At 71.3% G+C, this 55,330-nt stretch carries 59 protein-coding genes (1 of these 59 only partly in view); 26 read left to right on the top strand and 33 right to left on the bottom strand.

The annotated features are described in order from the left end of the window. The first annotated feature begins 375 nt into the window (after positions 1–375). Positions 376–1,239 (top strand): dihydropteroate synthase, encoded by an 864-nt coding sequence (gene folP, locus ER308_RS17555; protein ID WP_131156189.1) that lies wholly within the window; start codon positions 376–378, stop codon positions 1,237–1,239. A 747-nt stretch (positions 1,240–1,986) separates the two neighbouring features. Here the strand turns inward: folP and ER308_RS17550 are convergent. The 3 genes from ER308_RS17550 to ER308_RS17540 are packed head-to-tail and all read right to left on the bottom strand — an operon-like array spanning position 1,987 to position 5,051. After that, positions 1,987–3,885 carry a phospho-sugar mutase gene (locus ER308_RS17550; RefSeq protein ID WP_131156188.1) on the bottom strand — a complete coding sequence of 633 codons (1,899 nt, stop codon included), beginning with the start codon at positions 3,883–3,885 and terminating at the stop codon, positions 1,987–1,989. Positions 3,886–3,921: 36 nt separating this feature from the next. Next, positions 3,922–4,284: an ArsR/SmtB family transcription factor gene (locus ER308_RS17545; RefSeq protein WP_131156187.1), complete on the bottom strand. Its 363-nt coding sequence runs from the start codon at positions 4,282–4,284 to the stop codon at positions 3,922–3,924. Continuing rightward, entirely contained in the window at positions 4,281–5,051 is a 771-nt protein-coding gene (locus tag ER308_RS17540; protein WP_165492211.1) for an SRPBCC family protein, read from the bottom strand. Before ER308_RS17540 ends, ER308_RS17545 begins: the two co-directional genes overlap by 4 nt. Positions 5,052–5,321: 270 nt before the next feature. Between ER308_RS17540 and ER308_RS17535 the strand changes: the two genes are divergently transcribed. The 3 genes from ER308_RS17535 to pdxH are packed head-to-tail and all read left to right on the top strand — an operon-like array spanning position 5,322 to position 7,196. Continuing rightward, entirely contained in the window at positions 5,322–5,885 is a 564-nt protein-coding gene (locus tag ER308_RS17535; RefSeq protein WP_165492210.1) for a ClpP family protease, read from the top strand. Further along, the gene (locus tag ER308_RS17530) at positions 5,882–6,499 is read left to right on the top strand and encodes an ATP-dependent Clp protease proteolytic subunit (protein ID WP_131156184.1); all 618 of its coding nucleotides are present in this window, start codon (positions 5,882–5,884) and stop codon (positions 6,497–6,499) included. The genes ER308_RS17535 and ER308_RS17530 overlap by 4 nt, the downstream gene beginning before the upstream one ends. Positions 6,500–6,545: 46 nt before the next feature. Further along, a complete protein-coding gene (gene pdxH / locus ER308_RS17525) occupies positions 6,546–7,196 on the top strand; it encodes a pyridoxamine 5'-phosphate oxidase (RefSeq protein WP_205745702.1) in 651 nt (216 codons plus the stop codon). An 81-nt stretch (positions 7,197–7,277) separates the two neighbouring features. On the opposite strand, the gene ER308_RS17520 is transcribed toward pdxH, so the two are convergent. The 3 genes from ER308_RS17520 to fdxA all read right to left on the bottom strand — a co-directional run bounded on the left by ER308_RS17520 (position 7,278) and on the right by fdxA (position 9,604). After that, positions 7,278–8,435: an alkaline phosphatase family protein gene (locus ER308_RS17520; RefSeq protein WP_131156182.1), complete on the bottom strand. Its 1,158-nt coding sequence runs from the start codon at positions 8,433–8,435 to the stop codon at positions 7,278–7,280. Further along, a complete protein-coding gene (locus ER308_RS17515) occupies positions 8,432–9,190 on the bottom strand; it encodes an SDR family oxidoreductase (protein WP_131157086.1) in 759 nt (252 codons plus the stop codon). The genes ER308_RS17520 and ER308_RS17515 overlap by 4 nt, the downstream gene beginning before the upstream one ends. A 90-nt stretch (positions 9,191–9,280) precedes the next feature. Continuing rightward, positions 9,281–9,604 carry a ferredoxin gene (gene fdxA / locus ER308_RS17510; RefSeq protein ID WP_131156181.1) on the bottom strand — a complete coding sequence of 108 codons (324 nt, stop codon included), beginning with the start codon at positions 9,602–9,604 and terminating at the stop codon, positions 9,281–9,283. 267 nt (positions 9,605–9,871) lie between these two features. Here fdxA and ER308_RS17505 point away from each other — a divergent pair, with 267 nt between their 5' ends. From ER308_RS17505 to ER308_RS17485, 5 genes are all read left to right on the top strand, one after another. After that, positions 9,872–10,594 (top strand): SDR family NAD(P)-dependent oxidoreductase, encoded by a 723-nt coding sequence (locus ER308_RS17505; RefSeq protein ID WP_165492209.1) that lies wholly within the window; start codon positions 9,872–9,874, stop codon positions 10,592–10,594. 169 nt (positions 10,595–10,763) lie between these two features. Continuing rightward, on the top strand, positions 10,764–11,876 hold the full coding sequence (locus ER308_RS17500; protein ID WP_165492208.1) for a metal ABC transporter substrate-binding protein: 1,113 nt from the start codon (positions 10,764–10,766) through the stop codon (positions 11,874–11,876). Beyond that, complete coding sequence (locus ER308_RS17495; RefSeq protein WP_165492207.1) at positions 11,873–12,679, top strand: metal ABC transporter ATP-binding protein; 807 nt, start codon at positions 11,873–11,875, stop codon at positions 12,677–12,679. The genes ER308_RS17500 and ER308_RS17495 overlap by 4 nt, the downstream gene beginning before the upstream one ends. After that, entirely contained in the window at positions 12,666–13,508 is an 843-nt protein-coding gene (locus ER308_RS17490) for a metal ABC transporter permease (protein WP_165492206.1), read from the top strand. The genes ER308_RS17495 and ER308_RS17490 overlap by 14 nt, the downstream gene beginning before the upstream one ends. A gap of 16 nt (positions 13,509–13,524) precedes the next feature. Further along, positions 13,525–13,950 carry a Fur family transcriptional regulator gene (locus ER308_RS17485; protein ID WP_131156177.1) on the top strand — a complete coding sequence of 142 codons (426 nt, stop codon included), beginning with the start codon at positions 13,525–13,527 and terminating at the stop codon, positions 13,948–13,950. 61 nt (positions 13,951–14,011) lie between these two features. On the opposite strand, the gene ER308_RS17480 is transcribed toward ER308_RS17485, so the two are convergent. Next, positions 14,012–14,482 carry a hypothetical protein gene (locus tag ER308_RS17480; RefSeq protein WP_131156176.1) on the bottom strand — a complete coding sequence of 157 codons (471 nt, stop codon included), beginning with the start codon at positions 14,480–14,482 and terminating at the stop codon, positions 14,012–14,014. A 244-nt stretch (positions 14,483–14,726) separates the two neighbouring features. Here ER308_RS17480 and ER308_RS22120 point away from each other — a divergent pair, with 244 nt between their 5' ends. After that, positions 14,727–15,080: a hypothetical protein gene (locus tag ER308_RS22120; RefSeq protein ID WP_205745701.1), complete on the top strand. Its 354-nt coding sequence runs from the start codon at positions 14,727–14,729 to the stop codon at positions 15,078–15,080. A gap of 230 nt (positions 15,081–15,310) precedes the next feature. On the opposite strand, the gene ER308_RS17470 is transcribed toward ER308_RS22120, so the two are convergent. Next, positions 15,311–15,847 carry a MaoC family dehydratase gene (locus ER308_RS17470; protein ID WP_131156175.1) on the bottom strand — a complete coding sequence of 179 codons (537 nt, stop codon included), beginning with the start codon at positions 15,845–15,847 and terminating at the stop codon, positions 15,311–15,313. A 147-nt stretch (positions 15,848–15,994) separates the two neighbouring features. Between ER308_RS17470 and ER308_RS17465 the strand changes: the two genes are divergently transcribed. Together ER308_RS17465 and ER308_RS17460 are read left to right on the top strand one after the other, a co-directional pair. Beyond that, positions 15,995–16,243 carry a putative acetyltransferase gene (locus ER308_RS17465; RefSeq protein WP_131156174.1) on the top strand — a complete coding sequence of 83 codons (249 nt, stop codon included), beginning with the start codon at positions 15,995–15,997 and terminating at the stop codon, positions 16,241–16,243. Positions 16,244–16,308: 65 nt separating this feature from the next. Continuing rightward, positions 16,309–16,887, top strand: coding sequence for a MarR family winged helix-turn-helix transcriptional regulator (locus ER308_RS17460; RefSeq protein WP_205745700.1), 579 nt, complete (start codon positions 16,309–16,311; stop codon positions 16,885–16,887). 49 nt (positions 16,888–16,936) lie between these two features. Here ER308_RS17460 and pyk read toward each other — a convergent pair whose 3' ends face one another. The 6 genes from pyk to ER308_RS17430 form a co-directional block, all read right to left on the bottom strand. After that, the gene (pyk, locus tag ER308_RS17455; protein ID WP_131156173.1) at positions 16,937–18,385 is read right to left on the bottom strand and encodes a pyruvate kinase; all 1,449 of its coding nucleotides are present in this window, start codon (positions 18,383–18,385) and stop codon (positions 16,937–16,939) included. A gap of 224 nt (positions 18,386–18,609) precedes the next feature. Beyond that, on the bottom strand, positions 18,610–19,935 hold the full coding sequence (locus tag ER308_RS17450) for an ABC transporter permease (protein WP_165492205.1): 1,326 nt from the start codon (positions 19,933–19,935) through the stop codon (positions 18,610–18,612). A gap of 9 nt (positions 19,936–19,944) precedes the next feature. Continuing rightward, positions 19,945–21,099 carry an ABC transporter permease gene (locus ER308_RS17445; protein ID WP_131156171.1) on the bottom strand — a complete coding sequence of 385 codons (1,155 nt, stop codon included), beginning with the start codon at positions 21,097–21,099 and terminating at the stop codon, positions 19,945–19,947. Continuing rightward, positions 21,096–22,697, bottom strand: coding sequence for an ABC transporter ATP-binding protein (locus ER308_RS17440; RefSeq protein WP_131156170.1), 1,602 nt, complete (start codon positions 22,695–22,697; stop codon positions 21,096–21,098). The genes ER308_RS17445 and ER308_RS17440 overlap by 4 nt, the downstream gene beginning before the upstream one ends. Before the next feature lie 119 nt (positions 22,698–22,816). Continuing rightward, positions 22,817–24,085 carry a BMP family lipoprotein gene (locus tag ER308_RS17435; protein WP_131156169.1) on the bottom strand — a complete coding sequence of 423 codons (1,269 nt, stop codon included), beginning with the start codon at positions 24,083–24,085 and terminating at the stop codon, positions 22,817–22,819. A gap of 166 nt (positions 24,086–24,251) precedes the next feature. Beyond that, a complete protein-coding gene (locus ER308_RS17430) occupies positions 24,252–26,807 on the bottom strand; it encodes a cell wall-binding repeat-containing protein (protein ID WP_131156168.1) in 2,556 nt (851 codons plus the stop codon). A 332-nt stretch (positions 26,808–27,139) separates the two neighbouring features. On the opposite strand from ER308_RS17430, the gene upp reads away from it, so the two are divergent. Then, positions 27,140–27,787, top strand: coding sequence for a uracil phosphoribosyltransferase (upp, locus tag ER308_RS17425; protein WP_131156167.1), 648 nt, complete (start codon positions 27,140–27,142; stop codon positions 27,785–27,787). Positions 27,788–27,789: 2 nt separating this feature from the next. On the opposite strand, the gene mshB is transcribed toward upp, so the two are convergent. After that, positions 27,790–28,656: an N-acetyl-1-D-myo-inositol-2-amino-2-deoxy-alpha-D-glucopyranoside deacetylase gene (mshB, locus tag ER308_RS17420; protein ID WP_131157084.1), complete on the bottom strand. Its 867-nt coding sequence runs from the start codon at positions 28,654–28,656 to the stop codon at positions 27,790–27,792. A gap of 108 nt (positions 28,657–28,764) precedes the next feature. Here mshB and ER308_RS17415 point away from each other — a divergent pair, with 108 nt between their 5' ends. Both ER308_RS17415 and ER308_RS17410 read left to right on the top strand, forming a co-directional pair. Beyond that, entirely contained in the window at positions 28,765–29,931 is a 1,167-nt protein-coding gene (locus ER308_RS17415; RefSeq protein ID WP_165492204.1) for a ribonuclease D, read from the top strand. A gap of 15 nt (positions 29,932–29,946) precedes the next feature. Next, entirely contained in the window at positions 29,947–30,234 is a 288-nt protein-coding gene (locus ER308_RS17410) for a 4a-hydroxytetrahydrobiopterin dehydratase (RefSeq protein ID WP_131156165.1), read from the top strand. A gap of 159 nt (positions 30,235–30,393) precedes the next feature. Here the strand turns inward: ER308_RS17410 and ER308_RS17405 are convergent, their stop codons facing one another. The 3 genes from ER308_RS17405 to nth form a co-directional block, all read right to left on the bottom strand. Continuing rightward, entirely contained in the window at positions 30,394–30,885 is a 492-nt protein-coding gene (locus ER308_RS17405; protein ID WP_131156164.1) for a DUF5658 family protein, read from the bottom strand. A 94-nt stretch (positions 30,886–30,979) separates the two neighbouring features. Then, on the bottom strand, positions 30,980–31,969 hold the full coding sequence (locus ER308_RS17400) for a 4-hydroxy-3-methylbut-2-enyl diphosphate reductase (protein WP_240731838.1): 990 nt from the start codon (positions 31,967–31,969) through the stop codon (positions 30,980–30,982). 95 nt (positions 31,970–32,064) lie between these two features. Then, positions 32,065–32,793 (bottom strand): endonuclease III, encoded by a 729-nt coding sequence (gene nth, locus ER308_RS17395; RefSeq protein WP_205745699.1) that lies wholly within the window; start codon positions 32,791–32,793, stop codon positions 32,065–32,067. Positions 32,794–32,906: 113 nt separating this feature from the next. Between nth and ER308_RS22610 the strand changes: the two genes are divergently transcribed. Further along, positions 32,907–33,326, top strand: coding sequence for a hypothetical protein (locus ER308_RS22610; RefSeq protein WP_240731837.1), 420 nt, complete (start codon positions 32,907–32,909; stop codon positions 33,324–33,326). After that, positions 33,304–33,705, top strand: coding sequence for a LemA family protein (locus tag ER308_RS22605; RefSeq protein ID WP_240731836.1), 402 nt, complete (start codon positions 33,304–33,306; stop codon positions 33,703–33,705). Before ER308_RS22610 ends, ER308_RS22605 begins: the two co-directional genes overlap by 23 nt. A gap of 142 nt (positions 33,706–33,847) precedes the next feature. Here ER308_RS22605 and ER308_RS17385 read toward each other — a convergent pair whose 3' ends face one another. Next, complete coding sequence (locus ER308_RS17385; protein ID WP_131156162.1) at positions 33,848–35,524, bottom strand: HNH endonuclease; 1,677 nt, start codon at positions 35,522–35,524, stop codon at positions 33,848–33,850. A gap of 330 nt (positions 35,525–35,854) precedes the next feature. On the opposite strand from ER308_RS17385, the gene ER308_RS17380 reads away from it, so the two are divergent. Continuing rightward, a complete protein-coding gene (locus ER308_RS17380; protein ID WP_131156161.1) occupies positions 35,855–36,178 on the top strand; it encodes a hypothetical protein in 324 nt (107 codons plus the stop codon). A 102-nt stretch (positions 36,179–36,280) separates the two neighbouring features. Here the strand turns inward: ER308_RS17380 and ER308_RS17375 are convergent, their stop codons facing one another. The 5 genes from ER308_RS17375 to ER308_RS17355 all read right to left on the bottom strand — a co-directional run bounded on the left by ER308_RS17375 (position 36,281) and on the right by ER308_RS17355 (position 40,619). Next, positions 36,281–37,447, bottom strand: a complete 1,167-nt coding sequence (locus tag ER308_RS17375; RefSeq protein ID WP_205745698.1) for a cation:proton antiporter — start codon at positions 37,445–37,447, stop codon at positions 36,281–36,283. A gap of 51 nt (positions 37,448–37,498) precedes the next feature. Then, positions 37,499–37,984 (bottom strand): cation:proton antiporter regulatory subunit, encoded by a 486-nt coding sequence (locus ER308_RS17370; protein WP_131156160.1) that lies wholly within the window; start codon positions 37,982–37,984, stop codon positions 37,499–37,501. A 69-nt stretch (positions 37,985–38,053) separates the two neighbouring features. Continuing rightward, positions 38,054–39,367 (bottom strand): sensor histidine kinase, encoded by a 1,314-nt coding sequence (locus ER308_RS17365; protein ID WP_131156159.1) that lies wholly within the window; start codon positions 39,365–39,367, stop codon positions 38,054–38,056. Between the two features lie 18 nt (positions 39,368–39,385). Further along, entirely contained in the window at positions 39,386–40,072 is a 687-nt protein-coding gene (locus ER308_RS17360; RefSeq protein ID WP_131156158.1) for a response regulator transcription factor, read from the bottom strand. 139 nt (positions 40,073–40,211) lie between these two features. Continuing rightward, positions 40,212–40,619, bottom strand: a complete 408-nt coding sequence (locus tag ER308_RS17355) for an arsenate-mycothiol transferase ArsC (protein ID WP_131156157.1) — start codon at positions 40,617–40,619, stop codon at positions 40,212–40,214. Positions 40,620–40,957: 338 nt separating this feature from the next. Between ER308_RS17355 and pstB the strand changes: the two genes are divergently transcribed. Next, positions 40,958–41,854, top strand: coding sequence for a phosphate ABC transporter ATP-binding protein PstB (gene pstB / locus ER308_RS17350; protein WP_131156156.1), 897 nt, complete (start codon positions 40,958–40,960; stop codon positions 41,852–41,854). A gap of 4 nt (positions 41,855–41,858) precedes the next feature. Beyond that, on the top strand, positions 41,859–42,251 hold the full coding sequence (locus ER308_RS17345) for a hypothetical protein (protein WP_131156155.1): 393 nt from the start codon (positions 41,859–41,861) through the stop codon (positions 42,249–42,251). A gap of 230 nt (positions 42,252–42,481) precedes the next feature. Here ER308_RS17345 and ER308_RS17340 read toward each other — a convergent pair whose 3' ends face one another. The 7 genes from ER308_RS17340 to ER308_RS17310 form a co-directional block, all read right to left on the bottom strand. Continuing rightward, complete coding sequence (locus ER308_RS17340; RefSeq protein WP_131156154.1) at positions 42,482–42,739, bottom strand: AbrB/MazE/SpoVT family DNA-binding domain-containing protein; 258 nt, start codon at positions 42,737–42,739, stop codon at positions 42,482–42,484. Positions 42,740–42,833: 94 nt separating this feature from the next. Continuing rightward, positions 42,834–43,772, bottom strand: coding sequence for a phosphate ABC transporter permease PstA (pstA, locus tag ER308_RS17335; protein WP_131156153.1), 939 nt, complete (start codon positions 43,770–43,772; stop codon positions 42,834–42,836). After that, positions 43,769–44,767 (bottom strand): phosphate ABC transporter permease subunit PstC, encoded by a 999-nt coding sequence (gene pstC / locus ER308_RS17330; protein ID WP_131156152.1) that lies wholly within the window; start codon positions 44,765–44,767, stop codon positions 43,769–43,771. The genes pstA and pstC overlap by 4 nt, the downstream gene beginning before the upstream one ends. Positions 44,768–44,833: 66 nt before the next feature. Continuing rightward, positions 44,834–46,045: a phosphate ABC transporter substrate-binding protein PstS gene (pstS, locus tag ER308_RS17325; RefSeq protein ID WP_131156151.1), complete on the bottom strand. Its 1,212-nt coding sequence runs from the start codon at positions 46,043–46,045 to the stop codon at positions 44,834–44,836. 163 nt (positions 46,046–46,208) lie between these two features. Next, positions 46,209–47,210: a class II fructose-bisphosphatase gene (glpX, locus tag ER308_RS17320; protein WP_131156150.1), complete on the bottom strand. Its 1,002-nt coding sequence runs from the start codon at positions 47,208–47,210 to the stop codon at positions 46,209–46,211. Between the two features lie 51 nt (positions 47,211–47,261). Then, the gene (locus tag ER308_RS17315; RefSeq protein ID WP_131156149.1) at positions 47,262–48,026 is read right to left on the bottom strand and encodes an enoyl-CoA hydratase/isomerase family protein; all 765 of its coding nucleotides are present in this window, start codon (positions 48,024–48,026) and stop codon (positions 47,262–47,264) included. 100 nt (positions 48,027–48,126) lie between these two features. Then, positions 48,127–49,473 (bottom strand): DUF4032 domain-containing protein, encoded by a 1,347-nt coding sequence (locus ER308_RS17310; RefSeq protein ID WP_131156148.1) that lies wholly within the window; start codon positions 49,471–49,473, stop codon positions 48,127–48,129. Here ER308_RS17310 and ER308_RS21795 point away from each other — a divergent pair. From ER308_RS21795 to ER308_RS17285, 6 genes are all read left to right on the top strand, one after another. Further along, on the top strand, positions 49,472–49,618 hold the full coding sequence (locus tag ER308_RS21795) for a hypothetical protein (RefSeq protein WP_165492201.1): 147 nt from the start codon (positions 49,472–49,474) through the stop codon (positions 49,616–49,618). The genes ER308_RS17310 and ER308_RS21795 overlap by 2 nt on opposite strands. Positions 49,619–49,715: 97 nt before the next feature. Then, positions 49,716–50,438: a phosphate signaling complex PhoU family protein gene (locus tag ER308_RS17305; RefSeq protein ID WP_131156147.1), complete on the top strand. Its 723-nt coding sequence runs from the start codon at positions 49,716–49,718 to the stop codon at positions 50,436–50,438. 115 nt (positions 50,439–50,553) lie between these two features. Continuing rightward, complete coding sequence (locus ER308_RS17300) at positions 50,554–51,603, top strand: helix-turn-helix domain-containing protein (protein WP_131156146.1); 1,050 nt, start codon at positions 50,554–50,556, stop codon at positions 51,601–51,603. After that, entirely contained in the window at positions 51,600–52,466 is an 867-nt protein-coding gene (modA, locus tag ER308_RS17295; RefSeq protein WP_165492200.1) for a molybdate ABC transporter substrate-binding protein, read from the top strand. Before ER308_RS17300 ends, modA begins: the two co-directional genes overlap by 4 nt. A 4-nt stretch (positions 52,467–52,470) precedes the next feature. Then, positions 52,471–53,187: a molybdate ABC transporter permease subunit gene (gene modB, locus ER308_RS17290; RefSeq protein ID WP_205745697.1), complete on the top strand. Its 717-nt coding sequence runs from the start codon at positions 52,471–52,473 to the stop codon at positions 53,185–53,187. Beyond that, a complete protein-coding gene (locus ER308_RS17285) occupies positions 53,184–53,897 on the top strand; it encodes an ATP-binding cassette domain-containing protein (RefSeq protein ID WP_131156144.1) in 714 nt (237 codons plus the stop codon). Before modB ends, ER308_RS17285 begins: the two co-directional genes overlap by 4 nt. Here the strand turns inward: ER308_RS17285 and ER308_RS17280 are convergent. Together ER308_RS17280 and ER308_RS17275 are read right to left on the bottom strand one after the other, a co-directional pair. Beyond that, positions 53,894–55,282 (bottom strand): PhoH family protein, encoded by a 1,389-nt coding sequence (locus tag ER308_RS17280; protein WP_131156143.1) that lies wholly within the window; start codon positions 55,280–55,282, stop codon positions 53,894–53,896. The genes ER308_RS17285 and ER308_RS17280 overlap by 4 nt on opposite strands. 26 nt (positions 55,283–55,308) lie before the next feature. Continuing rightward, on the bottom strand, positions 55,309–55,330 hold the end of the coding sequence (locus tag ER308_RS17275) for a hypothetical protein (RefSeq protein WP_131156142.1). 638 nt of this gene lie beyond the right edge of the window; only the last 22 of its 660 coding nucleotides appear in the window; the start codon falls outside the window, past its right edge — the gene reads right to left on this strand; it ends in the stop codon at positions 55,309–55,311.

Genomic DNA, 55,330 nt, shown 5'->3' with positions numbered 1-55,330 from the left:
GGGGGCGCCCAGCCACCAGACGGCGGCGTCGCGTATCGGGGCTCAGCACCGCCGATCGGCGGTGCGCCTCGGTTCGGATCCCCGCTGGATTGCCCGCCCCAGTTCGGATCCCCGCTGGATTGTCCGCCCCAGTTCGGATCCCCACTGGATTGCCCGCCCCAGTTCGGATCCCCGCCCTGGTCGGGCGACCGTGGTGAACCGCCCTCGTCGTCGGTCGGTCGCCCGCCGCTCGTTGGGTCGCTCACGGCTCCCCCGTTTCACGCATCGTCGGACGGCGCGGGCCTCGCGCCGCGGGGGCAGGATAGCGGCAGCGCAGGCGCGCACCGATCCTCCCGCGGGAGGATTCCGACCGATCACACCACGCGAAGGATCCGCATGCGACTCGGCCAGCACGACCTCGACCTGCGGCGCAGGGTCGCGGTGATGGCGATCGTCAATCGCACCCCCGACTCGTTCTTCGACCGAGGCCGCACGTTCCCGCTGGACACCGCCGTGGACGAGGCCCTCGCGCACGTGCGGGCCGGCGCCGACCTGATCGATGTCGGGGGGGTGAAGGCCGGACCGGGCGAACCGGTGACACCCGAACAGGAGCACGAGCGGATCGTTCCCTTCGTCGAGGCCGTGCGGGAGCGCACGGACGCGCCGATCTCGGTCGACACCTCCCGGGCATCGGTCGCTGCGGCCGCACTCGATGCCGGCGCACAGCTCGTCAACGACGTGTCCGGCCTCGTCGAGCCGGAGATCGCCGATATCGTCGCGGCGCGCCCCGGCACGGGGCTCGTCGTGATGCACCCGGGTGGGCCACCACGGACGCGACCCTTCCGACCGTCGTACGACCCGGACTGCACGACCGACGTGGTGCGCACCTGCGCCGCCCTCGCGCAGGTGGCACGGGAACGCGGGGTCGACGGCCAACAGCTGCTCGTCGACCCCGGACACGACTTCGGCAAGACGACCTTCCAGTCGCTCGAGGTGACGCGTCGACTTCCCGAGCTGGTCACGCTGGGCCATCCGGTGCTGGTCTCCCTGTCGCGCAAGGACTTCCTGGGGGAGGCGATCGGCGGACTCCCGCCCGAACAGCGGCTGGAGGCGAGTCTCGCCTGCGCCGCACTGTGCGCCCAGCTCGGGGCTCGAATGGTGCGCGTCCACGACACCACGGCCACCGTCCGGGCACTGCGCGCGACCGAGGCCATCCTCGGCTGGCAACCGCCGCTCTCGGCCATGCGTGGCCTCGACTGAGCGACGGTTGTATCAGCGGCCGCCCTCGCGGCCTCTCCCCGGGCGAATCCCCAATGGGACGCGTTGCCGGCGGGATGCCGTCACGCAGCCCGACACGATCCGACCGAGGGCGCAATCGCTCTCACTACCCCGACGGAGGTGCGATCAACGGCCCACGACCGATCCGCGGGGCGGGCGACAGCGTGCACGGGGCGCGCGCCGCGGGCGACCAACCCGATGGTCCGCTGCACGACGGGGCGGCCAGGCCGCAGGGGGCGCCGAGAGCGCTCCTACGCCGGAATCGAGGAGCGCGGGGCGATCCGAACCCCAGCTCGGCCGGCCCGGTCACCCAATCCACCTGACGGGGGACTGACGGTCTCGGCGCGCGGGTGTGCTAGACCCTCCGCCCATGGGGGCCATCGGGTTCGCCGATGACAGAGATCACGTTGCGGTCACCGACCCTTGGCGCACGGTCAGGATCAGCGGATTCAACACGCTTGAGAAGGAGCTGACGTCGCATGCAACACCCACGATCGATCCCCGGGATCCCCGGCTGCGCCCCTCCGCTTCAGCGACACGGCCGTGGCCGCGGTCGGCACGCGGACAGGCGTAGTCGCCTACTCGCCCGCTTGCCCTCCGGACGCAGCGAGCCCCGACCCCACGGACAGCCGCCATGGCACGGCCGCAAGTTCACACCCTCGATGCGCACGGGCACGACCCGGGGCCCCCGGTAGCGTCGCCTCAACGCGGTTCAGCGTCGATCCGGGATCACCCTCGCGGCGCGAGGCCGAGCGCATCGAGGAAGCCCTCGTCCACTGCGGCGAGGCGCTGTTCGGCCCGCGCTCTGGCCACAGCGACCGCCTCGCCATCGGCGACCGGTTCGACCACCTCGAGATAGCACTTGAGCAACGGCTCGGTGCCCGACGGGCGCACCTGACAGCGGCTGCCGTCCGCCAGCTCGAGTGCCAGGAGCTCGGTCGGCGGTGTGCCGAGCGACGTGCTGGCTCCCGCTCCGAGCTGGTATCGCGCACCCTCCCGGTGATCGACCAGCGCCTCGACCCTCACACCGGCCAGTTCGGCCGGAGGCTGCTCGCACAGGCGTCCGAGCGCGGCCTCCACGAGGGTGTCGCCCCCCTGCTCATCCAGGCGGATCGAGCGGCCACCGGTCGCGTGCAGTCCGTGCCGTCGCGCCAACGCATCGAGGGCGTCGGGCACCGCGCGGCCCTCGTCCGCGAGGCGGGCGACGAGGTCGGCGAGGAGCAAGGCGGCGCTGATCCCGTCCTTGTCCATGACGACGTCCCCCGCCATCACCCCGAGCGCTTGCTCATAGCTCAGCACGTGCCGGTACCCGGCGGCGGCCTGCTCGGCAGCCACGCGAGCCAGCCACTTGAACCCCGTCAGGGTCTCCGCGTGCGCCACGCCGTGGTGCGCCGCGATCCGTGCCAGCAGCCGGCTCGACACGACCGTGGTACCGACGTACCGCTCGGGCCCGGCTCCGTGTGCGAGCCGGTCCTCGGCCAGCAGGCAGCCCAACTCGTCCCCGGACAGGCGTCGCCAGTTCCCGGGATCCGCGGCGTCGGTGGCGGCCTCCTCACCGGCGACCTCCTGAGGGGCGGCTGCCGGCGGCACCGCGGCGGCGAGGCGATCCCCGTCCGGATCGGTCGCGATCAGGAGGTCGGCTCCCACGGCGGCCGCCTCGTCGAGGGCCGCGTCGAGCGCGCCCGGCTCCTCGGGATTGGGGAACGCGACGCTGGGGAAGTCGGGATCGGGATCGGCTTGGCTCGCCACCAGCCGGACGTCGTCGAACCCCGCCGCAGTGAGGACCGAGACGAGATCGGCACCGGCGACGCCGTGCAGGGGCGTGGCGACGATACGCAACCGGCGCCGAGCGGCCCGCACCTCGTCGGTCACCGGCGGGGCGTCGGGTGAGTGCTCGACGAGTCCGTGCACGGCGCGGTGGTAGGCGCGACGGAGCTCACCGGTCGCGTCGGCATCGGGCGCCGGCGCGGCGTCCTCGGGGATCGTCAAGGCACCCGGCGCAGCGGCCCGGTCCATGGCCTCACTGATCTCGACATCGAGCGGCGGAGCGATCTGCGCCCCGTCGTGCCAGTAGACCTTGTAGCCGTTGTCCTGCGGGGGGTTGTGGCTGGCGGTGATCTGGACCGCGGCCGAGGCCCCCAGATGCCGGACGGCGAAGGCCAGCAGTGGGGTCGGGACCACGCCGTCGAGCCGCACGACCTCGAACCCGCCGGCCGCGAGCACCGCCGCCGTCTCCTCGGCGAACGCCTCCGACTGGTGGCGCGCGTCGCGGCCCACGACGACCCGTTGACCCTCGGGCGCCGCCTCCACCGCAAGCCGGGCCGCGAGCCCCGCCGTGACCCGGCGCACCACGAGCCGGTTCATGCGGGCCGGACCTGCACCGAGCGCACCGCGGATCCCGGCGGTGCCGAACTCCAGAGGCGCCTCGAACCTCGCCGCCAGTGCGGCGTCGTCACCCCGCTCGAGCAGGACCCTGAGCTCCTCGCGGGTCACGGGATCGGGGTCCTCGGCGATCCAGGCCCGCACCCGCTCGTGGAGCCCGCCCACGGGCGCCGCCTCGACGGCTCCCTCGGCGGCTCCTGGTTCCGGTCGGACGGGCCCACCGGACTCGGGGCGTTCTTCGGGCATCACCGACTCCTCGCTCGCTGGAGTTGCGGGCGCAGGCTAACGAGCCTGCCAGGACTCTTCTTCCGCGGCGAGGACGGCGAGCCGTGCGAGCGCCCCGTCCCACTCGGCCCCGACGTCGACCATCCACGCCATCGCTGGCCCCAGGGGGGCGGGCGTGAGGTGGTAGCGCACCGCACGACCCTCACGCGTGCGCTGTACGAGCCCGGCGTGCTCGAGGACGTCGAGGTGCTTCGCGATGGCCTGACGGCTGACGGGCAGAGCCGCCGCGAGCTCGGTGGCCGTCGCGGGCGCCTGCGCGAGACGAGCGACGACGTCGCGGCGCGTGCCGTCCGCGAGGGCGGCGAACACCGCGTCGACCGCCGCCTCCTGCGCCGACGGGTCGCCGTGGGCGTCGTTCACCGGCGAATCGACCCGCCCGCCGCCGCCAACACCTCGTGGCCCGCGGCCGTGCCGGTGTCGCGTGCCCGGGAGCGCGCCGAGACCGCGCGGCGCTCGCAGCCGAGTCGCTGTCGCACCGCGCGTCCCGCCGCGACGGGGCGGCGTGGCCGCACTGCCCACGCGGGCCCGGTGACCAGGAGGGCGAGGCCGAGCCGGCCGGGTTCGAGCCGGCCGGGTTGCGGGCCGACAGCCACGAAGTGTTCTTCCAGACCCGCGGTCACGTCGCCGAACAGGGGGGCGGGCGCCGCGGCCGACAGGCTGCCGATCGCCGCCGACGGCCCGGCCGACAGGCTGCCGATCGCCGCCGACGGCCCGGCCGGGGCTGGTGTTTCGGTCACCGTGAGCCGGGTCCCCGCCGAGGTCTCCACGAGGACCAGGTCCACCTCGGCGGACAAGTCCTCGGCCTCGTCCTCCGCGAAACGCCAACGCCACGTCAGTCGGTGCGGTGGCTCGGCGCGGGTGACACGAGCGTCCCGCTCGCCCGCCGGGCCGCGGAAACGGGCCCACCCGCCGGGCCGGGGATCCAGGCTCGCCAGCGAGCCGGTCCACCGGCTCAGGAGCGCATCGTCGGTCAGGGCTCGCCAGACCGTCGTGGGCGGCGCGGCGATGTCCACGCAGCGGCGCACCGGTCGGCGGGGCCGTCCGGGCCACGGCCATGCCCGCTCGGACGGGTGAGCGTCGTCGTCCGGATCCGACGCGTCGGGCTTCGAGGGCGGGTTGTCGGTCACGCTGGCTCCTTCCCGTGGCCGTCGGCGGCGCCACGCGATGCCGGATCGTGGAGCGCATCGGCGACGTCTCTCGACCGATCGCGGCCCGGCGCCTCGCGAGTGCGGGCCGATCGCAACTTAGTGGTTGCACGATACCGTGCGACCGATATGGTTACACGCAACCGTAAGGTTGCGAAAGGAACCCTGATGTGGCCACGCGCGAGCGCTCCCCCGCCCGGGTCGTCCGGCTCGGAACCTCACCACCCCGGGGACCCCGAACCGGAACGCCCCTTGCCACATGGCACCCCCGGGTCCGCCTGGCCGGCCCCCACGCCGTTCGATCGCCTCTTCGAGCGCCGGATCCTCTTCCTGCGGGGCTCGATCGAGGACACGCGGGCCGACGAGCTGTGCGCCGAGCTCGTGGCGCTCGACGCGCAGGGCGACGAGGAGGTGACCCTCTTCATCGACTCCCTCGGGGGCGCCTCCCACGGGATGCTCGCCATCCACGACGTGATCCAGACGATGGGGGCGCCCGTGCGCACCCGCTGCGTCGGGGTGGCCGCGTCGGCGGCCGCGGTGCTGCTGGCGACGGGCACCGGACCCCGTGAGGCCACCGAGAACGCGCGCGTCATGCTCCACCAGCCCTCCGGCGGGGTCGAGGGCACGACCGCCGACATCGCGATCCAGGCCGATGAGATGGCCCGCCTGAAGCGTCGGGTCGAGGAACTGCTCGCGTCCCGGACCGGCCAGCCCGTGGAACGGATCCGCGCCGACACGGACCGCGACCTCTGGCTGTCGGCCGACGAGGCCATGGAGTACGGCCTCATCGACCGCGTCGTCCGGAGCGCCCGATGACCGCGGCGACGCTCCCCATCCCGTCGGTGGTGGAGGCACATCCCCGGGGCGACCGCGCGACCGACGTGTTCTCACGGTTGCTGAGCGAGCGGGTCGTGTTCCTCGGTGACCAGGTCGACGACACCGTCGCGAACATCGTGGTCGCTCAGTTGCTGCACCTGCATGCGGCCGACCCGGATAAGGAGGTCGCGCTCTACGTCAACTCGCCGGGCGGCTCGGTGACGGCCGGGCTGGCGATCCTCGACACGATGCGCTACGTGAGCTGCCCGGTCCGCACGGTCTGCATCGGGCAGGCCGCGTCGATCGCGGCGGTGATCCTCGCGTGCGGATCACCGGCTCGACGTCTCGCGCTCCCCCACAGCCGCGTCCTGCTGCACCAGCCGTGGGGCCAGGCCCGGGGCCAGGCGAGCGACCTGCAGGGGCACGCCGACGAGTTCCGACGCTTGCGGGCACTGCTCTGGGAGTTGCTCGGCGCGGCGACGGGCCGGGACGCCACGACCGTCGCCGCCGACGCCGATCGTGACCTCGTGCTGCCTGCCGCCCGTGCGAGGGCCTACGGCCTCGTCGACGAGGTCGTGGAGACGGCCCAGGCCGCGCCGGCCCGCGCCGCGTGACGTGAAGGTCGGCGGTCCCGGCGTCGTGATGGGTAGGCTCGCGGGCGTGGACGACACATCGTTCGACCCGGCCGCGGTCCGCCGCGAGTACGCTCGGGCCATCCTCCGATCGGGGGACCTCGACCCCGACCCGATCGCGCAGCTCGGGGCGTGGCTGGAGGCGGCCACCGCGGCGGGGAACCTCGAACCCAACGCGATGGTTCTCGCCACCGCCAGCGCCGAGGGCCTTCCGTCGGCGCGGACGGTCCTGCTCAAGGAGCTCGATGCCCGCGGACTGGGCTTCCACACCAACCTGCGCAGCCGCAAAGCGCGCGAGCTGGCCGTCAATCCTCGCGCGAGCGCCGTCTTCTGGTGGCCCGAGATCGAGCGGCAGGTCATCGTCGAGGGGGTCGCCACACGTCTCGGCGACGCGGAGGCCGACGAGCTGTTCATGGCGCGACCCAGGGGCGCCCGCCTGGCTGCGCACGCGAGCGTGCAGAGCCGTCCGGTCGAGGGGCGTCAGGAACTCGAGGACCGCGTGGCCGAGGTGGCCCGGCGCTTCGAGGACGCGGAACCGACGCGACCGCCGTGGTTCGGGGGATTCCGGCTCGGCCCGACCGTCGTCGAGGTCTGGCAGGGCGGGCAGGATCGCGTCCACGACCGTTTCCGGTACCAACGAGACGCGGACGGATGGCGGGTCGAGCGGCTCGGTCCGTGAGGCTGACGTGCCGGCACCGGTTGCGCGCGCGTGACCGATCCGGTCCGACTCACCAGCGGCAGGCGCCGAGCACCGGCGCGGTCAGCGGCTGCTCGCCTGCCCTCGCGTCACCTTCAGCGGGACCTGCATCTCCGCGTGCGTGAGGCTGCCGTGCATCCCCAGCAGGCGGGCTTCCTGCGTGAACTCCGGATCGATGAACGCCACCGGTTCGTGGGCGGCCAGCACGACGTCCCCGATGCGTCCGGTCACCGTGGGGCGTGGGTTCTCGCCGAGCCATCCGTCGGCCACGATCTCGTCGCGGGTACGCACCCACGCAATGTCCCCGAAGCGCTCCCGCGCGGCCGCCGCGAGTTCGCGGGCGGCACCCGACCGCGCGTACAGCGAGCGGAACCGGGCCTCGCCCGCACAGCCGGCGAAGAGGTCACCCAGTTCGGCCCGCAGGTCGACGTGGTCGGCCGGCTCGACGTGGACGTGACCGTGGTCGGCGGTGACCGCCAAGGCGATGTCACCCGGCAGCCGCTCGAGCAGCTGGGCGACGAGGCGATCGGTCGCCCCGAGCTCGTCGCGCAGGAACTCATCGTGCAGCCCGTGCGCGTGCGCCACCTTGTCGAGCCCGTCCCAGTACGCGTAGACGAGCCCGTGGCCCTCCTCCACCGCCCGCATGGTGTGCGCCGCGATCGTGCCGGGCGTCACCCATCCGCGCAGGTCGGAACCACGCAGGTGCGCGACGGTGAAGCCCGTGTCGGCGAACTCGTATCGCGAGACGACCGGGACGGGACGCCCCCCGAACGGCACGACGGGCTGGACCTCGGCGGGTTCGGGGGCCGTCACGCCCCGCGGGACGCGCCACTGCAACGTGTTCAGCACGTGACCGCCCACCCGGAACCGGTAGCCGACGATCCCGTGCGTGCCCGGTGGCACGCCGGTCGTGATCGACGTGAGCGCTGCGGCGGTGGTACTCGGCGTGACCGTCGTGATCGGTCCTCCCTCGAACGCCGACAGGGCGGGCATCACGTCCCGATGGGCCTCGAGCATCTCCCACCCGAGCCCGTCGACGACGAGCAGGACGGTCGCCCTCGCGTCGGACGCGGCGGACGGCAGCCAGGAGGGAGCGGCGCCCTCGCGGGCCCCGGCGAGGCCGCCGACGACGGCACCGACCCACCCGCCGTCGAAGTCCGGCACGACCGGCGAGGGTTCGGGCGCGTCGGGTACCGCGGGTTGTGACACGGCGGCGATCACGCGTCGGGACCGTCCCAGCCGACGAGGCCCACGCCGCCGTCGAGCACGACCGTCTCGCCGGTCACCCAGCCCGCCTCGTCCGACAACAGCCAGCGAGCCGCGGACGCGGCATCGGAGGGGGTGCCGAGGCGCTTCATCGGGTACTTGGCCGCCACCTCGCCCTCGCGACCTTCGTAGAGCGCACTCGCGAAGTCGGTCTTCACGACGGCGGGCGCGATGGCGTTGACCCGGACGGTGGGACCCAGCTCCAGCGCGAGCTGGCGGGTGAGCTGGATCAGCCCCGCCTTGCTCGTGTTGTAGGCGCCGATCCAGGACCCCGGCCGCAGACCCCCGATCGAGGCGACGTTGAGGACCACTCCCCCGTGTTCGGCCATCCACGCCCGCCAGGCCTCCTGCACCCACCCGAGGGGGGCGACGACATTGACCGACATGATCTTGTCGACGGCCTTGAGGTCCGCGTCGACGAGCGGGCCGTACTGCGGGTTCGTCCCCGCGTTGTTCACGAGGAGGTCGACCGCACCGAAGGCCTCGACGGTCCGGGCCACCGCGTCCTCCCGGTGCTGGGGATCGTCGCTCCCGCCGGCGACCCCGATCACGCCGTCACCACCGCCGAGCTCGGCGAGGGCCTCGTCGAGCTGCGCCTGCTTGCGTCCCGTCACGCACACCCGTGCGCCGTTGGACACGAGCTCCCCGGCGATCGCATAGCCGATGCCGCGCGAGCCCCCCGTGACCAGCGCCGTGCGACCCTCGAACATCGCACCTCCCGTGCTCGTCACCGTGTTCTCGGTCCGCCCGGGCGCACCCTCGTCGGTCGAGCCACGAGCCCGGTGATGCGCCCCGGCCGCTCAGACCTCCCAGGTCGCCACCTTGGGGTGGTCGACGTCCTGCGGGCCGACGGTCGCCGCGCCGCCCGGGCTGTCGAGGCCGGTGACGGAGTCCTCGAACCATTCACTGTTGATGGTAATGAACTCCTCCCAAACCTGCGGGATGTCGTCCTCGTAGAAGATGGCCTCCACCGGGCAGACCGGCTCGCACGCCGCGCAGTCGATGCACTCGTCGGGCTGGATGTAGAGCATCCTCGGCCCCTCGTAGATGCAGTCGACGGGGCACTCGTCGATGCAGGAGCGGTCCTTGACATCGATGCAGGGCTCGGTGATCACATAGACCATGACGGCTCCTTCTCGTACCGCCGCACCGGCGGGGATGGGTGGGCGCTCGCCCCGGCCGGTGCGATCGGTCGCGGCGACGGGGCATATCCCGCGAGGCCACAGCCTAGCTTCCAAGGTGGCAGCCGTGAAAAATAGCCGGGCGCGAGGCACCGACGACCCGCCGCCCGAGCCGGATGGGCACGCCACCCTCGGGACGCGGCGCGCCACAACCTACGCGCCCACGGACCGGCGACCAACTTGTCCGCAGCACCGACGAGAGGACCGCTCTTGGACCCGAACGCTTCCCGCAATTGCCTGGTGGCCGGTGGGGGCGGTGCGCTCGGCCGCGCCGTCGTGGCCGAGCTCCTCGACCGCGGCGACCGGGTGTGCGTGCCCTGGATCGTGCGCGAGGAGGCCGAGGAGCTGCGCACCGCGCACCCCGACGCCGTCGACGACGGACGACTCCGGCTCTCCGAGGCGAACGCGACCGACCCCGACGAGATCGCCGCGCTCCTCGACGTGCTCCGCGCCGACTGGGGGCCCCTGTGGCTCGCCTGCTCGACCGTCGGCGGCTACGCGGGCGGCACGCCGGTCGCCGAACTCGACGACCTCACCGAGGTCGACCGGCTCCTGACGCTCAACCTGAAGACCGCGTTCGTCGTCGCCCGCGAGGGCCTGCGGCACATGCGCGAGGACGCTGGCCGAGTGGTGCTCGTCGGCGCCCGCCAAGCCGTGCGGCCGGGTGGAGGCGACGCCCCGTACACCGCGGCCAAGTCGGGCGTGCTCGCGCTCACCGAGAGCTTGGCGGCCGAGCTCAAGCGCACCGGCCGGACCGCGAACTGCGTGCTGCCCGGCATGATCGACACCGCGGCGAACCGCGCCGCCATGCCCGATGGCCGCCACGATCGCTGGACTCCTCCCGCAGCGATCGCCAAGGTGATCGCATGGCTCGCCAGCGACGACGCGTGGGTCGTGTCGGGCGCGGGCATCCCGGTGTACGGCGACAGCTGAATCGCTCGCCCGGGCGGACTGCTGCGACATCCTGAGCACATGTCCGCCCGGGCGGCCCGTGCGTGGAGACTCCCGCCGCCCTACACTTGACAACGATTCCCGTTTGGGTTGTCATGCGCGGAAGCCGACCGGCAGCCAGACGACCACCATCCGGGCACAAGGAGTCTCCGTGACGCGCTACCGCCTACTCGCCCTTCTCGCGACCCTCGCCCTGCTCGTCGCCGCGTGCGCCGACGACACCGAGGACGTCGCCGACGACGAGTCCGACGAGGGGCAGGCTGACGAGGTCGAGGACCAGGACGAGGACGACGAAGACGGGGAAGAAGCGGGGGACGAGGACGAGGGTGAGGCCGAGGACGATGCCGGCCACGACGAGGTCGACCATGACGAGGTCGGTGGGCGCGTGGACATCGTGACGTCGATCTTCGCGCTCGATTCGCTCGCCGAGGACGTCGCCCCCGGTGCCGACGTCCAGCTGCTGGGCGGGGCAGGACAGGATCCCCACGACCTCGAGCTCAGCGCGGGCGACCGTGAGGCGATCGAAGATGCCGACATCTTCATGTACATGGGCGACGTCGACTTCCAGCCCCAGGTCGAGGACGCCGCACATGAGGCCAGCGGCATCGTGGTGAACGTCGAGCAGATCGTCGGGGACGAGCAGCTGATCGACTTCGACCATGGGCACGACGACGGCCACGAACACGACGACGACGGGCACGACGACGGGCACGACGACGGGCACGGTGACGGCCACGGCGACAAGGATCCGCACGTGTGGCTGGCGCCGCGCCTCATGGCCGAGGTCGCGGAAGCCATCGCCGAGGGCTTCGCCGAGGCCGACAGCGACCGGGCGGACACGTACCTCGCCAACGGGGAGGAGGTCGCCGGCGAGTTGGCCATCGCGGAGGAGGAGATCGACGAACTCCTCGAGGGCTGCACGCAGGAGACCGCTCTCGTCGGGCACGAGGCCTGGGCCTACCTGTTCGAACCCCGCGGGATCGAGCAGGAGGGCATCGCGGGTGCCGGGGGCCACGGCGAGGCGAGTCCCCAGCGCATCGCCGAGCTCGCGGACCTGATCGAGGACGAGGGCATTCCGGGCGTCTTCGCGGAGCCCGTCGAGGGCCGAGAGAACGCCGAGGCACTCGCAGCGGAAGCCGACGTCGAACTCTTCGAGGTCGATCCCATGGAGATCCCCCAGGAGGGCTGGGAGGATCGCGACTACCTCGACGTGCTGATGGAGCAGGTGGAGACGTTCTCCGAAGGACTGGAGTGCACCCGGTGATCCCACCCGACACCACGGCCGACGCGGCTGGGGCGTACGCCCCGGCCGCACTCGCGTTCGAGCAGGTCACGTTCGGCTATCAGCGCATCCCGGTGCTCCGCGACGTGAACCTGAGGATCCACGCCGGCGAGTTCGTCGCCATCGTCGGCCCCAACGGTTCGGGCAAGTCGACGCTCGTCAAGCTCGGGCTCGGGCTGATGCGACCCACCCACGGCACCGTTCGACTGTTCGGGACCCCGGTCGACCAGGTCGAGGAGTGGTGGCGCGTCGGGTATGTGCCCCAGCGGGCGATGGCCGACGCCGCACTACCGATCAGTGTGGAGGAGGTCGTCCGCAGCGGCCTCGTGGCGCGTCTCGGACTGCTACGCCGCATGAACCGCGCACAGCGCGAGCGTGTCGAGCACGCGATCGACGTGATGGGCATCGCTCCCCTTCGGAAGCAAGCGGTGAACCGGCTCTCCGGTGGGCAGCAGCAGCGAGTGCTCATCGCTCGCGCGCTCGTCACCGACCCCGAGCTCCTCGTCCTCGACGAGCCCACGACGGGGGTCGACACCGATGCACGACGCATCCTCCGAGAGTCGCTGGAACACCTGATCACCCATGAACGCGTCGCGATCGCCTACATCAGCCACGAGCCCGAGGGCTTCGTCGGCATCGCGCACCGGATCGTGGAGATGCGGGCGGGCCGACCGGTCGAGCGCAGCCATGCCGATGCCGACATCGTCGCGATGGCCCACCGGATCGACGAGGGACGCGAGGCCGAGCCGCCACCGGTCGAAGGGGGTGCGGATGAGCCTCGCTGAGATCGCCTGGCTGGAGTTCCTGGACCGCGGCTTCATGCGCCACGCGCTCCTCGCGACCGTGCCCGTCGCCGTCGTCGCGCCGATGGTCGGGACCTTCGTCGTCCAGCGCCGCCAGAGCCTCATCGGCGACGGGATCGGCCACGTGGCCTTCGCCGGGGTGGGACTCGGCTTCCTGTTCGACTTCGACATCCTGCTCGGCGCCACCATCCTCAGCCTGCTCGCCGCGGTGCTGTTGCCGTGGTTGCAACGCAGCGGCTTGTCCGGCGACCTCTCGCTCGCGATGATCTTCTACGGGGGGATCGCGCTCGGCTACTTCTTCATGCACCGCTCGGGGATCGGCATCAACAACGCTCTCGGGGTGCTGTTCGGCAGCCCACTGAACCTCTCGTTCGCGGACGCGGCCACGATCGCGGGGCTCGCGGGGGGCGTGCTCCTGCTCATGGCCGTCTTCTACCGGCCGCTGGTCGCGATCGCGTTCGACGAGGCCGCCGCGCGCGTCAGCGGGATCCACGCCGACCGTCTCGTGCTCACCCTGACCGTGATCGTGGCGCTCGTGGTCGTGGGCGGCATGTACACGATCGGGATCCTGCTCGTCGCCGGCCTGATGGTGGTGCCGGTCGCGGCCGCGTCCCAACTGTCACGCAGCTACCGCGGTACCATGCTGGGCGCCGCTGCCATCGGTGGCGGCTGCGCCCTGTTCGGGCTGGTGTTCGCGTACTACGCCGACGAGACGCCCGGGTCCTCGATCGTGCTCGGGGCCATCGCCTGCTACGTGTTGGCGGTGCTGATCCGCCTCGCCCGCGATCGGGTCCGCCGAGAAATCGCCTAGAGGGAGGGAGACCGCGATGACCGTGGTCAGCGATGAGCCGGAGAGCGCGCTGCGCGACGCGGGGCTGCGCGCGACGCGCCAACGGCTCACCGTCATCGACGCCCTGAGCCGGCGTGACGATGCCGTGACGGCCCAGGATCTCCACATGGAGCTCCGGCAGGCCGGTGAACCGATCGGGTTGACCACTGTCTATCGCACCTTGACCGCACTCGCCGACGCCGAGTTGCTCGACGTCTTCACCCACGAGGGTGAGCAGTCGTTCCGGTTGTGCGGTTCCGCACACCACCACCACTTGGTCTGCGAGACCTGCAACCGGGTCGAGGAGATCACCGCCGAGGAGGTCGAGCGCTGGGTGAGCGAGGTGGCGAGCCGACGCGGTTACAAGGTCACCGGTCACCGAGCGGACATCTTCGGCGTCTGCGCCGTGTGCCTCGACCACTGACCGTATCCGCGCGCTCGGCGCACCCGGTGCCCGACCAGGGGCTCCGCCGCCCCGATCCGCCCTACTCCGCCGCCTGCGCGCGGCCGGCGCCGAGCGCTTCCTCCGGCAGCCGGGTGGTGCCCCACAGCGACAGCAGGGTGCCGACGAAGGTCAGCGCCACGATCAGCGGACTCGCACCGAAGGTCGCGAGCTGGATCGCCAACCCCGAACCGCTCGCCGCCGCCCCCAGACGCACCATCCGCCAGGCGACCCGGTCGCTCGCACCGATGCCGACCATCACGACCCCGACGAGCGCGCCCACCAACAGTCCCAGCAACGCCACGACAAGGACGAGCGCCAGGAGGTTCACGACCGCCACCACGACCTCCCACGTCTGGCCGACCACGAGCTGTACGGCACTGCCGAACCCGTGACCGCGCAGGAGCGCGAGGAGCAGCTGACCGAACGCCATCACCGCCCAGGCGATCACGACGATCCGGAGCAGCTTCCGACCGAGCCGAGCGGCCGGGGTTGACATCCGAACGGCGCTCATGGCGCAAGCGTCCCCTTCGGCCGCCACCTGCACGCCCAGCCGGGTACCGGTGCCCCATGCCTTCGGGAGAGGCCGCGGCCAACCCGCCCCAGCCGACGGGCCCGCCAGTGGGAGGCTCGGTCGCTGACCTCGCCGCCCTGCTGAGCGATGCCCGCACGGTGGTCGCGTTCACCGGAGCCGGTCACACGATCGACTCAGGTGAGCGACCTCGGCCATTCGAGTAGAACCAGGCGGTGAGCCGCGAATGCGCAACGGCCCGGAGAGAGGGAGGCCCGCATGGCGAAGGTTCTCCCCTTGGCAGGCCGCGCTCGTCGCGCTCGCGCTCTGGCAGATCGTCGCGGCCGGACTGAGCCAATCCGACGTGCTGCCGGGCGCGCAGGTGGGGACCATCTCGGACCGCTACGACTCCTGGATCGACCCGGCCGGCTACGCGTTCGCCATCTGGGGACTCATCTACGTGGCGAGCCTGGCCTTCGCGATCTATCAGGCGCGGCCGGTCCGCGCACATGATCGGGTCCTCGCCCCGCTGCGGGTGCCGGCCCGCCGGCAGCGGCCTGGGCACCGATCGGGCTGCTCGCCGTCGGCGCGATCGCCGTGACCCTCACCGTTCTCGGTCCCCCGGAGCCCGGGTTCCCCCTGGCCGTCGCGTGGGGCACCACCGCCATCGCGGTGGAGCAGGGGGTGGCACGCCCCACGACCACCGCTCTCGCGGCCGCCGTGGCGCTCGCGACGCTGGCCGCGCTCGCGTGGCGCGATGTGAGTTGGCAGCGCGCCCGTGGTGGAGCGGTGGGGCCACCACACGAGCCCGTCCGGCAGACGCGAGTTCGCTCAGGTCGGGTCGGTGCCGGTCTCGGGGCGCAATGGTTCGGCCGGCTCCGGGAAGTGGCCCTTGTCCTGGGGGGCGTTGCGCTTGTAGATCATCACCGTGCGCTTGTAGTCGAGGACCTCGGTCCCGTCCTGATTGAGCCCCCGGGTCCTCGCGCGGACGATCCCCGCATAGGGGCGCGACTCCGACTCCCTCACGTTCAGCACGAGGGACTCCGCATAGAGCGTGTCGCCGACGAAGACCGGGTGGGTGAGGCGGATCTCGTCCCAGCCGAGGTTGGCGACCGCGTTCTGCGATAGATCGGAGACCGACAGCCCCAGCACCATCGCCACGGTCAACCCCGAGTTCACGAGCACGCGACCGAAGGTCGACCGCTCGGCGTAGTGGGCATTGAAGTGCAACTGGTTCGTGTTCATGGTCAACAAGGTGAACCAGGTGTTGTCGGCCTCGCTGATCGTGCGTCCGAGGGGGTGACGGTAGACGTCCCCGACCTCGAAGTCCTCGAAGTATCGGCCCTGCCATCCACCAGCTTGGGTCACGAGCGCCCCGAATCTCCTCGGCGTCCGGGATCGGCGAGCCGCACCGCGCACGGCCTCGAGACAAGACCCTAGCCGGCGAGCGGTCTCCACGACCACTCGCTGCGGGCCCCGTGGTCGGGAACCCGAACTCGCGCGATACTGGCGGTCGTGCCTCTGGGACCGCGGTACGTGGTACGTATCTCGCCCGATGATGTCGGCCGGCGGGTCAGCCTCCGCGTGCGACGACCCGAGGCGCGGCAGGGTGAGCCCGGCCACACCGATGTACTCGGCGAGCTGCGACGATGGGACCACGGCGAACTCGAGATCGCACGTCGCGACGGCAGCGTCGCCGTCGTGGCCGAGGACGATGTGGTCGCCGGTCGCACGGTCCCCCCACCACCGCCGAAGCGACGCTGATCCGGTCCCTCCTGGCTTATTCGAGATCGAACGAGGTACACTCAGAGGGGAGGGAGGAGATCGGCGTGACTGATACTGAACAGAGCCCCCGCAAGCCGGCGGCCCCGGGCACCCCGCCCACCGAGTTGCAGCGCCTCGCCCTGCAGGAAGCCGCGCACCCGGACGTGCGGCCGCTCGAGGTGCAGGCCATCATCTGGCTGTTCCGCGCCTACAACGCGGTCCAGGCCGAGTTCGGCGAGTCGCTGCGCCCGCAGGGCCTGTCGGCGAGCGCGTTCAACCTGCTCCAGGCGCTGGTGAACACACCGGGCAGCGAGCTCGAGCCGTGCGACCTCGCCGAACGGCTCTTGGTCTCGCGACCGTCGGTGACCGGGTTGATCGACACGCTCGAGGCCAAGGGCATGGTCACCCGGCAACCCCACCCCGAGGACCGCCGGCGTGTGCTCGTCGCGCTCACGGCGGCCGGACGCGAGCTGCTCGAGTCCCACTACCCGCACCACTACGCGATGCTCGAGGGGGTCTTCGGCCATCTGCACGACGACGAACTCGCGGAACTCGTCGTCCTGCTCCGCCGCGTCCGCGGGGCGATCCCGAGCCACCTTCTGGAGGAACAGGGGCTCACCGAAGCCGTCGCCGACGAGCGCTAGCCCCGCGACGCGTGCGCCGTCCTCGGGCACGCGGCACGACCCGACGCCCTCACGTGACGACCGGATCGCCGACGCGGTGGACCATGAGCCGGTTGGTGCCCCCCTCACCACCGGGCCGGCCCGACACGATCACCACCTGGTCGCCTCGGCGGGCCCAGTTGCCGTCGACGAGCACCCGTTCCGCCGAACTGGTCAGGTCGGTCGCCTGTTCCTTCATCGGCACGAGACCGGCCTCGGTGCCCCACATCAAGGCGGTCCGCCGCAGGGCCGTCTCAGTGGGCGTCAGACCCAGCAGGGGGACGTCGGGGCGGTACTTGCTGACGCGCTGGATCGACGATCCGGTGATCGAGTAGACCACGAGGGCCGTCGCCTGGATGTCCTTCGCGACCTGCACGGCGGCGCGTGCGACGACCCGGCCGACCTCGGGCTCATCGGCGTAGCCGACCCAGTCGGGGTTGGGGTGCGCGAGTTGCGGGCTCGACTCGGCCACCTCGATGATCCGGGCCATGCTCCGCACGGCCTCGACCGGATAACGACCCGCGGCCGTCTCCCCGGACAGCATCAGCGCATCCGTGCCGTCGAAGACGGCGTTCGCGACATCGCTGGCCTCGGCCCGCGTCGCCCGCGGCGAGTCGATCATCGACTCGAGCATCTCGGTGGCGGTGATGACGGGCTTCGACGCGGCGTTCGCCTTCGAGATGATCTGCTTCTGGATCGCCGGCACACGCTCCGGCCCGATCTCGACGCCGAGATCGCCGCGGGCCACCATCACCGCGTCGCTCGCGGAGATCACCTCGTCGAGGCGATCGATCGCCTCGGGGCGCTCGAGCTTGCTCACGATCGGGGCTTCGGACCCGTGGCGTGCGATCTGCTCGCGGGCCCCGTCGGGGTCCTCCGCCTTGCGCACGAAGGACAGGGCGAGCCAGTCCGCCCCCAGGTCGACCGCGGTCTTCAGGTCCTCGAGGTCCTTGGGGGTGAGGCTCGGCGCGCTCACGCTGGCACCGGGGAGGTTGACGCCCTTCTTGCTCTTCGCCACTCCCCCGGCAACGACCCGGCACCACACGCCACCCTCGTCGTGGCGGCTCGCGACCAGCCGGATCGACCCGTCGTCGACGAGCACGAGCGCGCCCGGCGCGACGTCGTCGGCCAGGGACTCGTAGACGACCGGCAGGGAGGGTTGCCCTTCGCTCTCGTAGCTGTCGAGCTGCTCGCGGCCGGGCTGCAGGAAGACCTCGGCGCCGTTGTCGAGCTGCACGCCCTCGTCGGGGAGGGTCCCCAGGCGGATCTTGGGTCCCTGCAGGTCGGCGAGGCTGCCGACGTTGCGGCCGAGCTTGACCGAGATCTCCCGGACCGCTTCCAGTCGTCGGGCGTGGGTCTCCGGATCACCGTGGCTGAAGTTCAGGCGCACCACGTCGATGCCGGCCTCGATCGCTCCGCGCAGCTTGTCGCGGTCGTCGAGAGCGGGACCGAGGGTCGCGACGATCTTCGCGCGGCGCATCAACGGGCCTCCTGCGACTGATGAGTGCACCCGGCGTCCGACTCGAGGACCAGAGTGGTATGGGCGGGCGCGAACCGTTCCTGTGCGCAGTGGTGGGGAGCGGAACGCGGCCTCGACGTGCGGGCCCGCATCCTACCGCGTCGCGGGCGCGGGACCGACGACGTGCGCACGACCGGGCCCCGACTCCCCAAGCGCACGTCCTCGGTGCGCACGGCCGCGCCCACTCAGCGGGACGGCTCGTAGGGCTGGCCGATCGCCGCCGGCGGCACGGCGCGTCCGATGGCGCCGGCGAGCACGATGATGGTGACCACGTAGGGGAACGCCTGCATGAACTGCGGCGGGATCGGGAAGTCGCCCACCTCGACCCCGAGCAACTGGATCCGCGTACCGATCGAGCTCGCCAGGCCGAACAACATGGCGCCGCCGAACGCTGACCACGGCCGCCACTTGCCGAAGATCATCGCCGCCAGCGCGATGAACCCGTTGCCCTGGGTCATGCCGTCGTCGAAGCCGCCCACGGTCTCGAGCGAGAACCACGCCCCGCCGAGCCCGGCGAGGAGACCACCGACGATCACGGCCTGATAGCGCAGCTTGACCACGTTGAGACCCGCGGTCTCCGCCGCATGCGGCTTCTCGCCGACCGACCGCACCCGCAGTCCCCACCGGGAACGGAACAGGACGATGTGCGTGACGAGCACGGCCAGGAACATCGTGAAGAAGATCGGGCGACCGGAGAACAGGGGGCCGACCACCGGAAGGTCGGACAGCACGAGCAGGTCGATCTGCGGCAGCGTCGGCGCGCTGGTCGCGTCCGCGGGCAGGAGGATCTCGCGTCGCAGGAAGCTCGTCAGCCCGAGCGCCAACAGGTTGATCACGACGCCCGAGACGATCTGGTCGGTCTTGAACGTGACGCACAGCATCGCGTGCAGCGCCGCCATCAGCCCACCGGTGAGCACGGCCACCAGCACCGCGCCGACCAGCCCGAGGCCGGGGACGCCGCCGAAGACCATCGTGTAGGAGAGGAACCCGATGCCCGCGCCCGCGAGCATCATTCCCTCGATCCCGATGTTGATGACGCCGGAGCGCTCACACCACAGCCCCGCCAACGCTCCCAGAGCGATCGGCGTGCCGCGGCGCAGCGCCTCCGCGGCCAGGGTCAGGATGTTCGTCTGGGGCGCACCCGACAGGCCCACCGACAAGACGACGAGCAAGGGCAGCAGCAGGATCGCGGATACCAGCAGCCCGACGGCGGCGTAACGCCCGGTCCACCGATCCGCGAGCGCGACGAGCCCGGCGATCGTCATGACGAGCCCGATCACGAGGACCGTGAGGTCGGGCGTCACGTCGAATCGGGGGGCGGCCTCCCCGACGCCGATCGCCATCGTGATCGGCTCGTCCTCGAGTGCCGTGGAGGCCCAGACGACGAGGACCCCCAGCACGAGGAACGCGGTGCCGAGCGTCTGGAGGTGCCGTAGCTTCGGGATGCGTCGCGGCGGCTGGAGCGGCTTGGGGGCCTCGGCCGAGGTCTCGGAGGTCGTGTTCTCGCTCACGGCCATGTCCTAGCCTTCCCACCCGCGCGCGGCGATGAGCGGCTCGTCGGTGTCCTCGCGACCCCGCGGCTTCCGGATCCGGAAGATCGTGCGAACGATCATGTCCGCCGCCACGAAGAGGATGATGAGCGCCTGGATGATGCGGACCAGATCGATCGAGATCCCGGCTGCCACCTGCATTAGTCCCGCGCCCGCCAGCAACGAGCCCCAGAGGATCGCGGCGGGGATCACCGCCAGCGGGTTAGCGCGGGCGATCAGCGCGATGGCGATCCCGTCGAATCCGACGTCCTGGAAGCGTCCGGGTGTGAGGTAGCCCCCGGAGGAGCCCTGCACGTCAGCCGCCGCACCGAGCCCCGCGAGCGCCCCGGCGAACAGGAACACCATCATCGTCGTCCGCGACACGCTCATGCCCGCGTACCGGGCCGCAGCGGGGTTCGACCCGATGGTGCGCACCTCGAAGCCGAAGCGCGAGTGCCGGATCAGGTACCACACCAGCACGCAGAGCGCGATCGCGACCAGGAACCCGGCGTGCAGGCTCGTGCCCGGGTAGAGGCTGGGCAGCCGCGCCGCCTCCACGACCGGCTCGGTGCGCGCGGCCGCCGCTTCCGGATCGACGAGGATCGGCGGGTTCCGCGACCCGATGAGCCACTCCAGGAGCAGCAGGGCGATGAGGTTGAGCATGATGGTGACGATGACCTCGTGGGCCCCCGTCTTGGCCTTCAGGAACCCCGGGATGAAGCCGTAGATCGCCCCGCCGATCACACCGCCGATGAGGCCGGCGCTGATCGCGAACAGAGCGGGCCAGCCGGTGAACATGGCCCAGCCGGCGACCCACGTGCCGGTCACGCCGCCGATCAGGAGCTGCCCCTCCGCGCCAATGTTGAACAGCCCCGCGCGATAGCAGATCGCCACCGCGAGCGCGGTGAAGATGAACGGTGTCGAGCGGGCGAGGGCGTTCGCGAACCGGGCCGGCGTGCCGAACACGCCGGAGACCAGTGCCGCGTAGGCGTCCAGCGGGTTCGACCCCGCAGCGATCACGATGATGCTCCCCACGGCCATCGCGAGGATCAGCGCATAGATGGGCACGGTGACCGGGGCGAGCCGGAAGTAGGTCTCGATCGCTTCGTGTACCCGCGAACGGGATGGAGCCTCCTCCTGCGTCATGCGCCCTGTTTCCCTTCGCCGTCTCCGTTCGCCCCGGCACCCGCGGCGGCGGCCTGCTGGGTCTGGCCCGCCATGAGGGGACCAACGCGCTCTCGCGTGGCCTCGGCCGCATCCATGGTCGCGAGCAGCTCACCGCGGTAGATGACCCCGATCCGGTCAGCGAGGCCCAGGACCTCGTCCAGCTCCGCTGATACGAGGAGCACGGCCACACCGTCGTCTCGTCGCCGCACCAGCTGCGAGTGGATGAACTCGACCGACCCGACGTCCAAGCCCCGGGTCGGCTGGTTGACCACGAGCAGCCGCAGCTCCTGCTCGAGCTCACGCGCGACCACGAGCTTCTGTTGATTCCCGCCCGAGAGCGTCGAGGCCGACACGTCGATGCTGGGGGTACGCACGTCGTACTGCTCCACCAGCCGCTGCGTCGTGTCCTTCGCCACCCCACGGTTCAACAGGAACCGCTGGCTGAACGGTGGGTGATGGTATCGGTTGAGGATCACGTTCTCGGTCAGGTCGAACCGCGAAACGAGTCCGTGCTTACCCCGGTCCTCGGGGATGTGACCGACCCCCAAGCCCTGCACCTTGCGCGGGTTGGCGCCGACGATGTCGTACTCCCCGATCACGATCTGACCGTTCGTGGGGGTCCGCATGCCCGTCACGGCTTCGACGAGCTCCCGTTGCCCGTTGCCCTCGACACCCGCGATCCCGAAGATCTCGCCGGCACGCACCTCGAAGTCGACGCCCTGCACGGTCTGGACGCCGCGGTCGTCCTTCACGTGGAGGTCCCGCACCTGCAGCATGGTGTGGGTCGGCTGCGCCGGGGTCTTGTCGACCGTGAAGGCGACCTCCCGGCCGACCATGAGCTCCGCGAGGCTCTCGATGGTCGCCTCGTGGGGATCAGCCGTGCCGACCAGCGCGCCGCCGCGCAGCACGCTGATCCGATCGGCCAGTTCCAGCACCTCGCGCAGCTTGTGCGTGATGAAGACGACGGCCTTGCCCTGAGCCACGAGGCCGCGCACCACCTCGAAGAATTCCCGGACCTCCCCCGGGGTGAGGACGGCCGTCGGCTCGTCGAGGATCAGCACGTCCGCTTCGCGATACAGGGCCTTCAAGAGCTCGACCCGCTGCTGCGCGCCGACCGAGAGGTCGCCGATCCTCGCGTCCGGATCCACGGCGAGGCCGTACTGCTCGCTCAGTTCGACGATGCGTTGGCGAGCCGACTCCCGATCGACGAGCGGCCCACGCATCGGCTCCTGTCCGAGGATCACGTTGTCCGTGACGGTGAGCACCGGCACGAGCTGGAAGTGCTGGTGCACCATGCCGATTCCCGCGGCGATCGCGTCCGCGCTGCTCTCGAAGTCAACGCGCTCGCCGCGGACCCGCAGCTCGCCCTCGTCGGGCTGGTAGAGGCCGTAGACGACGTTCATGAGGGTCGTCTTGCCGGCCCCGTTCTCCCCGAGAACGCAGTGGATCTCACCCGCGTGCAAGTCCAGATCCACGTCGGCGTTCGCCACCACACCGGGAAACCGCTTGGTGATGCCCTCGGCCTCGACCAGCGGCGGCGACTCGGCACCGCCCGTCTCCGCGGTCTCGCTCGTCACTCACGCCCCCTTGCGGCGGGACGGCCACCCGACCCCGCTATCGAGGCGGCGGGCGCCGATTCGGCGCCCGCCGCCCATCATCGCAGCCACGTCACTTGCGGCAGGGCTCCCGCGTCGGGCTACTCGTCGAGCAGCTCCCCGGTCTCGGGGTCGACGCCGGTCTCGATCGATCCGTCGGCGAGGCCCTCCTCGATCTCGGTGATCTCGGAGTCGACATCCTCGGGGATGTCGGCCTCGTTGTACGGCGCGAGCGTGATGCCCTCGTTCTCCGCGTCGAGGATGAAGTTCCCCGGCTCGAACTGGTCCTCGATGATCAGCTGGATGTTCTCGAAGACGCCGACGTCGATTCGCTTGACCGCGCTGCTGGCCAGGCGCTCGGAGCCCTCGACCCCGCCTTCCTCGAAGGTGGTGTAGTACTCGTCCTGGTCGACGCCGAGGACCCAGGCGTCCTGCTCGGCGGCGGCCTGGATGGCGCCGGAGCCGGTGACACCCGCGGCACCGAACACGACGTCGGCACCCTCGCCGATGAACTGCTCGGCCGCGGCACGACCCTCCGCGGGGTCGTCGAACGACGGGATGTAGATCTCCTGGACGGTCACGTCCGGATCCACGTGGTCCACGCCCATCTGGTAGCCGTTCAGGAAGCGCGGGATCGCAGGCACGTCCTCGGGCCCACCGACCGCGGCGACGATCTCCGACTCGGTGAGCAGCGCCGCCATGGCGCCGGCCAGGAAGCCGCCCTGGTCCTCGCGGAACTGCAGTCCGACGAAGTTGTCGATCTCGCCGTCGGAGAACTGGTCGACGCCGACGTAGATGACGTCCTCGTTCTCCTGCGCGAAGTTCTCGGTGGCGTCCTGCAGGAGGAAGCCCACGGGGATCACGACGTCGGGATCGGCGTCGAGGATCGACTCCATGTTGCGCTCGTAGTCGGCCTCGCTCTGGGTCTCGATCACCGCGATGTTCTCGTCGTCGATGCCGAAGCACTCGGCCGCCTCGAGCACGCCCTCGTAGGCGTACTGGTTGAAGGTGCCGTCATCGACGTTGCCGATGTCGGTCACGAGGCCGACCGTGAAGTCGTCCGGAGCCTCGACCTCGGCCGCCTCGTCGACGCAGAGGTCACCCTCGGGATCGACGTCCTCGCCGACGTCGGCGCCGGTCTCGACGTCCTCCTCGTCGGGCTCCTCTTCGTCGGGCTCCTCGTCCTCCTCGGGCTCGTCGGGCTCGTCGGGCTCGTCGTCCTCCTCGGGCTCCTCGTCCTCCTCGGGCTCCTCTTCCTCCTCAGGCTCGTCGAGCGCCGGGTCGTCCTCGGGGTCGACGTCCTCGCAAGCCGCGACGAGCAGGGCGAGTGCGGCGAGTAGGGCGATGAGCATCGCGAATCGTCTGGCCATGTTCCCCTCCTGATGTGTTTTCCCGCCGAGCCGGCCTCGGCGCGATTTCGCCTCAGCACGCGGGCGAATCGACCCGTCGTGCGAGTCACCCCCGTACCGCGCTGTCGCCCATGGTAGGCGTTCGGGGGCGGCCGTACGACCGCCCCCGTAGCCGGTCCGTAGCGCGCTACTCGACTTCCTGGATGCGGCCGTCGACCTCGGCCGTCACGTCGCCGTCCTCACGGACCGCGTCGGCGACGACCTCGGCCATCAGTGGGCCGTGGTGGCCCTCCACCACGTGCTCGGCCTCGTCGAGCATCACATAACCGTCGCCCCCGGTCATCGTGAAGTCGTTCGTGGCGAGGGTGTAGGTCTCGTCCAGGTCGATCGGCTCACCGTCGATCGTGACCTCCTGGATCCGCGACCCATCCGAGACGATCTCCCCATCCTCGATGTCGATGGGGTCGCCGTTGGGATCGAACGTGAACTCCATGCCGCTCACGTGGGCGAACTGTCCGGAGCCCTCCTCGACCGCGGCGACCCCGAGCTCGAGGGCGTCCCAGATCCCCTGTCCGTCGATCTCGACCATCGTCACGGTGTTGCCGAACGGGAGGACCGCGAACACGTCGTACAGCGAGATGTCGGTGTCGGCCTCGTAGAGCTCGTCGCTGCGGATCCCACCACCGTTGGTAAGTCCCACGTCCGCGTCGTGGTAGTCGCGCATCGCGTCGATGATGTAGTTCGCGATGCCCGTCTCGCGGAGGCGGACGGGGTCAGGGCTGCGGGTGTCCCAGTCGGTGAGCCGGGTCCCGATGACCTCTTCGAGCTCGTCGTCGAGCTCCTCCTCCCACTCGTCCATGACCGCCCGGACGTCCTCGTCCTCGGGGTAGCTCTCGTCGAGGTCGTGGCGGTGGAAGCCCAGGGCCACGAGCTCGCCGTCGCGCACGAACAACGTCGCCTCGCCCATGTGGTCGTACTCGTCGCCCACGAGGGAGACGATCGTGTCCCCGAAGCGCTCGGGCTCGTCGAGGACCTCCGAGCAGTCGTCCCCCTGCATGAAGTCGATGTCGTCACGCTCCTCGGCGACATCGCGCGCATCCGTGCCACAGAGGTGGTTGGCGATCATGATCACGTCCGCGCCGTCGTCCTCCATCATCGGGACGACCTCGTCGAGCGCGTCGTGCACCGGAAGCTGGACAGCCTCGTTGTCCTCGTCCTCGAGCTGGGTCACGTCCTCTACCTCGAGGGGGGCGAGCCCCGTAAGGCCGACCGTGAAGCTCCCGACATCGAGGAGCTCGTACTGCTGCGCCCCTTCATCGGCCGCGAAGACCTCGTCCGTGTTCTCCGCGTCGCGCATGTCGGCGCTCAGCCACGTGAAGTCGCTCTCGGCCACGGCTTCCTTGAGGAGCGTCGGGCCGTAGTCCCAGTCGTGGTTGCCGTAGGGGCTGTAGCTGAGCGGCGTCTCGTTGAGCGCCGGGATCATGTGGTCCGCCTCGAACAGGCTGGAGAACACCGACGGCGCGAACTCGTCGCCCCCGCCGATGAACCAGGCATCGTTGTGGGCGTCGATGCGGTCGGCGGCCAGCTGGCTGTACCGCGCGAGGTTCGGACCCTCGTCGTCGCCGTACGTCCCGTGCAGGTGGGTGTCTCCCACCACGGTCGCCTCGTCGGTGATCGCACCCAGCAGGTCCGCGACCGCGACGTCGGCCACGGCGGCGGTCCCGCCGGCCACGACGATCTCTGCGCTGCCGCGCGCGACGATCTCGTCCGCTGCCGCGGCCGTTCCCGTGCCCGTCTGGGTCAGCAGTACCGGGGCCCCGTCGCCGACGGCTGCGGGCGCGGCTGCGAGCGCGTCGGCGAAGCCCTCGCCCGTGGCCACGTAGCTCTGGTCGCCGTCGTCGAACCGCTCGGCGACCAGCTGCGCGGTCTCGTAGCGCGTGTCGCCCCCGAGCCGCTCGACCGAGGCGTACTCCTCGAGCGCGTCCTCGACGTCGCTCGAGACCGCCGCGGTGCCGCCGAGCAGGACGATGTCGTCGGGGTCGGCGTCGGCCAGCGCGTCAGCGGTGACCTCGGGCAGCTCGTCCTCCTGGGTCAGCAGGACCGAGGCCCCCTCGGCACCCGCGGCTGCACCGCCGGCCACGGCGTCCGGGAAGTTCTCGCCGGTGGTCACGAAGACGGTGCTGACGTCCGTACCGCCGGCCACCTCCGCGGCCGTCTCGTAGCGGTCGGCACCGCCCTGGCGGTCCACCTCGCCGTAGGCCTCGAGGTCGGTCTCGACGTCACCGGAAACCGCGGCCGTCCCGCCGAGGAGCACGAGGTCGTCGGGGTCGAGCCGGTCGAGCTCCTCGCTCGTGGCCTCGGGCACGGAGTCCTCGGTGACGAGCAGGAGCGGTGCCCCCTCGGCGGCTGCGGCCGCCCCGCCGGCCAGCCCGTCCGGAAAGTCGTCGCGGGTCGCGATGTAGACCTCGTCGGCCCCGTTGGCGAACGCACGCTCCGACAGCGCCGCGGCGGTACCGAACGCCTCGTCGCCCCACTCGCGCGTGTACCCGGAGTCGTCGTCGAGGCTGAACAGCTGCATGTCATCCATGCGGTCGACGTTCGCCTCACCATCGTGGTCGTCGGCGAGCGCTCGTTCCGAGCTCACCGACCACCCCAGCGCGATGGCCACGGCGACGCTCGCGAACAGCGCCAGCGCCACGCGTGACAGCGGTACGGCGTGATCGTGGTGCGATAGCACGGCCATGCGAGACCTCCTTATCTTGGACTTCGCCGGTGCTGGGCCCGCCGGCAGCGAGACGGTGCGCGTGAGCCGCTCCGCCTCCCGCCATCTGGTGTGCGAACCGGCAAGGGGCTAACCGCAGACTCTATGAAAACGACGACTCACCCGATAGGGAGTTTGTTGACATCTCGGAACCCATCGGATTGTCGGGTATTCACAAGTCGTGATGGTGCGGGTCCGCCTTCGTGGAGCGCACACCACCGCGGAGCTCATCGGTGCGGGCTGTCGGTACGTCCCTGGCGCTCCGGCCACAACCGCGATGACGCGCGCACTCGACCCGGTTAGGATCCGGCCTCATGGTCGAGCCCTCCGCGCGCACCCCCGCCAACGTCTCCGTGGTCGAGCACCCGCTGACCAGCCATTTGCTGGCCGGCCTGCGCGACGAGTCCACACCCCCGGAGCAGTTCCGTCACCTGTCGAAGCGCTTGTCGACAGTGCTCGTGCTCGAGGCCACCCGCAACCTGCCGACCCGTCGCGCGCGGGTCACCACGCCCCTGGAGGAGGCCGACGCGGAGCTGTTGGACGGTGGCGTGGTCGCGGTCCCGATCCTGCGCGCCGGCCTCGGGCTGCTCGAGGCCGTGACCGACCTTCTGCCGGACGTGCAGGTCGGCTACGCGGGCCTCGAGCGGGACGAGTCGACGCTGCAGCCCACGTCCTACTACCTGAAGGTCCCCAACCTCGACGGCACGAGCACCCTGCTGCTCGACCCGATGCTCGCCACCGGCGGGTCGGCGGCCTTCGCCGCGTCGCTCCTCAAGGAGCGCGGGGCCCGCAACGTCCAGCTCGTGTGTGTCGTCGCGGCACCGGAGGGCATCGAGCGGCTCGCGAACGAGCACCCCGACGTCGGTGTCGTGACGGGCGCCATCGACAGCCACCTCAACGACGTCGGCTTCATCGTTCCCGGGCTCGGCGACTTCGGTGACCGACTGTTCGGCACCTCGTAGGCTCACGGGATCCCGGCGAACAGGTCGTCCTCGGGCAGGGCCGCGGCCACGTCGCTCCAATGGCGGATGTACCACTCGGTCGCGAATCCCTGGTCGCGCAGGTCCTCGGGCATGTTCAGGAAGAAGGAGTCCTCGCTGATCTGGGTGCGGTGCGTGCGCAGCGCCGCCCACTTGCGGTCGAGCCACGGCCGCACGTCCAGCGAGGTCGTCACCCACTCGTCGGGCGCCCCCATGGGGATCTCGTCGGGCTCGGTGGTCTCACCGAACGGCGAGGGCAGGCCGCGCTCGGTCAGCAGCCCGTTGAGACGGGCGATCTGCGACCGCGGAATCGTGGTGAGATAAAGCTTCGGGGTGCGCCAGGGCGATCCCTCCTCCGGGTAGAGGGCCGCCATGGCCGCTGCCTCACTGGCGAGCAGGGTGACGCGGTGGGCCTGGATGTGGTCGGGATGGCCGTATCCGCCGAACGCGTCGTACGTCACGAGGACGCTCGGCTGGAACGCCCGGATCTCGCGGACCACCCGCCGCACCGCCTCATCGACGTTCGCCTGCCAGAAGCAGTCCGGCGCGTCGTTCGACGGCTCGCCCATCATCCCGGAGTCCCGGTAGCCGAGCAGCCGGGGGCCCTGCGCGCCGAGGATGTCGAGGGAGGCCGCGAGCTCCTCGCGCCGGACCGCCGCGAGCCGCGGCCGGATCTCGTCGGGATCCATGCCGGCCCCCACGATCTCACCCTCCTCACCGCCGGTACAGGTGACGACACCCACGCGCAGGCCGCGATCGGCTGCCGCCGCGATCGCGCCCCCGGTGCCGATGACCTCATCGTCCGGGTGGGCGTGCACACAGAGCAGCCCGGCAGCGGCAGGTGTCAGCACGGGACGCTCCCCTCTCCGACGTGGTGGCCTCGGCCGTTCGAGCGTACCCGGCTTGCCGCGCCTCGGTCCCGCGGCGTCCTATCCTCGCCGCAGCGACCAGGAGGCCCCGTGACCAACACTTGCTACCGTCTTGTCGACGAACCCCGCGAGCTGCGCAGTGCCCTGTCGAGCCTCGGCGACCCCCCGGAGGTGGCCGTCGACGTGGAACGCGCCGATTGGAACCGCTACTTCCGGACGGCCGCGCTCGTGCAGGTCGGCGCGTCCGGTCAGGTCCTGCTCGTCGACCCGCTCGCGATCGACGACCTCGCTCCCCTGGCGACGTTCCTCCAGCCCCGCTCCGTCATCCTGCACGCCATGGAGAACGACCTGGCCCCGTTGGAGGCCGACGACGTCGTGCCCCCCAACGTGGAGGACACCGCGATCGCCGCCGCGATACTCGGGCTTCCGACCGGCCTCGGCGCCCTGCACCGCGAGCTCCTGGGAATCGAACTCGAAGCCGACAAGGCGGCGATGCAGCGTGCGGACTGGGAGGCGAGGCCGCTGACCGACGCGATGCTCGCCTACGCCGCCGAGGACGTCGTGCACCTGCTCGATCTCTGGGCGGCGTTGCGTGACCGGCTGGAGACCTCCGGCCGCTGGCACTGGTACGTGCAGGAGCGCGAGGCCGAGCGTGCCCAGCCATCGGTCGAGGACCGGCGCAGTTGGGGACGGCTCAAGGGCATCGGCCGCCTCGACCCGCGAGCGCGGGGGCGGGCCCGTGCCCTGTGGGAGACCCGCGAGGAACTCGCGAAGTCCACCGACACCGCTCCCTCGCGAATCGTGGGCGACAAGGTCATCGTCGACCTGGCCGCCGACCCTCCGAGCTCGCCGCGGCAGCTGGGTGCGCGTGGCGTTCGCCGGCAGGCGGTCCACCGGTTCGGCGACCAGATCGTCGACGCGCTGGCGCGCGCTCCCGAGCAGCCCCTCGGGCGGCGGGCGGAGCGCCGCGCGACCGACGACGATCGTGCGGCCGCCGAACGTCTGCGGGCGGTCCGTGCCGCAATCGCCGAGGAGCTCGGAATCGATGCGGGCGTGCTGTGCCCGAGCCGCACGCTGCTCGACGGCGTGCTCGCCGACCCGGGATCCGGCGAGGAGTTGAGGGAGGCCCTGGGGCTGCGCAGCTGGCAGTGGGATCTACTGCGCGAACCCTTCTGCGAAGCGTTGGGCATCGGGCCCGCGGGAACGGCTCCGGAGCGAAGTGACCGGGACGAGGAACGCTCACCCGACGACGCCTGACAAAGGACCGCCGCAATGGCTGACCTCTTGGACGACGCGACCCTGCAGGCACGCGTGGCTGAGCTCGACGGTTGGTCGGGCACGCCGGACGAGGGCATCTCGAAGACGTTTCAGCGCAAGGACTTCAACGACTCCGTGTCGTTCCTCAACCGCGTCGCCGAGCTCGCCGACGAAGCCGATCATCACCCCGACGTGGCGATCAGCTGGAACAAGGTGACGCTGACCTACATCACCCACTTCAAGGGAGGGGTCACCGAGGCTGACGTCGAGCAGGCCCGGGCGATCGACGAGCGCCTCGGCTGACGCAGTGCCCGCGAGCTCAGCGGCCCACCCGCACGCGGTCACGCTTCCGCGCGACGGCGCCCCTCACCCACGCGCGGAGGGCACGACGTTCGCCGAGCGGGACGGGGATACGGCTTGAGATCGTGCTGATAGCCGGTGAAGGGCGCGCTGGCGCCGGTGTCACCCGAGTGTCGGAAGGAGGACGAACCAAACCGCGCCGAGCAGGTGGTAGGCGTTCACCGCGGCGAGGACGACGATCGGCAGCCACAACACCCGCGGACGAACCCGGTAGACGATCCACGACCCGATGGCCACGCCGACGACCTTCGCCGGGAACCCGATCGTGTCCACGATCGGGTTGCCCTCGACCGCGACGTCCATGTCGATCCACAGGATCGTGAGGCCAGCGTCGAGCACGTTGAGGACGTTGCAGAGCACCAGCAGCCCGAGCGGCGACGTCAGCTGCGCCTTCGCGGAGCCGCGGTCACCCGGTGTGAGGTCGATGACCACGCGCCCGCCATCGGTCCGCACGGCCTCGTCAGTGACGTCGATCTCGACGTGCGCCCCTGGCGCCTGCGGGAGCGGCTCGGCCTCCCGACGGGGCCAGGCCGCGGACGGGGTTCGATGGGCCGCGGCCTGCGGCCCTCGAGTCAGTGGGGTCTGCTCGGACACGCGGATGACCCTACCCAACGCGACGCCGTTGCACCACCCTGTGTGATCGCCTCGCGCCGTCAGTCACCGCAGCCTGCCCCGGGGTCGGGCGCGGTCAGGCGTTCGCGAGTGGCAGTCCGCGCAGCTCCTTGGGCAGCGCGAAGTGCATCTGCTCGTCGACCACGTCCACAGTGCGCACCTCGGCCCCGAAGCGCTCATCGAGCGCGTCGATCATCTCCTGCACCAGGACGTCGGGCGCGCTCGCACCCGACGTGAGCCCCACGCGCGACACCCCGTCGAACCATTCGTCGCGCAGATCCCCGGCGTGGTCGACGAGGTAGGCAGCGGCGGCACCGTGGCCCAGCGCGACCTCGACCATCCGCTTGGAGTTCGACGACGTGTCCGAGCCGATCACGAGCACGACGTCGCTGCGTTCGGCGAGGACCTTCACGGCGTCCTGACGGTTGGTGGTCGCGTAGCAGATGTCGTCACCGCGGGGGCCGCGTGCGTTCGGGAACTTCTCGAGGATGGCGTCGACGACCTCGTTCGCCTCGTCCACCGAAAGGGTGGTCTGAGTGATGTAGGCCACGTTCTCCGGATCGTCAAGCTCGAGCGCGTGCACGTCGGCGGGTGTCTCCACGAGGTGGATCGCCTCGGGAGCGTGCCCGGTGGTCCCGACGACCTCCTGGTGGCCCGCATGGCCGACGAGGATGATGTCGTGGCCCTTGTTCGCGAAGTCCTTGGCCTCATAGTGGACCTTGGTTACCAGCGGACACGTCGCGTCGATCTCGCGGAGTCCCCGACGCTCGGCGTTGTCGCGGACCTCCGGCGGGATCCCGTGGGCCGAGTAGACGATGCGCCCGCCCTCCGGCACGTCGTTCTCGTCCTCGACGAAGACCGCGCCCTTGTGCTCGAGGTCCGCGACGACCCGCGTGTTGTGCACGATCGCGTGTCGGACGTAGATCGGCGGCCCGTAGTGCTCGAGCGCGAGCTCGACCACGTCGACGGCTCGCTCCACCCCGGCGCAGAACCCGCGCGGAGCGGCGAGCAGCACCGTCAGCTCGTCGGTGGTGGGCCCGGTGGAACCTGAACCGTTCGCAGGCATGATCGCTCGCTCATCGGCAGCGGGGACCCTCACCAGTCTAGGTCAGCGGGCGGCACGTGAGCGCTGACCGAATCGGACCCACCCTCACGGCCGGGTCAGGTCCCCATTTCCTTGGCCTGGCGCGCCTTGTCGCGACACCCCGCGGCCAGCGACGAGGGACAGAGGTCCTCGAGCACACAGTCGGCGCACCGCGGCCGCTGAGCCTCGCAGACCCTCCGCCCGTGCAGGATGATCACGAGGCTCGCCCGCGGCCACCGCTCCTTGGGGAACAGCCGCATCAGGTCCCGCTCGATCTTGTTCGGATCGGTTTCGGTGGTGAAGCCGAGGCGCCGGGCCAGCCGCTTGACGTGGGTGTCGACCGCGATGCCGGCCTCCGGATCAGCGGCGTGGGCCCCGGGTGCGGCCGCACCGAGCACGACGTTCGCCGTCTTGCGCGCCACGCCGGGAAGTGCGATCAGCTCCGCCATCGAGGTCGGAACCTGCCCGTCGTGGTGCTCGAGCAGCGCGGCGCTCACCCCTCGTAGCGCCTGCGACTTCTGGCGGTAGAAGCCGGTCTGGTAGATGTCGCGCTCGAGCTCCTCCTCGGGAGTCGCGAGGACCGCCGCCGGATCGGGGTACTTGCGGAACAGGTACGGGGTGAGCTCGTTGACCTTCTTGTCGGTCGACTGTGCCGACAGGATCGTCGCGACGAGCAGCTCCCACGGCGTTTCCCAGTCCAGCTCCACGACGCCGTCGCCGTAGGCCTCGTGCAGCCGATCGAGGATCTCGGGGGCCCGCAGCGTCTTGCCGCTGCGCCGGTCGAGGGGGCGGGTCGAACCAGTCACGGCGCGAGAGCCTAGCGCGCGGGCCTCTCCCGTTCCGAACCGGACGGACTTGCTAGCCTGCTGCGCTGGCACGATGCGGGATCCTGATGACCTCGAGGACGGACGGTGCGGGCGTGAACATCAACTTCGAAATCGTCGTCCCTCTCGTCATCGCAGCGGCGCTCGCGGTGGCCATCGCTGCGTTCGTGCGCGAACGCCGACGCCGACGGGCGATCCGGTCGACGTGTGAGCGGAACGGCTGGCGCTACGAGGAACGCAACGACGAGTGGATCCGGTGGCTGGTGCCGAGCTTCTCGCTGTTCGACCGCGGGTTCGGTCGCCGCTGCACGAACGTCGTCACGATCGGTTCCGCCGACGACTGGTGCACGCTCTTCGACTACCGTTACAAGCAACGTAGCGGCTCCCGTCGCAACCGGTCTACCCGCACGTACCGTTACGCGGTCGCGGTTACGCGGTTGCCCGCACCAACTGCGTCGCCGTTACGACCTGATCCCGAACCTTGTCGAGGCCGTGAAGGGATACGCCTCGCATGAGCAGGACGTCCTCGAGCGGGTCGTCGAGGCACGCGCGGTCGCGGCTGCCAACGACGGGGCGCACGAAGGGCAGATCCGAGACGAGCAACGCCTCGCCGGCGAGTTGCGTCAACTGCTGGCCGTCGCCGAGAGCTATCCCGACCTGAAAGCCGACGCCCGGTTCCGTGACCTTCAGCACCAGCTCGCCGAGACCGAGGACCGCATCGCGGCGATCCGTCGATTGCACAACGCGAACGTCCGTCGGTGGAACACGCTCGGCGAGACGGTGCCGTGGCGGTTCCTCCGCGGGCTCGTTTCCTGGGAGCATGAACCCTACTTCGAGGTCGAGGACCCCGTGCGCACGACCGTTCCGGGGTTCGAGCGGGGGACGGCCGACTAGGTCACGAAGCGAGCTGAGGCCCGCGTCGCCACCGGATCGCCTGCCCTCCGCGCGGGCAGCCCTCGATCATTCAGTGGACGGATGGCTGACCGCGCGTGTGCCCCGCGCACGGGTGGGTGCGCGGGGCGGGGGTGTGTGGGGGTTAGAAGGGTGGCGGGTCGTGGTGGTCGGGGTCTGGCGGGTCGTGCTGGTCGGGTTCGTGGTTGTCTTCGGGGTTGTCCTGGGGCGGGTCGGGTGGGTCGGGCGGTGGTTCGGGTTCAGGAGGGGCAGGTGCGGGTTCGAGTGGGGTGCCGGGCGGCAGGCTGTGCCATTGGCGGTCGCCGCGGCGGATGGTGAGTTGTCCTGAGTCGGGGTCGAGGGTCAGGTGCCAGTGGTGGTGGTGCACGCGGGTGTGCCATCGGCGTGAGAGCGCGACGAGGTTGTCGGGGTGGTGGTCGCCGCCGGCGGCGCGGGCGGTGAGGTGGTGCAGGTCGGTGTGGCCGATGGGGTCGCGTGAGCCGGGCAAGCGGCAGCCGCGGTCGCGGGCGCGCACGCTGGTGCGGGTGGCGGCGGGGATGTGGTCGGCGGCGATCTTGTCGGTGACCGCCAGGGGGCGGGCGCCGTCGAACACGACCGCGCGCACGTCGCCGCTGGCGGCCAGCGCCTCGATGGTGGCCGCGGACACGCGCGGGTATCCGCCGCGGGTGTTGAGTTCGATGCGTCCGTCGGCCAGGCCGAACAGTTGCGACAGTTGCACGTGGGCGATCACCAGCGGCCGCGCGCGCCGTCCCGCCCCTGCGCCCGCAGGCCCGGCAGAGCTCGCGCCCGCAGCCGAGCCGCCGGCGGCGCCCGCAGCCGAGCCGCCCGCGCCCGCACCGCCCGCGTCGTCGGTGCCCGTGCCGGTGCCCGAGCCGCCCGCAGGATCCGCGCCGTTGGGGTGGTTCGTGGTGCCCGCGCCGTTGGGGTGGTTGGGGGTGGCCGCGGCGGCGCGTTCGGTGTCGCTGGCGCCGGCGAGGTAGTGGCTGGCGATCGTGGTGAGCGCATCGGCGTAGGCCCGACCCCGCCGGGTGGGCGCCACCCCCTCGGGCAGGCCCGCACCCGCACCCGCGCCCGCGTCGTCGTCGTCGCGGTCGTCGTCGTGGTGATGCGCGTGGTCGCCGTCGTCGTTGGTGGGGGTGCCCGCGGCCGCGTCGAGCGCGTTGATGATCACCGCGCCGGCGAGAGCGTCGCAGTCGCCGAACAACTGCACGCGCCCGTCCAGGCCCGGCTGCAGTTGCAGGTAGTTGCTCGCCCGCGCGCGTTGGTCCTGGCGCGTGGCCGCGCGCTGCTCGCGGCAGTCAGCGACCGCGTCGGCGACCGCGTCGACCAGCCCGTCGGGGTCGTAGCCGTCGACGCCGCCGCGCGCGGCGATGGTGGCGCCGATGCGCTTGTCCACCGTCGCGCGCGCGGCCCGACCCAGCCGGCCCAGCCCGCCGGCGACCGCGCGTGCCTGCGAGTACGACACCTGCCCCTGCTCGACCAGCCCTGCCAGCACCGGGATGTCGCCCAGCACCTCACCGATGCCCACCAAGGCGCGGGCGTCGCGGCCGCTCCAGCGGACCGCCAGCGACACGAACCGCTCCAGCGGCAGCCCTTCCTGCTGCTCGCACACCCCGCTGCCGGCCAGCCGGCCGGCGGCGATGACCGCGCGCGCCAGGGCGGCCTCGGCCTGCTCCAGCGCCGCCTCGAGCGCTGCGAGGTCACCGGGGGTGCCCGCGGTGGTCTCCACCGGCCCGCCGCCGTCGCGGCCGTCCTCGCGCGAGGCCGGCGGTGCTTGGTGCAGCGAATACCTGTTCGACATACCCTCATGATGCCCGCCACCTATGACAACACACCGCACCACACCAAATCTGTGGAAAGATCCAGGCAGTGCTCCGAAATAGCGATACTTTGCCGGATGACGAGGCTCGAGCCCTCACCCTGCTGTCGGGTTCGTCCCGGGGAGCGGCACAGGTGGACAGCGTCCCCTGTTAAGGTCGTGGTAAGCGTTCGCGTGCCATGAAAGCCATGGAGAGCCAACATGCTTGTGCGGGGTCCTCTCGGTCGACGGGGGACGCGGTCACAGACGCACGGCGTCGCCGTCGCGCCTCTACCCGCGCACGTCCCGACGCTTCGGATCGACAGCGAGAACGTGCTCAGCAAGCTCGCGGGCAAGGTTGGCTTCTCCGGCTTCGAGACGGGCTCGCCGGCCTTCGACCAGCGGTTCCGTGTGCACGCCGACGACGAGGCCGTCGTCCGCGAGGTGCTGCACCAGGAGATGATCGAGTTCTTGCTCGACGAGAAACTCGAAGGCTGGGACCTCGTCGGGGGCTGGCTCGTCGCGACCCGCGAAGGACCGTGGGATTCCGAGGAGCTCGCTCCGACGGCCGACACCGTGCGGAGGTTCATGAGCCTCGTGCCGGAGCACGTCTGGAGCGCACGTGACTCCGGAGCGAGCGGAGATCACGGCGGATGAAGTGCTCCCGACTGCCGAGATGACCACCCTGGCGGATCACGGCCTGACGAATCACGGCCTCACGCATCACGGCCTCACGCATCACGACCCGGTCAGAACCGATCACGCCCCGCGAGCTGCCCGGGCCCCAGGTGTTCGATCAACCACCCACGAGACGATCGGGTCGGCGAACCGCATCAGTACGGGCCCGACGAACGCGAGGAGTAGGACATAGGCCGCCGCCAGCGGTGACAGATCGGGTTCGACGCCGGCCGCCAGACCAGCGACGACGATCGAGAACTCGCCGCGCGGCACCAATGCCGCGCCGGCCCGCCACCGGCCGAAGCGTCCGACCCCCAGCCGCGTGGCCGCGAGCCAGCCGGTGGCGATCTTCGTGAGCCCGGTCACGACGGCCAGCGCCACGGCGATGCCGAGCATGTCCAGAAGGGTGCCGGGCACGATCTGGAGGCCGAAGAAGAGGAAGAACGTCGCCGCGAAGAGATCTCGCAACGGGCCCAGCAGCGCCCGCGCACGGTCAGCGACCCCCCCTGACAGTGCGAGGCCCACGAGGAACGCGCCGACGGCCGAGGAGACCTGAAGTTCCTCGGCGATGCCGGCGACGACGAGGATGAGGCCGAGCACGGTCAGCAGCACGACCTCCTGGGACCGGCTAGCGATCACCGAGGAGATCCGCTCGCCGTACCGCAACGCGAGCACCAGTGCGATCGCCACGGCGAGCAGTGCCACCGCGAGAGAGAGAACCCCTTGCGCGACGCCGGTGCCGACGAGGAGCGCGACGAGCACCGGCAAGTAGATCGCCATCGAGAGGTCCTCGAGGACGAGAATGCCGAGCACCGCCGGGGTCTCGCGGTTCCCGAGCCGCTCGAGGTCGGTGAGCACCTTCGCGCTCACGCCCGAGGAGGTGGCGTAGGTGATGCCGCCGAGTGCGAGCGCACCGAGGGGCGAGAACCCGAGGGCGAAGCCCGCCAGGACTCCCGGGACCAGGTTGAGCCCGACGTTCACGAGGCCGACGGGCAGACCGTCGCGCAGGGCGCCGCGCAGCTCGGCGGAGGTGTACTCGAGGCCGAGCATGAAGAGGAGGAGCACGACCCCGATGTCGGCGCCGAGCGCGATGAACTCCTCGGAGAGGTCGAGCGGAACGAGCCCGCCGGTCCCGACCGCGAGGCCCGCGACGAGGTACAGCGGGATGGGACTCAGCCCGACGCGTGAGGAGAGGCGGGCGAGCAGCGCCATCCCCACGAACACGAGGCCCAGTTCGATCAGGACCACGAGGGGGCTCCCTATCCGGTCGGCACGCCGTCGCGCCGCCGTGAGCGGCGGCTACTCACCGCGCAGCAGCTCCGCCGCCTCGCGCACCCCGTCACCGGTGCCGACCACGACGAGCGTGTCCCCCTGCTGCAGCGCGAAGTCGGGGCCGGGTGCGGGCACGGCCTCCTCCCCGCGGAGCGCCGCGACGACCGAAACCCCCGTACGATCCTCGACCCGCGATTCGCTGAGCGGACGTCCGACGCACGGCGCGTTCCCACGGATCGGCACCCAGTCGATCACCAGGCCCTCGACCTCCTGGGTGATCGCCGTGAGGCTCGGTGCGAGGTGGGGGCCACCGAGCAGCTCCGCGAGGGCGGTCGAGTCCTCGTCGTCCAGGCGCAGGATCGCGCGGCAGCTGTCGGGGTCGTCGTGGCGGTAGAGCAGCAATTCCCGGTACCCGCTGCGGTGGTTCAGCACCGCGACTCGGTCACCGCCGCGGGTCAGGAACTCGTGGCGGACCCCGACGCCCGGCAGCGTGGTCTCCTCGATCTCGCGCATGCTCCGATCGTACGAGCATGGCGAGCGAGGCGCCGGTCAACATCCGGTGCAGCGGTCGGTCACGACCGGTCACCGATCGCTCGCGGGGGGCAGCGTGACCGTGAACGTCGAGCCTTCGCCCGGGGTACTGCGCAGTCGCACGGTCCCGCCGTAGCGTTGCACCGCGTTGCGCACGAGGGACAGGCCGAGGCCGGTGCCGCCCTGCGCGCGGCTGCGTCCCTTGTCGATCCGGTAGAAGCGCTCGAAGACACGGTCCTGGTCGCTGTCGGGGATCCCGATCCCCGAATCGGCGACCTCGAGCCCCACCTCGTCGTCACCGGACCGCACGGCCACCGCGACCCAGCCGCCCTCGCGGTTGTAGCGGATCGCGTTCTCCAACAGGTTCGCAGCGATAAGGCGGAGATCCTCGGGCGCGGCATCGACATCGCCGCCGGTGGGGAGGTCGGTCTCGATGCGGACATCGCGCTCACGGCACAGCGGCAACAGCCGGCGCACCTGGCCGTCCACGATCTCTGCCAGGTCGGTGCGCTGGGTGGTGCGTTCGGAGGTGATCTCCTCGAGCCGAGCCAGATCGAGGAGATCCCGCGTCATCGTCGCAAGCCGTGAGGTCTCGTGCTGCATGCGCTCGATCATGCGATGCGCGCGGTCGGGATCGCGCTCCATGGCGAGGCCCAGCGATTCGGACAGCGCCTGTAGCCCGGCGACAGGGGTCTTGAGCTCGTGGCTGGCGTTGGCGACGAAGTCGCGGCGGATCGCCTCGACGCGCCGGGTCTCGGTCAGGTCGGTGACGACGAGCGCGACCTCGCCCTCGGTGGTGGGCGCTGCGCTGGCGTCGAGCGTGCGGCCACCGTGCTCGATCTCGATCTCGACCTCGCTGTCGGTCTCGCGGGCGCGGGCGACGACCTTCGCGAGATCGTCACTCTCCAGCACCTCGGCGATGCGCTGCCCGACGGCGCGCGTGGGCAGGTCGAACCAAGCGCGTGCGGCAGCGTTGGCGTAGGCGAGCGTCGACCCGTCGAACAGCAGGATGGCGGGGGGCAGCTTCTCCAGCAGGCGCACCACCCGAGCGCGCTCGCTGGCGATCTCGTCGAGCCGTGCCCGCATCGAGACTCCCACCGCCTCGAGTGAGCGACCCAAGGCCTGCCACTCCAGCGCGTACCCTTCGAGGGGCGGGTCCTCCAACTCCCCGCGGGCGACCCGATCGAGTTGGGTGGCGAGGCGCTCCAACCGACGCTTCGCGCGCCATCCCAGCACCGCGACGACGGCGGTGGCGACGAGCGCGGCCGAGGCCGCGGCGAGCGCCGGCGAGGGGTCGAGCCACGCGCCGCCAGCGGCAGCCAGCGCCGCCAGGACCGGCACGACCCACAGCCATCGTCGCGGCAAGCGTGCGGCCCTTTCCGGTCAGTCGTCGGTGAACTTGTAGCCCACGCCCCGGATCGTCTGGATGAGCTCGGGCTCGTGGGGATCCCGCTCGAGCCGTCCGCGCAGCCGCTTGATGTGCACGTCGAGCGTCTTGGTGTCGCCGACGTAATCGGCTCCCCACACACGGTCGATCAGCACGTCGCGAGTCAGCACTCGTCCCGCGTTGTAGAGCAGGAGCTCGAGCAGCGCGAACTCCTTCGGGGGCAGCTCTACGTCCTGACCGCGTACCGTGACCTCATGCCGCTCGGGGTCGACCCGTACTCCGCGCACCTCAACGGCCTGTGAGAGGTCGGGCCCGTCGTGGTCGCCGCCGCGACGCAGGACGGCCCGCACACGCGCGCACAGCTCGCGCATCCCGAAGGGCTTGGTGACGTAGTCGTCCGCGCCGAGCTCCAGGCCGACCACCTTGTCGACCTCGCTGTCCTTCGCCGTGAGCATGATGATCGGGACGCCGCTCTGCGCGCGAAGGCGCTTGCAGACCTCCGTGCCCGACAGCCCGGGGAGCATGAGGTCGAGGAGCACCGTGTCCGGCCGCTCGCGTTCGAACAGGGCGAGGCCCTGTTCCCCGTCCGCCGCGGAGACCACCTCGAAGCCCTCGGAGGAGAGCCCGTAGTCGAGCGCGTCGACGAGCGAGGGCTCGTCCTCGACCACCAGGATCTTCGCCATCACGTGCTCAGTGTACTGAGCCGGGTGACCCGTCGGCGTCGACGAGGCGAACGGACGGGAAACACTCGACGAGCGATCGCCTCTGGCGGCTCGTGACGGCACCTCGTGCGGATGCCCGGCCCGGGCCGGTGGTGGTCGATCACCGGACCCGCTCGCGGTCGAGTTCGATGACGAGGTCGCGCACCCGGGCCGCGATCTCGTCGCGGATCTCGCGCACCCGCTCGATCGGTTGGCCCTTGGGATCCGCGAGTGCCCAGTCCTCCATCGGCGTCGTGGTCGCCGGGCAGGCTTCCTCGACGTTGCAGCCCATCGAGACGAGGCGGCGGGAGGAGTCCGCGAGCTCCGGGGTGAGGAGTCGCCCCGGCTCGGGTGGGAGCTCGATACCCACCTCCGCGAGCGCGGCCACGACCTCGGGGTGCGGGCGCTCCGCCGGCTCCGTGCCCGCGCTCGCGACCGTGTAGCGGTCCCCGGCCTCGCGCGCGAAGAGGGCCTCCGCCATGCGCGAGCGGCCGGCGTTGTGCACGCAGGCGAAGACGACATCGGCCATCGCGGCTCCTTTCGCTCGGGTGGTCTCAGCCTGGGCGGCGGGGAACTCTGGACCCCGCCGCCGGCGCCCATGATCCACCCCGACGGTAGACGACGGGTGAACGAGCAGCGTCGCGAGGATGGCGGTTGCGCGATGCGTCCGGCGGGGTGACCTCGTCGGGGTCCCTGTGGGGTCACACTCGGTGGCCGCCTGACAGCGGTCACCAGCCCGCCGGACGATCGCTGCCCTGCGGCAATGATCTGTCCACCCTCCCGTCACCTCCCTACCGCATCATCCGACAGGCGGGCCCTTCAGAGGTCTGCGCGCCCGACGAACCTCGCCGGGACGAAGGAGAAGCGATGGGAGACCAACCCGCAACCGCTGCGCACGCCACGGTGGTCGGCGACGCGGCGCCGACCGAGCAGACCCACCTCCACACCGAGGTGCGCAGAAGCAGTGCCGCCAGCCGCGAGATCACGGACACAGTTCTCAAGGTCCGCGACCTCGAGGTCCGGTACGGCGACTTCACGGCGCTGAAGGGCGTCCACCTCGACGTGCCGCGGAACGAGATCACCGCGATGATCGGCCCGAGCGGGTGCGGGAAGTCGACGCTGCTGCGCAGCGTGAACCGCATGAACGACCTGATCCCGACCGCGAAGGTCGTGGGCAGCGTCTACTACCACGGTGAGGACATCTACGCCGACGACGTCGACCCCGTCGAGGTCCGCCGGCGGATCGGGATGGTCTTCCAGAAGCCCAATCCCTTCCCGAAGTCGATCTACGACAACGTCGCCTTCGGGCCGCGCCTCAACGGCGTGCGGCAGGGGCTCGACGACGTCGTCGAGCAGTCGCTGCGGCGGGCGGCGCTCTGGGACGAGGTCAAGGACAAGCTCAAGGGCTCCGGCCTGGCACTGTCGGGCGGACAGCAGCAGCGCCTGTGCATCGCCCGGGCCCTCGCGGTCCATCCCGACGTGATCCTCATGGACGAGCCGTGCAGCGCGCTCGACCCCATCGCGACGATGGCCATCGAGGATCTCATGCAGGACATGAAGCGCGACTACTCCATCGTCGTGGTTACCCACAACATGCAGCAGGCCGCGCGCGTGTCCGACCGCACCGCGTTCTTCACGGTGAACGTCGACCACCGGACCAACGAGCGCACCGGCGAACTGGTGGAGTACGACCTCACCGAGACGATCTTCACGCAGGCCTCGGACCAGCGGACCGAGGACTACATCACCGGGCGCTTCGGCTGAGCCGATGTCCGCCTCCCTCGAGGCACCGATGAGCTCCACCGACCAACCCGGTACCGGCACGTCCTCCCCCGTGTCGGTGCCGGCCTTCCTCCACGACCCCGAGTTGCGCGTCCGCCGGAGTTGGCGTGAGGCGGGGAGGCTCGGCGCGCTCATCGGGCTGCCCGCCGGGTTCGCGCCCGGGGCGCTCCTGCTCGAGTTCGCGCCCCATCTCGGCGCGGTCACCCCGGCCCTCGCCTCGTTCCTCGCCGGCTTCGTCGGCTTCACCCTGCTCGCCCGCGTCGAGCACCGCTCCCTGGTGTGGCTCGTGACCATCGCGGGCGCGATGCTGCTGAGCCTGTCCGTGGTCGGCCTGACCGCCTGGACGCTCACCCGGTCCCTCACCGACGCGCTGACCTGACCGCGACCACGATCGCGGGCGCGGCCGCACCCTCACGACCCGGCGACACCGACTATCCGTGGGACAGCAGCGTGCAGTCCAGCCCGGGGACGGCGTCCGCCAGCATCGCCTGTCGTCGGTCGAGGGTGACCAGACCGAGTCCGTGGTCTCGACACGTCAGGGCGATGAGCAGGTCGTGCACATTGCCTCGTGATTGGTCACGAGGCCAGCGACCATGACGGAGGTGTCGATCAACGATCGTCATCTCGTTGGGCATGGAGCGCCTCGACCGCGTCGGCGCTGCTCACCGTGCCGAGATCGTCGATCGTGACCGACGGCAACCCCTCCTCGTCCGACGTGACCGTCGCACCGCGGCGCCGCTCGAGGAGCACTCCCTCGGGGGTCGAAATGAGCTCGAGTGCGCCGCCCTCGGACAGGCCGAGTCGTTCACGCTCGGCTCGCGGGATCACGACACGGCCCTGCGCATCGACCTTCACATCGACAGCCATGACACCTCCTGTTGGCCGTCGGTGACCCCGCCGGGCGCTGGATCCGGTAAGTTCCGGGTCCCCCGGGGGCTTGCCCCAGCGGATAGCTCGCGAACTAGGTGTCGATCTGGCTGCGCTGGTTGATCAGCCGCGCGATCACCGTGAGGCTCAGCACGATCACGACGAGCATGAGCCCACCGGCCCACGCCCGCTCGATGCCCTCTTCGAAGGGCTGGCTCATCCCGTCGGTCATGAGGATGCCGACGTCGGCCTGGCCGTTGCCACCCTGGAATGCGGTCACGATCGTCCGGGCCCCGAACGCCGTGAGGATCAGCGGTGCCGTCTCCCCCGCCGCGCGCGCGACGGCCAGCATGCTCCCGGTGATCAGGCCCGGTCCGGCCGCGGGGAGCACGACCTTGAACGTCGTCTGCCACTGCCGCGCGCCGAGCCCCGCGCTCGCCGCCCGCAGGTCCGGGGGCACGAGGTGCAGCATCTCCTCGGCGGTGCGCACGATGATCGGCAACATGATGATCGACAGCGCCACCGCGCCGACGAACGTCCCGAAGCGCAGGCCGGTGACGAGGATCGCGTAGACCGCGAGCCCCACGAAGATCGAGGGCACCCCGGTCATCACGTCGGTGAACAGCCGCACGGTCTTGGCGAACAGCCCGCGGCCTTGGTCGACGAGGTAGATCGCCGCGGCGATCCCCAGCGGGATCGACATGACTGCCGCGAGGCCGGTCATGTACAGCGTGCCGAAGATCCCGTGCGCGTAGCCCCCGCCACGTTCGCGGTACGACAGCGGCTCGACCTCGGTGAGGAACGACCAGATGCCACCGAGCGTCGGCCCGAGCGCATCGGCCGCCTGCACGGTGACCTGCCAGAGGATGATGACGAGCGGCGCGGCCGCGAGCGCCATCGCGCCCAGCAGCACCGCCGAGACGAGCTGGCTCTTCCGGCGACGGCGACGGGCGTTGGCCTCCGGCTCGTGAACGCTACGCGGGGGCTCGCCGCCGGCAGGGGACTCCGGTGCGGTGATCGTGTCGGTCGTCATACGGCCGCATCTCCTGCCACGCGCCCGGAGCGCATCACGATCAGCCGGGCGAGAACGTTGACGATGGTCGTCATCACGAAGAGGGTCACGCCGAGGGCGAGCAGCCCCCAGATCGCCTCGGGCGAGGCGGTCGCGTAGGTGTTGAAGATCACCGCGGTGATCGTGTCACCGCCGAAGAACACGCTCGAGTCCATCCGCTGGCTCGAGCCGACCGTGAACGCGACGACGATCGTCTCCCCGAGCGCGCGGCCGACGCCGAGCATCGTGCCGCCCACGAGCCCGGGGAAGCCCCGCGGGAGGATGACGCCGCGCATGACCTCCCAACGGGTCGCCCCCATCGCGTAGGCGGCGTTCTTCTCGTCTGCGGGCGTTTTCGCGAAGGTCTCGCGGGTGACGGCGGTGATGATCGGCAGGATCATGATCGAGAGCATGAGCCCCGCCGACCAGTAGCTGAGCCGCTGGGCGGGTCCCTCGAACAACGGCAGCCAGCCGAGCGGCGTGTCGACGAGGAAGCGCGCGATCGGGTCGGTGACGTTCGGGATGAACCAGAACACCGCGACGATCGCGATCACGATGCTTGGCACCATCGCCAGCGTGTCGGTGAGGTAGGCCAGCGGCTTGCGCAGCCACGCGGGGGCGACCTCGTTGATGAACAGCGCGATCGCCACCGCCATCGGCACGGCGATCACGATCGCGATGATCGAGACCTTGATCGTCCCGTAGATGAACGGCAGGGCGCCGTAGTCGCCGGTGACCTCCGAGCGGGACTGGCCGGTGCTCCACAGATCGCCGGTCAAAAAGCCCCAGACTCCCTCGCTCTGGAAGACCGGCAGGGACGCCCACGAGGTGCGGCCCATCATGACGCCGAGGATCACCAGGACGCTGGCGCCGGCGAGCAGGGTGACCCAGCGGAATACGGGATCGCCCCAGCGTCCGCGGCCGTTGCCGCGGAGCCCGCCGGGGGACGACGGTGGGGTGTCGGTCGGTGCGCTCATGAGCCCTCCGGATGCGCGAGCGGGCGCCGGGCCCCTGCGGGCCCGGCGCTACTCGTGGGCTGCTCGCTACTCCTCGACGTTGATCCGCTCGACCTCCTCGAGGACGCGGTCCTCGAAGTCGCCGGTGATCGGGCCGTAGCGCAGGTCGCGGGCTAGCTCTTCGGCCTCGTCGGACTCGATGACCCAGGTCATGAAGTCGCGCAGCGACTCGCCGACCCCGTCCTCGTAGCCGCACTCCCAGGCGAGCACCCAGTGGGTGCCGACGATCGGGAAGCCTTCCCCGCCGACGTCGAGGATGTCGTAGCGCAGGTCGTCGGGGATGTCGTCGATGATCTCGTTCGGGCCGGCCGAGATCGAGTCGAGGTCGGGGTAGACCGCGTTGCCGTCGGCGTTGACCACTTCGGTGACCGGCATGTCGTTCTCGACCGCGTAGGCGTAGCTCACGTAGCCCACGCCACCGGGCTGCTGCTGCACGCTGGCGGTCACGCCCTCGTTGCCGTTGCCACCGACCGTGCCGCCGGCCCAGTCGATCTCGTCACCGGCGCCGTAGTCCTCGCTCCACCAGTCGACCTCGTGGTCGAGGTAGGTCGTGAAGATGTAGGTCGTGCCGGAGCCGTCGGAGCGGTGCACCGCGACCAGCGGCGTGTCGGGCAGGTCGACGTCGGGGTTCAGCTCTTCGATAGCGGGGTCCTGCCACGTTTCGATCTCCGCGGCGAAGATGCCGGCGATCGCCTCGGCGTCGAGCACGAGCGCGTCCTGTCCGGCCTCCTCGAGGGCGGCCTCGAGGTCGGGATCGTTGAAGGTGATCGGTACGGAGCCGAACGCGTCGGGGATGTGCAGCGGGTCGCAGCCGCGGATCTCCTGCGCGTCCTCCAACTCCTCCTCGCTGAGGTAGCGCTCGCTGGAGCCGAAGTCGACCTGCTCGCCGAGGAACTGCTCGACACCGCCCCCCGAGCCGATCGACTGGTAGTTCACGCCGATGCCCGGCTCGTTGTCGCGCGTCCACTCGAGCATGACCGGCGTGATGAACGTCGCCCCGGCGCCGAGCAGGTCCGCGGCGTCCTCCTCGATGCCGACCTGGTCATCCTCCTCGATGAGCTCGTCGCCGTCGTCGGCAGCGGCATCCTCCCCACCGCCGTCGCCCTCGTCGGCAGCGGCATCCTCCCCACCGCCGTCGCCGGCGTCCTCGGCCGTCACCTCGGCCGGATCACCCTCACACGCCGCGACCAACAGCGTGAGCAAACCCAGTGCAACCAGTAGTGCGCGCACGTTGCGCATCGTCGATTCCCCTCCTCGAACGCGGATCCCGCGTGGCTGGTTCAGCCGTACGATCGGGACGGTATGGAGGGTCGATGGCAGAGCGGCAGCGTGAGGGCGGCGGGACGGTGAACGACGAATGATCGTTGCGTAACCCCCGCCCTCGCGCGCGTACGACGGTGAGCTAGGCGCCGGCGTCCGCGCGGTAGTCCGCCAGCTTCTCGGGGGTGTGGCGGGCCTTGATCCACCGCACGGTCCCCGAGGTGCCGCGCATGACCAGCGACTCCGTCGTCGCGCCGCGGGGGCCGTAGTTCACGCCCTCGACGAGGTCGCCGCTGGTGACGCCCGTGATGATGAAGAAGGTGTTCTGGCTGGCGACGAGGCGCTCGAGGGTGAGTGGCTCGTCGAGCTCGTAGCCGAGCTCGCGCGCCCGAGCGCGCTCCTCGTCGTTGCGGGCCCACAACCGGCCGATCATGCCCCCGCGCAGCGCTCGAACCGCACACGCGGTCGCGACGCCCTCGGGCGTGCCGCCGATGCCGACCAGCGCGTCGTAGGGATACTCCGGCATCGCGGCGAGCAGACCGGCGGGGCTGTCCCCGTCCATGATGAGGCGCAGGCGCGCGCCCGCGGCGCGGACCGCGTCCATCAGCTCGGCGTGGCGCGGCCGGTCGAGCATGACGATCGTGAGGTCGCTGACGGACTTGCCGGTGGTCTGGGCGAGTTGCCGGAGGTTCTCCGCGACCGGCGCATCGACATCGATCGCGCCTGCAGCGTCGGGGCCGACGATCCACTTGAGCATGTAGACCATCGGGCCCGGATCGAACATCGTCCCGCGCGGCGCCGCCGCGATCAGCGAGGTCGCGCCGTGGCGGCCCTCGGCGAGCAGACGGGTGCCCTCCACCGGGTCGACGGCGATGTCGACCGCGGGGGGCGAGCCCGTGCCGACCCGTTCGCCGTTGTAGAGCATCGGCGCCTCGTCCTTCTCGCCCTCGCCGATGATCACCGTGCCGTCGATGTGGGCGGTGGCGAGCATCTTGCGCATCGCCTCGACCGCCGCCCCGTCGCCCTCCTCCTTCTCGTTCCGGCCCATCCAGCGCCCCCCCGCGAGGGCCGCCACCTCGGTGGCGCGGACCAGCTCGAGCGCGAGCTCGCGGTCCGGCTGCGGTTCGTCGTGGACTGTCGTCATCGTGTCCTCCTGGAGCGTGAGCGTACCGGGCGCGGGCAGCGGTGTGAGGGGCTAACGTCCGACCCATCCCCCTCCGGCCCAGCCACCGACACCGGAGTGATCCGCGGTCAGCGCCGACCAGTCCCCACCGCTCTCGGCGAGGCCGAACAGCGCGTCGTTCTCCACGGCCACGCGGTCGCTCAGTCCGCTGAACCGGTCGAACAGCCGCTTGAGATAGGCCACGGCGTTCGGGTCGTTCGCCACGATCTGCTCACCGAGCTCGCGGGCCGTCGCGATCGCCCCCTCATCCGCGGTGAGGTGCTGGACGAGGCCGATCCGCGCGGCCTCCTCGGCGTAGATGGTGCGCGAGGTGAGCACGAGATCCTTGGCGGCACCGAGGCCCACCAATCCCACGAGCTTCGCCGCGCCGGCCGGGTAGCCGAGCGCGGCCCCGGGGAAACGGAACGAGGCGGTCGCGTCGGCGACCCGGATGTCGCAGGCCGCGGCCACTTCGGCGCCGCCTCCCACACAGTGTCCCGCGATCGCCGCGATCGTCGGCGTCGGCGCCGTCGCGACCGCCTCGAAGACCTGCCCGAACAACTCCATCCGGCGAGCGGCCGCGCGCTGGTCCAGGGACTCACGCAGGTCGGCCCCGGCACTGAACGTACCGCCACCACCGGTGATGACGACGGCGCGCACGTCCTCGTCGGCCCCCGCGTCCCCCAGCGCGTCGAGGAGCTCCCCGAGCAGCTCGGTGTTCATCGCGTTGTGTGCCTCGGGACGCTCGAGGCGGATCGTGCGGACCTGCGCGTGCTCGGTGACCGCGATCGTGCGCATGGCGGACCGCTCCGGACTCGGTGACAGGGGGGCACAGCCGGCGGGAGCCTACCCATCTCCGGGGTCACCGCACCCCGGACGCAGCGGGGGACGGGACGGGTCAGCCGAAGCCGATCCAGCCGAGCTCGGCCTCGTCCTCGGTGGCGAGGACCGCCCGCTCGGGCGGCACCTCGGGCAGGATGCGCTGGAAGTACGACTCGGTGGCCTCGGCCACACCCACGTCCCGACCAAGGTCGCGGGACAGGAACCACTTGTGCTCGATGATCTCGTGGAAGACCTCGACGGGCTCGAGCTTGTCGGTGTGTTCCGCAGGGATGGACCGGACCGTCGGCTCGTAGATCTCGTTCAGCCACCGGTAGGCGGCCACCGACTCTGGTAGGGCACGCCCTTCCTGCGACTCCTTCGCGGCTCGGAAGTTGGCGAGGTCGTTGAGCAGGCTGCGGGCCTGGTTCTCCTGCGCGTCAAGTCCGGTCAACGAGAGCAGGCGACGGCGATGATGTCCCTGCTCGGTCACCGACACACGCAACCGCAACCGGGACTCGTCGGTGTGGGACGGCCCGTCGGTGCCGAGCAGCTCGACCTCGTCGACGGCGAAGCCGAGATCGTTCAGGCGCCGCACCCGCTGCTCGATCTTGTAGCGCTCGTCCGGACCGATCACGGTCTCCTGGTTGAGCTCGGCCCACACCAGGTCGTAGCGCTGTTGGAGCCGCTCGGCGGTCTCGACCGGATCGGGGTCGGCTGGCAGGTCCAGCTCGGCCTGCACGTCCATCAACCCGCCGGCGACGTTGGTCTGGGTGATCTCGAGATCGGCCGCGCGCTGACCGTCGGTGAGTTCGCTGTGCAGCTCGCCGGTCTCGAGGTCGACGATGTAGGCGGCCAGTGCGCCGGCGTCGCGGCGGAACAGCGTGTTCGACAGCGAACAGTCGCCCCAGTAGAAGCCGAGGATGTGCATCCGCACGAGCAGCATCGCGAGCGCGTCGATGAGCCGTTCGTGCAAGCCGTGCAGCTCGCTGCCCTCCTGGGGAGGAGTGCGGCGATGGGTGAACAGCAGGCGGTAGGGCAGCGAGTAGTCGAGGTAGCGCGTGATCAGCACGTCCTCGAGCGGTTCCTCGGGGTCGATGCGTTCCCGGTTCACGACCCCGACGACCTCGACGACCGGCAGATCCTCCTCCGCCATGCGGCGCAGCAAGCGGTACTCGCGTTCGGCGAGCCGTCGCGGGAGTTCCTTGAGTGCGTAGAGCGCACCGTCGTACTCGACGAATCGCACGACGTGGCGGTGCACCCCGCGCGCGACGTCCACGAGACGATCGCCGGTCCAGGCCTCCAGCGGTTGGTCCCACGGCAGGTCCAGGAAATCCGGGTGTCCGGCTCGTGTGCGCAGCCGAAGACCGCGCGTGCGCGCAGGAGTCGACGTGGTCGTCCCTGCGGGGCTCGGGGAGGCAGACATGAGGGGAGGCTATCTATCGGCCGTCCCGCGCACGGGTGCCGCGCACGGATCCCCCGGTGGCGAGGACGACCACGCGCCGAGGGAGAAGCCCTCCGAGGCGCTCGTGCACGAGCGGCACGCGGCGAGGACGGCGGAGGTCACGTGAGGCGAACTCCGAGGGTAAGGTCGCGGGTGGCTCCGAGTCCTCCCGTTCGCGCCATCCCCGTTCCGACGGTCGCATCAGCAACGGAGCACACATCGCGATGGCAGATCACCCCGACCCGCTCGACTGGCTCGAGGCCGAACGCCTCGAAGCCGGCGGATCGCGCGTGGCGTTCCGCCAGCAGCTCGGGGACATCGATCGCCTGCTGATCGACCTCGGCGAGCGCGTCGCTGGACAGATCGAGCCCGTCACACGCGCGTTCCTCGAGGGCGACGCGTACCGCATGGGCGACCAGGTCGCCAGCCGCCGAGCGGTCGACCGGGGCTGCGAGCAGCTGGAGGAGGCCTGCTACGTGCTGCTGGCGCGGCAACAGCCGGTCGCCGGCGACCTGCGCCACGTCGTCGCCGTGCTTCGCTCCGTGCAGGACGTGCAACGCTCCGGGAACCTCCTCCAGCACGTGGGCCAGTCCCTGCAGTGGGTGCACCCGCCGTCGCTGTCGGCGGAGCTGCGCGAGACCATCGGTCAGCTCGGCGAGGTGTCCGCCCAGGTCTTCTCCGGCGGAGTGGCGGCCTGGCGCGACGAGGACCCGCTCGCCGCGAGCGAGCTGATGCGCGCCGACGACCAGGCCGACCTGTTGCAGCAGTACCTGCTGACCGAGCTGTACACGGGGCACCAGTCGGTCGAGGAGGCCGTCAGCCTCGCACTCATCGCGCGCTACTACGAGCGCATCGCCGACCATGGTGTCGAGATGGCACGCCAACTCTCCTACCGCGTGACGGGGGAACGGCCGAGCGATCCCGAGGGCGACCGCCCGCCGCTGTAGCCATCCCTGCACGGCCGATCCGGACGGCTCCGTGTCACACCTGCACCGTTCCCCGCCCGGGCGGGCTCGTGGTCCCGCGTTGCCAGGATCCTGGCGGAGAAGCTAGCTTACGGGCATGAACGAGGGGGAGGCGACCGGCGGCACGATCGGGGCGCGCCTTCGGGCCCGGCGCCACGAGGCTGGCTGGTCGCAAGTCGAGCTCGCGGCAGCCGCAGGGGTGAGCCGCCAGCTCGTCGGTGCGGTCGAGGCCGGCCGGCATCTCCCGCGGGTGGACGCCGGCGCGGCACTCGCCCGAGCGCTCGGGACCACGGTCGAGGCCCTGCTCGAGCCCGGCGCGGCCCCCGTCCCCGCGCCCGTGCTCGACGAGCCGCTGCCCGACGGTCGTCCCGTGCGGATCGGTCGCGTCGGCGATCGGACGGTCGCTGCGCCGCTCGCCGACCGCGGGGAGGCGTGGGACGCGCCCGACGGGACGGTGGAGGCGGGACGGGTCCATCCCCTGCCGGGCGCGCGGCCGGGGCTGGTCGTCGTGGGCTGCGATCCGGCGGTCGAACTCGCGGCGCGCCTCGCGAGCGGACCCGGTGACCCTCCGCCGCTCGCCCTGACCACGTCGACCGACCGCGCGGTCGTCGCGCTCGGCCGCGGGCGGGCCCACGCGGCGGTGGTCCATGCCCAGGAGGGCGCGCTGCCACGTCCGCCCGTGTCCGCCGATCGGCAACGCCTGGCGTGCTGGCGCGTGGGGCTGGCAGCACCCCGTGACGCGCCCCGCGGCTGGGTGGGCGAGGCACTCGCGGGACGACGCCGGGTCGTGCAACGGGAGGCGGGTGCGGGCAGCCAACGCGCCTTCGTTCGCGCCGTCGCCGCGCGGGGCACGAGCCCGCGCGGCGAGCCACCCGGTGGACCCCGAGCAGCCGGGCATCTGGATGCGGCTCGCACAGCCGCCCGCCTCGGCATGGTCGCCGTCACGATCGAGCCGGCGGCGCGGGCACTGGGCCTCGCGTTCCAGCCGCTCGAGACCCACGTCGCGGAGCTCTGGACCGCGTCCGCCCATCGAGAGGAAGGAGCGGTGCGCGCTCTGGGCGAGGTCCTCACCCAGGGCACGTTCCAGCGTCGGCTCGCGGCCGTGGGCGGCTACGACCTGCAGGGCTGTGGGGAGCGCGTCGCGTGATCGCCTGCGCGATCGACCGGTCCCGGCCACGCGCACGGCGGCCTCGCCGGGCGGTGACCCTCGCCGCGGTCGCACTCGTGGCGACCGCGGCGGCCGCCACCGCGTGCAGCGAGGTGGCCGGCGGCACCGTCGCCGACGAGGAGGACGCGCTGCTCGTCGGCGCCGCCGCGGACCTGCGCCCGGCCATCGACGAGCTCGTCGAGCTGTTCGAGAACGAGTCCGGGGAGGAGGTCACCGTGACGCTCGGCTCGTCCGGTCACCTGGCCCAGCAGATCCGCGAGGGCGCGCCGATCGATGTGTACGCCTCCGCGCACGTGCGCTACGTGGAGGAGGTCGTCGAGGCGGGGCGAGCCGACCCCTCGACCCAGGCGACGTACGCGTACGGCCGTCTGGCGCTCTGGGCTCCCGACGGACGGGAGTGGACCCGCCTCGGGGCGCTCGCCGCCGATCCCGACGTCAGGACGGTCGCGATCGCGAACCCCGCCCACGCGCCGTACGGCCAGGCCGCGGAGCAGGCGCTGCGGGCCGCCGGGGCCTGGGAGCGGCTCGAGGACCGGCTCGCCTTCGGGAGCAACATCGCCGACGCCCACCAGATCGCCGCCAGCGGCAACGCCGACGCCGCGGTGACGGCCCTCTCCCTCGCACTGGCCGACGACGACGAGACCGCCGGGTGGACGCTCGTCGACGACGAGCGGCACGAGCCGCTCGAACAGTCCCTGGTCGTCACCGCCGAGGACCCCGATCGCGCGGAACGCGCCCGGGCCTTCGCCAACGCGATGACCAGCGAACACGGCCGGCGGATCCTGCGGCAGCACGGCTTCCAGCCCCCCGGCGAGGGCCCGCCGCCGGCATGGGAGGAGTGAGGCCGTGGGACCGCTCGGCGGCACGATCAGCGCGGCCGGCGGACCCGCGGAGGCGTTGCGGGCGGTGGACTGGTTCCCCCTGTTGCTGTCCCTGCGCGTCGCGGGGATCGCGACGGTCATCACGGCGACCTTCGGCGTGGCCGGGGCGTACGCCATCTCCCGCGGTCGCTTCCCCGGACGCGGGCTGCTGGAGGCCGCCGCGAGCCTGCCGATCGTGCTGCCCCCGACGGTGCTGGGCTACTACCTGCTCGTGCTCGTCGGCCGCGAGGCGCCCCTCGGCCACGCGTGGGAGCGCCTCACCGGCCAACCGCTGGTGTTCACGTGGCAAGGCGCCGTGCTGGCCGCCTCCGTCGCGAGCCTCCCCTTCTGCCTGCGGGCGGCCCGCGCCGCGTTCGACGGGGTCGACCGTCGCTACGAGGAGGCCGCGCGTGTCGCCGGACTGCCCGAATGGCGCGTCGCCCTGCAGGTCACGCTGCCGCTCGCGGCGCGCGGCGTGATCGCCGGGGTGACCCTGGGCTTCGCGCGCGCCCTCGGCGATTTCGGCACGACGGTGATGGTGGCCGGGAACATCCCGGGCCGGACCCAGACGATGCCGATCGCCGTCTACGACGCGGTCCAGGCCTTCGACTACACGAGCGCGGCCGTGCTCGCGGGCGTCCTCTCGGCGGTCGCGATCGTGGTGCTCGTGGTCGTGCGCCGGCTGGAGCGGGGGGCGGTGTGACGCTCGCCGTCGACGTCGGCCACCGCCTGGGCTCGTTCGGGTTGACCGCTCGGTTCGAGGCCCCCGCGGGCCTCACCGTCCTCTTCGGACCGTCGGGCGCGGGCAAGACGCTCACGTTGCGACTCGTCGCCGGACTCACGCGTCCACAGCAGGGCCGGGTGGCCATCGACGGCACGGTGCTCAGCGACGCGGACAGCGGGATCATGGTCCGGGCGCGCCACCGACGTGTCGGGATGGTCTTCCAGGAGCCGCTCCTGCTCCCCCATCGCAGTGCCGCCCGCAACGTCGCGTTGGCCGCCCGCGACACCGACGGCGACCGCCTCCCCCGCCGGGACCGTCACGCGGCCGCCCGCTCGTGGCTCGAGCGCGTGGGGGCGGCCGAGCTCGCCGACCGCCGCCCCCATCAACTGTCGGGAGGGCAGCAACAGCGCGTCGCGCTCGCCCGAGCACTCGTCGGGCGCCCACGAATGCTCCTGCTCGACGAGCCGTTCAGCGCCCTCGACGCCCCGGTGCGACGGCGACTGCGCGAGCTCGTCCGCACGCTCGTCGAGACCGAAGGGCTGATCGCGCTGTTCGTTACCCACGACCGGGAAGAGGCCGCCGAGCTGGCCGACCACGTGGTCCTTGCCCGGCCCGGCGCGATCACCGAGCGCCACAGCGGCCACCACGCACTGGCGGCGCTCGGCGATCGCAGCGGGCCCACCGGCTAGAACGTCGTCGCCGCGAGCTCGGCCAGTGGCGAGCGTACGCCCTTCTGCAGGCTCACGTGGCCGAACAGGTCGCTGCCCTTGAGCGTCTCGATCAGCGCGGACATGCCCCCGTGCGGGCTGATGTAGGGGTTGTCGACCTGCGACAGATCGCCGCAGAACACGACCTTCGAGCCCGCGCCCATGCGGGTCAGGATGACCTTCAGCGTCGAGAGCTCCAGGTTCTGTGCCTCGTCGATGATGACGAACTCGTCGGTGATCGATCGCCCCCGCAGGTAGGTGATCGCGGCCATCTCGAGCTGGCCGCGGGCCAGCAACGCGTCGACGGCGCCGTCGATGCCCCCGGTGGGCCCGTCCCAGGCGCCCTCCCCCGGCTCGTCGCGGCGGAACAGCGCGTACAGGTTGTCGTGCACCGCGGCCATCCACGGCTCGAGCTTCTCCTCGAGCGCGCCGGGCAGGTACCCCACCTCCTGCCGTCCGACCGCCACGAGCGGGCGGTAGATCGACAGCCGGCGGTACGCGCCCTGCTCGACGACCTGCTCGAGCCCGGCGGCGAGGGCGAGGAACGTCTTCCCCGTGCCGGCGATGCCCATCACCGAGGCACACGGCACGTCGGGGTCGGTGAGCAGGTCGAGGGCGAACGTCTGGCGCACGTCGCGCGGCGTCACGCCGAAGGCCCGCGGGCTGCCGGGCACGCGCTCGATCGTGATGCCGCCCTCGTCGGACTCGATCACCCGCGCGAGCCCGCTGGCCGACGGTCCGGCGCGGAGAATCAGGTACTGGTTGCGCCACAGTCCCTCGCCCGGCACGAGCCCCGGATCGAGCGCGACCTTGCCCTCGCGGTGCAGCTGGTCGAGCGTGCCGCTGTCGACGGCGAGGTCGACCGTACCGATGTAGTGCTCATCGACGTGGACGGTGTCGGCGCGGTAGTCCTCGGTCGCCACCCCGAGCTGGCTCGCCTTGATCCGCAGCGCCCCGTCCTTCGTGACGAGGACCCCGCCGAGCTCGAGGGCGACGGACAGGATGCGGTGGTCGGGCTTGGCCGGGTCCAGGTAGGCGGGAAGGGTCGCGTCGACGTGGTTGCCCTCGACCCGCAGACTGCCCCCCGTCGGCAGGTCGACCGCCTCGCGCAGCCCGGTCGCGCTGCCCACACGCAGCTGCTCGATCTCGCGCACGGCCGCACGCGCGTTGCGACCCACCTCGTCGAGGCGCGCCTTCTGCCCGTCCAGTTCCTCGACCACCACGAGGGGCAGGACGACCTCGTGCTCGTCGAAGCGGTGGAGGGCGCCCGGATCGGCGAGCAGGACGCAGGTGTCCAGGACGTACGTGACCGAGGGGCCGGCCGAGCGGCCGCCCGCCTCGTCGGGAATCGTCGCGGGCGCGGCCATCCGGGGCTCCTCTCGTCGATGGTGGATCAGGGCGAACGCGTCATCGAC

Source organism: Egibacter rhizosphaerae, assembly GCF_004322855.1.
GTDB classification, from domain to species: domain Bacteria; phylum Actinomycetota; class Nitriliruptoria; order Euzebyales; family Egibacteraceae; genus Egibacter; species Egibacter rhizosphaerae.
Note: the sequence above shows the minus strand (reverse complement) of the source record. Positions and strands in the feature narration are given on the sequence as shown.

Bases quoted from the DNA above. Each gene is read 5' to 3' on its own strand.
- ER308_RS22120 (WP_205745701.1), top strand. From the start codon at position 14,727: ATGCGCAACGGCCCGGAGAGAGGGAGGCCCGCATGGCGAAGGTTCTCC.
- ER308_RS17300 (WP_131156146.1), top strand. From the start codon at position 50,554: ATGAACGAGGGGGAGGCGACCGGCGGCACGATCGGGGCGCGCCTTCGG.
- ER308_RS21795 (WP_165492201.1), top strand. From the start codon at position 49,472: ATGAGGGGAGGCTATCTATCGGCCGTCCCGCGCACGGGTGCCGCGCAC.
- ER308_RS17315 (WP_131156149.1), bottom strand. From the start codon at position 48,026: ATGCGCACGATCGCGGTCACCGAGCACGCGCAGGTCCGCACGATCCGC.
- upp (WP_131156167.1), top strand. From the start codon at position 27,140: ATGGTCGAGCCCTCCGCGCGCACCCCCGCCAACGTCTCCGTGGTCGAG.
- pstB (WP_131156156.1), top strand. From the start codon at position 40,958: ATGGGAGACCAACCCGCAACCGCTGCGCACGCCACGGTGGTCGGCGAC.
- ER308_RS17305 (WP_131156147.1), top strand. From the start codon at position 49,716: ATGGCAGATCACCCCGACCCGCTCGACTGGCTCGAGGCCGAACGCCTC.
- ER308_RS17310 (WP_131156148.1), bottom strand. From the start codon at position 49,473: ATGTCTGCCTCCCCGAGCCCCGCAGGGACGACCACGTCGACTCCTGCG.
- ER308_RS17345 (WP_131156155.1), top strand. From the start codon at position 41,859: ATGTCCGCCTCCCTCGAGGCACCGATGAGCTCCACCGACCAACCCGGT.
- ER308_RS17370 (WP_131156160.1), bottom strand. From the start codon at position 37,984: ATGCGCGAGATCGAGGAGACCACGCTGCCGGGCGTCGGGGTCCGCCAC.
- ER308_RS17410 (WP_131156165.1), top strand. From the start codon at position 29,947: ATGGCTGACCTCTTGGACGACGCGACCCTGCAGGCACGCGTGGCTGAG.
- ER308_RS17430 (WP_131156168.1), bottom strand. From the start codon at position 26,807: ATGGCCGTGCTATCGCACCACGATCACGCCGTACCGCTGTCACGCGTG.
- folP (WP_131156189.1), top strand. From the start codon at position 376: ATGCGACTCGGCCAGCACGACCTCGACCTGCGGCGCAGGGTCGCGGTG.
- ER308_RS17385 (WP_131156162.1), bottom strand. From the start codon at position 35,524: ATGTCGAACAGGTATTCGCTGCACCAAGCACCGCCGGCCTCGCGCGAG.
- ER308_RS17340 (WP_131156154.1), bottom strand. From the start codon at position 42,739: ATGGCTGTCGATGTGAAGGTCGATGCGCAGGGCCGTGTCGTGATCCCG.
- ER308_RS17515 (WP_131157086.1), bottom strand. From the start codon at position 9,190: ATGTTCGAGGGTCGCACGGCGCTGGTCACGGGGGGCTCGCGCGGCATC.
- pstA (WP_131156153.1), bottom strand. From the start codon at position 43,772: ATGACGACCGACACGATCACCGCACCGGAGTCCCCTGCCGGCGGCGAG.
- ER308_RS17435 (WP_131156169.1), bottom strand. From the start codon at position 24,085: ATGGCCAGACGATTCGCGATGCTCATCGCCCTACTCGCCGCACTCGCC.
- glpX (WP_131156150.1), bottom strand. From the start codon at position 47,210: ATGACGACAGTCCACGACGAACCGCAGCCGGACCGCGAGCTCGCGCTC.
- ER308_RS17485 (WP_131156177.1), top strand. From the start codon at position 13,525: ATGACCGTGGTCAGCGATGAGCCGGAGAGCGCGCTGCGCGACGCGGGG.
- ER308_RS17280 (WP_131156143.1), bottom strand. From the start codon at position 55,282: ATGGCCGCGCCCGCGACGATTCCCGACGAGGCGGGCGGCCGCTCGGCC.
- ER308_RS17490 (WP_165492206.1), top strand. From the start codon at position 12,666: ATGAGCCTCGCTGAGATCGCCTGGCTGGAGTTCCTGGACCGCGGCTTC.
- ER308_RS17445 (WP_131156171.1), bottom strand. From the start codon at position 21,099: ATGACGCAGGAGGAGGCTCCATCCCGTTCGCGGGTACACGAAGCGATC.
- fdxA (WP_131156181.1), bottom strand. From the start codon at position 9,604: ATGGTCTATGTGATCACCGAGCCCTGCATCGATGTCAAGGACCGCTCC.
- ER308_RS17530 (WP_131156184.1), top strand. From the start codon at position 5,882: ATGACCGCGGCGACGCTCCCCATCCCGTCGGTGGTGGAGGCACATCCC.
- pstS (WP_131156151.1), bottom strand. From the start codon at position 46,045: ATGCGCAACGTGCGCGCACTACTGGTTGCACTGGGTTTGCTCACGCTG.
- ER308_RS17480 (WP_131156176.1), bottom strand. From the start codon at position 14,482: ATGAGCGCCGTTCGGATGTCAACCCCGGCCGCTCGGCTCGGTCGGAAG.
- pyk (WP_131156173.1), bottom strand. From the start codon at position 18,385: ATGCGCCGCGCGAAGATCGTCGCGACCCTCGGTCCCGCTCTCGACGAC.
- ER308_RS17360 (WP_131156158.1), bottom strand. From the start codon at position 40,072: ATGGCGAAGATCCTGGTGGTCGAGGACGAGCCCTCGCTCGTCGACGCG.
- pstC (WP_131156152.1), bottom strand. From the start codon at position 44,767: ATGAGCGCACCGACCGACACCCCACCGTCGTCCCCCGGCGGGCTCCGC.
- ER308_RS17550 (WP_131156188.1), bottom strand. From the start codon at position 3,885: ATGCCCGAAGAACGCCCCGAGTCCGGTGGGCCCGTCCGACCGGAACCA.
- ER308_RS17400 (WP_240731838.1), bottom strand. From the start codon at position 31,969: ATGCCTGCGAACGGTTCAGGTTCCACCGGGCCCACCACCGACGAGCTG.
- ER308_RS17355 (WP_131156157.1), bottom strand. From the start codon at position 40,619: ATGGCCGATGTCGTCTTCGCCTGCGTGCACAACGCCGGCCGCTCGCGC.